This window comes from Chryseobacterium electrogenes (genome assembly GCF_053553015.1).
This window is the reverse complement of record NZ_JBNPPB010000002.1, coordinates 691,299-748,969: the sequence shown is the minus strand read 5'-3', so window position 1 is coordinate 748,969 and position 57,671 is coordinate 691,299. Positions and strand designations below refer to the sequence as shown.

48 protein-coding genes (1 of these 48 only partly in view) are annotated in these 57,671 nt (G+C 34.2%); 22 read left to right on the top strand and 26 right to left on the bottom strand.

The window, feature by feature from the left end:
* The 5 genes from ACQQ6V_RS03435 to ACQQ6V_RS03415 all read right to left on the bottom strand — a co-directional run.
* Nucleotides 1-767: the 5' portion of a CsgG/HfaB family protein gene (locus ACQQ6V_RS03435; RefSeq protein WP_448844157.1), read on the bottom strand. Its footprint begins 652 nt before the window's first position; the window shows 767 of its 1,419 coding nt (coding positions 1-767); its start codon is at nt 765-767; its stop codon lies beyond the left edge, outside the window.
* Between the two features lie 24 nt (nt 768-791).
* A complete protein-coding gene (locus ACQQ6V_RS03430; RefSeq protein WP_448844156.1) occupies nt 792-1,220 on the bottom strand; it encodes a curli assembly protein CsgF in 429 nt (142 codons plus the stop codon).
* A gap of 3 nt (nt 1,221-1,223) precedes the next feature.
* On the bottom strand, nt 1,224-1,976 hold the full coding sequence (locus tag ACQQ6V_RS03425; protein ID WP_448844155.1) for a CsgE family curli-type amyloid fiber assembly protein: 753 nt from the start codon (nt 1,974-1,976) through the stop codon (nt 1,224-1,226).
* Nucleotides 1,977-1,996: 20 nt separating this feature from the next.
* Nucleotides 1,997-2,398 (bottom strand): hypothetical protein, encoded by a 402-nt coding sequence (locus ACQQ6V_RS03420; RefSeq protein ID WP_448844154.1) that lies wholly within the window; start codon nt 2,396-2,398, stop codon nt 1,997-1,999.
* Between the two features lie 73 nt (nt 2,399-2,471).
* Nucleotides 2,472-3,224, bottom strand: coding sequence for a hypothetical protein (locus ACQQ6V_RS03415; RefSeq protein ID WP_448844153.1), 753 nt, complete (start codon nt 3,222-3,224; stop codon nt 2,472-2,474).
* 170 nt (nt 3,225-3,394) lie between these two features.
* On the opposite strand from ACQQ6V_RS03415, the gene ACQQ6V_RS03410 reads away from it, so the two are divergent.
* The 3 genes from ACQQ6V_RS03410 (at nt 3,395) to ACQQ6V_RS03400 (ending at nt 7,019) form a co-directional block, all read left to right on the top strand.
* Nucleotides 3,395-3,835, top strand: coding sequence for a hypothetical protein (locus tag ACQQ6V_RS03410; protein ID WP_448844152.1), 441 nt, complete (start codon nt 3,395-3,397; stop codon nt 3,833-3,835).
* Between the two features lie 34 nt (nt 3,836-3,869).
* The gene (gene pheA / locus ACQQ6V_RS03405; RefSeq protein WP_448844151.1) at nt 3,870-4,721 is read left to right on the top strand and encodes a prephenate dehydratase; all 852 of its coding nucleotides are present in this window, start codon (nt 3,870-3,872) and stop codon (nt 4,719-4,721) included.
* A gap of 66 nt (nt 4,722-4,787) precedes the next feature.
* The gene (locus tag ACQQ6V_RS03400; protein ID WP_448844150.1) at nt 4,788-7,019 is read left to right on the top strand and encodes a DUF2339 domain-containing protein; all 2,232 of its coding nucleotides are present in this window, start codon (nt 4,788-4,790) and stop codon (nt 7,017-7,019) included.
* Between the two features lie 3 nt (nt 7,020-7,022).
* Here the strand turns inward: ACQQ6V_RS03400 and ACQQ6V_RS03395 are convergent, their stop codons facing one another.
* From ACQQ6V_RS03395 to rlmN, 6 genes are all read right to left on the bottom strand, one after another.
* Nucleotides 7,023-8,303 (bottom strand): replication-associated recombination protein A, encoded by a 1,281-nt coding sequence (locus ACQQ6V_RS03395; RefSeq protein ID WP_448844149.1) that lies wholly within the window; start codon nt 8,301-8,303, stop codon nt 7,023-7,025.
* Between the two features lie 44 nt (nt 8,304-8,347).
* Nucleotides 8,348-9,469: a lactonase family protein gene (locus ACQQ6V_RS03390; protein WP_448844148.1), complete on the bottom strand. Its 1,122-nt coding sequence runs from the start codon at nt 9,467-9,469 to the stop codon at nt 8,348-8,350.
* Nucleotides 9,470-9,541: 72 nt separating this feature from the next.
* Nucleotides 9,542-10,519 (bottom strand): polyprenyl synthetase family protein, encoded by a 978-nt coding sequence (locus ACQQ6V_RS03385; protein WP_448844147.1) that lies wholly within the window; start codon nt 10,517-10,519, stop codon nt 9,542-9,544.
* A 56-nt stretch (nt 10,520-10,575) separates the two neighbouring features.
* A complete protein-coding gene (locus ACQQ6V_RS03380; protein ID WP_448844146.1) occupies nt 10,576-11,454 on the bottom strand; it encodes a YjiK family protein in 879 nt (292 codons plus the stop codon).
* Between the two features lie 3 nt (nt 11,455-11,457).
* A complete protein-coding gene (locus ACQQ6V_RS03375; RefSeq protein WP_448844145.1) occupies nt 11,458-11,970 on the bottom strand; it encodes a 5' nucleotidase, NT5C type in 513 nt (170 codons plus the stop codon).
* A gap of 312 nt (nt 11,971-12,282) precedes the next feature.
* Nucleotides 12,283-13,317, bottom strand: a complete 1,035-nt coding sequence (gene rlmN / locus ACQQ6V_RS03370; RefSeq protein WP_448844144.1) for a dual-specificity RNA methyltransferase RlmN — start codon at nt 13,315-13,317, stop codon at nt 12,283-12,285.
* Between the two features lie 117 nt (nt 13,318-13,434).
* On the opposite strand from rlmN, the gene ACQQ6V_RS03365 reads away from it, so the two are divergent.
* On the top strand, nt 13,435-15,771 hold the full coding sequence (locus ACQQ6V_RS03365; protein ID WP_448844143.1) for a GAF domain-containing protein: 2,337 nt from the start codon (nt 13,435-13,437) through the stop codon (nt 15,769-15,771).
* Nucleotides 15,772-15,844: 73 nt separating this feature from the next.
* Here ACQQ6V_RS03365 and ACQQ6V_RS03360 read toward each other — a convergent pair whose 3' ends face one another.
* The gene (locus ACQQ6V_RS03360; RefSeq protein WP_448844142.1) at nt 15,845-17,047 is read right to left on the bottom strand and encodes a Pycsar system effector family protein; all 1,203 of its coding nucleotides are present in this window, start codon (nt 17,045-17,047) and stop codon (nt 15,845-15,847) included.
* A gap of 22 nt (nt 17,048-17,069) precedes the next feature.
* Between ACQQ6V_RS03360 and ACQQ6V_RS03355 the strand changes: the two genes are divergently transcribed.
* Entirely contained in the window at nt 17,070-20,747 is a 3,678-nt protein-coding gene (locus tag ACQQ6V_RS03355; protein ID WP_448844141.1) for a metallophosphoesterase, read from the top strand.
* Between the two features lie 63 nt (nt 20,748-20,810).
* Here the strand turns inward: ACQQ6V_RS03355 and ACQQ6V_RS03350 are convergent, their stop codons facing one another.
* Nucleotides 20,811-21,671: a hypothetical protein gene (locus ACQQ6V_RS03350; RefSeq protein ID WP_448844140.1), complete on the bottom strand. Its 861-nt coding sequence runs from the start codon at nt 21,669-21,671 to the stop codon at nt 20,811-20,813.
* Between the two features lie 78 nt (nt 21,672-21,749).
* A complete protein-coding gene (gene queA / locus ACQQ6V_RS03345) occupies nt 21,750-22,799 on the bottom strand; it encodes a tRNA preQ1(34) S-adenosylmethionine ribosyltransferase-isomerase QueA (RefSeq protein ID WP_448844139.1) in 1,050 nt (349 codons plus the stop codon).
* A 157-nt stretch (nt 22,800-22,956) separates the two neighbouring features.
* Here queA and ACQQ6V_RS03340 point away from each other — a divergent pair, with 157 nt between their 5' ends.
* The 3 genes from ACQQ6V_RS03340 to ACQQ6V_RS03330 are packed head-to-tail and all read left to right on the top strand — an operon-like array spanning nt 22,957 to nt 26,277.
* Nucleotides 22,957-24,354, top strand: coding sequence for a Gfo/Idh/MocA family protein (locus tag ACQQ6V_RS03340; RefSeq protein ID WP_448844138.1), 1,398 nt, complete (start codon nt 22,957-22,959; stop codon nt 24,352-24,354).
* Nucleotide 24,355: 1 nt separating this feature from the next.
* Complete coding sequence (locus tag ACQQ6V_RS03335) at nt 24,356-25,264, top strand: nucleotidyltransferase family protein (RefSeq protein WP_448844137.1); 909 nt, start codon at nt 24,356-24,358, stop codon at nt 25,262-25,264.
* A complete protein-coding gene (locus ACQQ6V_RS03330; RefSeq protein ID WP_448844136.1) occupies nt 25,255-26,277 on the top strand; it encodes a phosphotransferase enzyme family protein in 1,023 nt (340 codons plus the stop codon). Before ACQQ6V_RS03335 ends, ACQQ6V_RS03330 begins: the two co-directional genes overlap by 10 nt.
* On the opposite strand, the gene ACQQ6V_RS03325 is transcribed toward ACQQ6V_RS03330, so the two are convergent.
* Nucleotides 26,258-26,755 carry a DNA-deoxyinosine glycosylase gene (locus tag ACQQ6V_RS03325; RefSeq protein WP_448844135.1) on the bottom strand — a complete coding sequence of 166 codons (498 nt, stop codon included), beginning with the start codon at nt 26,753-26,755 and terminating at the stop codon, nt 26,258-26,260. The two genes, ACQQ6V_RS03330 and ACQQ6V_RS03325, sit on opposite strands and share 20 nt — an antisense overlap.
* The gene (gene dacB, locus ACQQ6V_RS03320; RefSeq protein ID WP_448844134.1) at nt 26,755-28,128 is read right to left on the bottom strand and encodes a D-alanyl-D-alanine carboxypeptidase/D-alanyl-D-alanine endopeptidase; all 1,374 of its coding nucleotides are present in this window, start codon (nt 28,126-28,128) and stop codon (nt 26,755-26,757) included. Before dacB ends, ACQQ6V_RS03325 begins: the two co-directional genes overlap by 1 nt.
* 185 nt (nt 28,129-28,313) lie before the next feature.
* Here dacB and pruA point away from each other — a divergent pair, with 185 nt between their 5' ends.
* Nucleotides 28,314-29,939: an L-glutamate gamma-semialdehyde dehydrogenase gene (gene pruA / locus ACQQ6V_RS03315; protein ID WP_448844133.1), complete on the top strand. Its 1,626-nt coding sequence runs from the start codon at nt 28,314-28,316 to the stop codon at nt 29,937-29,939.
* 99 nt (nt 29,940-30,038) lie between these two features.
* Here pruA and ACQQ6V_RS03310 read toward each other — a convergent pair whose 3' ends face one another.
* The gene (locus tag ACQQ6V_RS03310) at nt 30,039-30,731 is read right to left on the bottom strand and encodes a ZIP family metal transporter (RefSeq protein ID WP_448844132.1); all 693 of its coding nucleotides are present in this window, start codon (nt 30,729-30,731) and stop codon (nt 30,039-30,041) included.
* Between the two features lie 10 nt (nt 30,732-30,741).
* The gene (locus ACQQ6V_RS03305) at nt 30,742-31,467 is read right to left on the bottom strand and encodes a class I SAM-dependent DNA methyltransferase (protein ID WP_448844131.1); all 726 of its coding nucleotides are present in this window, start codon (nt 31,465-31,467) and stop codon (nt 30,742-30,744) included.
* Nucleotides 31,468-31,601: 134 nt separating this feature from the next.
* On the opposite strand from ACQQ6V_RS03305, the gene ACQQ6V_RS03300 reads away from it, so the two are divergent.
* From ACQQ6V_RS03300 to ACQQ6V_RS03275, 6 genes are all read left to right on the top strand, one after another.
* Entirely contained in the window at nt 31,602-32,768 is a 1,167-nt protein-coding gene (locus ACQQ6V_RS03300) for a THUMP domain-containing class I SAM-dependent RNA methyltransferase (protein ID WP_448844130.1), read from the top strand.
* 261 nt (nt 32,769-33,029) lie between these two features.
* A complete protein-coding gene (locus ACQQ6V_RS03295) occupies nt 33,030-33,989 on the top strand; it encodes a DUF2157 domain-containing protein (RefSeq protein WP_448844129.1) in 960 nt (319 codons plus the stop codon).
* The gene (locus ACQQ6V_RS03290; RefSeq protein WP_448844128.1) at nt 33,979-35,046 is read left to right on the top strand and encodes a DUF4401 domain-containing protein; all 1,068 of its coding nucleotides are present in this window, start codon (nt 33,979-33,981) and stop codon (nt 35,044-35,046) included. The genes ACQQ6V_RS03295 and ACQQ6V_RS03290 overlap by 11 nt, the downstream gene beginning before the upstream one ends.
* A complete protein-coding gene (locus tag ACQQ6V_RS03285) occupies nt 35,033-35,521 on the top strand; it encodes a GDYXXLXY domain-containing protein (RefSeq protein ID WP_448844127.1) in 489 nt (162 codons plus the stop codon). Before ACQQ6V_RS03290 ends, ACQQ6V_RS03285 begins: the two co-directional genes overlap by 14 nt.
* Nucleotides 35,522-35,694: 173 nt before the next feature.
* A complete protein-coding gene (locus ACQQ6V_RS03280) occupies nt 35,695-36,693 on the top strand; it encodes a glycosyltransferase family 2 protein (protein ID WP_448844126.1) in 999 nt (332 codons plus the stop codon).
* Nucleotides 36,694-36,702: 9 nt separating this feature from the next.
* A complete protein-coding gene (locus ACQQ6V_RS03275; protein ID WP_448844125.1) occupies nt 36,703-37,878 on the top strand; it encodes an oxygenase MpaB family protein in 1,176 nt (391 codons plus the stop codon).
* 216 nt (nt 37,879-38,094) lie between these two features.
* On the opposite strand, the gene ACQQ6V_RS03270 is transcribed toward ACQQ6V_RS03275, so the two are convergent.
* From ACQQ6V_RS03270 to ACQQ6V_RS03260, 3 genes are all read right to left on the bottom strand, one after another.
* Entirely contained in the window at nt 38,095-39,666 is a 1,572-nt protein-coding gene (locus ACQQ6V_RS03270) for a glycoside hydrolase family 10-like protein (RefSeq protein ID WP_448844124.1), read from the bottom strand.
* Between the two features lie 118 nt (nt 39,667-39,784).
* Nucleotides 39,785-41,587 (bottom strand): translational GTPase TypA, encoded by a 1,803-nt coding sequence (gene typA, locus ACQQ6V_RS03265; RefSeq protein WP_448844123.1) that lies wholly within the window; start codon nt 41,585-41,587, stop codon nt 39,785-39,787.
* A gap of 113 nt (nt 41,588-41,700) precedes the next feature.
* The gene (locus ACQQ6V_RS03260) at nt 41,701-44,295 is read right to left on the bottom strand and encodes a T9SS-dependent M36 family metallopeptidase (protein WP_448844122.1); all 2,595 of its coding nucleotides are present in this window, start codon (nt 44,293-44,295) and stop codon (nt 41,701-41,703) included.
* Nucleotides 44,296-44,679: 384 nt separating this feature from the next.
* On the opposite strand from ACQQ6V_RS03260, the gene ACQQ6V_RS03255 reads away from it, so the two are divergent.
* From ACQQ6V_RS03255 to ACQQ6V_RS03225, 7 genes are all read left to right on the top strand, one after another.
* On the top strand, nt 44,680-45,969 hold the full coding sequence (locus ACQQ6V_RS03255; protein ID WP_448844121.1) for a dihydrolipoamide acetyltransferase family protein: 1,290 nt from the start codon (nt 44,680-44,682) through the stop codon (nt 45,967-45,969).
* 513 nt (nt 45,970-46,482) lie between these two features.
* On the top strand, nt 46,483-46,818 hold the full coding sequence (locus ACQQ6V_RS03250; RefSeq protein WP_448844120.1) for a PadR family transcriptional regulator: 336 nt from the start codon (nt 46,483-46,485) through the stop codon (nt 46,816-46,818).
* A gap of 4 nt (nt 46,819-46,822) precedes the next feature.
* Nucleotides 46,823-48,544 carry a PspC domain-containing protein gene (locus tag ACQQ6V_RS03245; RefSeq protein WP_448844119.1) on the top strand — a complete coding sequence of 574 codons (1,722 nt, stop codon included), beginning with the start codon at nt 46,823-46,825 and terminating at the stop codon, nt 48,542-48,544.
* Between the two features lie 23 nt (nt 48,545-48,567).
* Nucleotides 48,568-49,392, top strand: coding sequence for a GLPGLI family protein (locus ACQQ6V_RS03240; RefSeq protein ID WP_448844118.1), 825 nt, complete (start codon nt 48,568-48,570; stop codon nt 49,390-49,392).
* A 328-nt stretch (nt 49,393-49,720) separates the two neighbouring features.
* Nucleotides 49,721-50,287: a 1-acyl-sn-glycerol-3-phosphate acyltransferase gene (locus ACQQ6V_RS03235; RefSeq protein WP_448844117.1), complete on the top strand. Its 567-nt coding sequence runs from the start codon at nt 49,721-49,723 to the stop codon at nt 50,285-50,287.
* Nucleotides 50,288-50,313: 26 nt separating this feature from the next.
* Nucleotides 50,314-50,736: a PaaI family thioesterase gene (locus tag ACQQ6V_RS03230; RefSeq protein WP_448844116.1), complete on the top strand. Its 423-nt coding sequence runs from the start codon at nt 50,314-50,316 to the stop codon at nt 50,734-50,736.
* 1 nt (nt 50,737) lies between these two features.
* A complete protein-coding gene (locus ACQQ6V_RS03225; RefSeq protein WP_448844115.1) occupies nt 50,738-51,718 on the top strand; it encodes a chorismate-binding protein in 981 nt (326 codons plus the stop codon).
* Nucleotides 51,719-51,980: 262 nt separating this feature from the next.
* Here the strand turns inward: ACQQ6V_RS03225 and ACQQ6V_RS03220 are convergent, their stop codons facing one another.
* The 5 genes from ACQQ6V_RS03220 to ACQQ6V_RS03200 all read right to left on the bottom strand — a co-directional run bounded on the left by ACQQ6V_RS03220 (nt 51,981) and on the right by ACQQ6V_RS03200 (nt 57,653).
* Nucleotides 51,981-52,808 (bottom strand): RteC domain-containing protein, encoded by an 828-nt coding sequence (locus tag ACQQ6V_RS03220; protein WP_448844114.1) that lies wholly within the window; start codon nt 52,806-52,808, stop codon nt 51,981-51,983.
* A gap of 80 nt (nt 52,809-52,888) precedes the next feature.
* Complete coding sequence (locus ACQQ6V_RS03215; RefSeq protein ID WP_283416138.1) at nt 52,889-54,625, bottom strand: ATP-binding protein; 1,737 nt, start codon at nt 54,623-54,625, stop codon at nt 52,889-52,891.
* A gap of 1 nt (nt 54,626) precedes the next feature.
* On the bottom strand, nt 54,627-55,748 hold the full coding sequence (locus ACQQ6V_RS03210; RefSeq protein ID WP_032131834.1) for a sensor protein KdpD: 1,122 nt from the start codon (nt 55,746-55,748) through the stop codon (nt 54,627-54,629).
* A gap of 78 nt (nt 55,749-55,826) precedes the next feature.
* On the bottom strand, nt 55,827-56,909 hold the full coding sequence (locus ACQQ6V_RS03205) for a porin (protein WP_286895555.1): 1,083 nt from the start codon (nt 56,907-56,909) through the stop codon (nt 55,827-55,829).
* Between the two features lie 183 nt (nt 56,910-57,092).
* Nucleotides 57,093-57,653: a K(+)-transporting ATPase subunit C gene (locus tag ACQQ6V_RS03200; RefSeq protein ID WP_055041566.1), complete on the bottom strand. Its 561-nt coding sequence runs from the start codon at nt 57,651-57,653 to the stop codon at nt 57,093-57,095.
* Nucleotides 57,654-57,671: the final 18 nt, after the last annotated feature.

The following is a 57,671-nucleotide window of genomic DNA, read 5'->3' as shown; positions in this document are numbered from 1 at the left end:
TCTATAGCCTCTTTTACGGCAAGATGTACAGGTTCATTTTTAGTAATACCAATTTCTGCTTCTAACAATCTTTCTGGATCCACATAACGGAAAAAACTTCCGCTTAAAGATTGAGACAGGATAGTCTTAGAAGTATAAACTGTTTTTAGAATTTTACCATTATTAGTAGAAACGACTCTTAGATACACAGAAATGCGATCTTGTCTGTATTGAGAACTTGCTCCAATACCGAAATATCTTGCGCCTACTCCACCCGTCATGATATTAGAGTCATAGGAAATGATCCCACCCTCTATAATAACTCCAGCAAAAAGCAATGGTGGAAGCGCTTGTATAGTGTTTTTTTGATTAGGTGCAGCAGGGTTTTGTAATGCTGCATACTCTTGTCGAGTAGATTTTATGATTTGTCTTTCGTTAAGCAAATCACTAATATTTTCTCTTTCAATTGTTGTAAACCAATTAGAATCTTCCAAAGCTTTTAATAGAATCGAAGTCGTCCCTTGTGGGATAGCCGTACTCCAATTAGCCATATTTTCTGACGCTTTGTACTGTCCTGTTTGATCTTTAAATTTATATACCGCAACGACCAATTTTTCTTTTGGCTCTGGCAAAGTTTTTAACAACTTGGTATAAGGCGTTACCTCTCCCAAGGAAGAACCTTGACTAGATGTTGGTGCATTAAATAATGCGCTGCAGTTGTATAAAGATAGTAATGAAATTGAAAGAAGAAAATGTATTTTTTTTAGGTTACATTTTATTAAATACATCTTTTTCAGTTTTAATTTACATTCTTATTTATTGCTGGGAACATTAATGTTAGTTTGTTCTCCTGTATTGATATCAATGATGCTTATATTAAGCCCTCCAAAATATTCTGAGATAGAAATATTCATCGTTCCTAAGTTATACACGCCTGGTTTCATAGTGGCTGTCCCCAATTCTCCTCCAAAAAGACCTCTAGAGATCTGGCTGAGAATCTGTCGGTTAAGACTATCGGCGAAATTCCCTATTGAAGAGTTAGATCTCATACCAAGGTTCTTAGCGCTAGCAAACTGATTCTGTGAGTTGGCAGAGTTAAGCAACCAACTGTAATTAAGATAATTTCCTCCAAAAGCTGGATTAACTGGCTGATAAACCATCTGCTGTGAAAAGCAAAACCCAAAGCCCAACAAGAAAAAACTCAAGAACAGAATCTTTTGTATATGTGTTATTATTTTCATTATTTAAGGTGCTCGTAATTCCTTATTAATTAACTTATTCTCTCGATCATAATTATTAATAAACCGTAAAGACAATTGTACTTGCGCAGCAATATAGTCATCATTAGGAACTACCCGAAAGCTGTGCAAACTTCTGTCTCCTACATCAATATTAATAACCCCATTTCTGCCAAAAGATGGCAACTCTGATACAGTTATAACAAAGGCAAATTGATCTGATAACTGATTATATTTACTATAAAATAACTCGAAAAAGTCTTTCCCAATCTTACTTTTGGTATTATCTATTACCAATCCTTTCAATGAGTAATCTTCTTCTTTTACCTCTTCTTTTTTAATCTTTTTGGTATTGAGAGATAGAATGTCATTTTCATTAGTAATATTGATAAAAACTGAATCTTTGGATATCAATAGATTTTCTCTTTCATTTCTTATAAAAAGATAAATCTTAATCTGATCGTCTGGCTCACTATTAACAACAATCTCAGAAAGTTCTTTAGTCTCATCTGGATTGATGATAAACTTACCATCTTGCTTATTATTAGAAAGATTACCAGATGCAGATTGCTTTACACTAATTAATAAATAATTAAGATCATGTATAATGTCATCATTATTAATTGCCTTAGCTTTTATAGAAATTACATTTTCTTCTTTCTTGACATCTAAATTCGCTTTGACATTATTATTTTTTTCTATTTGAGAAAAAAGGAAAATGGGCAAACTTAAAAAAGTAATAAAACATAGATTAAACATTTTATCCATGTTTATAACATTTATTTATTCTCGACTAGTACTGTTTTATCATTACCTATTATCTCGATACTCATGCCATTAGATATAGAATTACTACCCAAGACTTCTACCAAGTTATTGTCACCCTGTAGGCTAATACTCATTGTTGAAGATTGTGCAGCATTTTTATCTTGATAAAAAATAGCATTATTATCACCCAATTGCATAGCAGCTACCTTGTCATCTATCAAAGAAATTTCTGTATTATTATTATTTCCTTTTTGTATTACAAGACTGGCACTATTGGTGTTAGCTTCAATAATTTTCATCAAACTACCAGAAGCATAATAAGCCATAATATTATTAGCATTAATATCAGAAATAGACTGTCCCTTAACAAGGAAAACTCCCATGATACATATAGAAGTAACTAACCTAGACATAATATTGTGTTATTTATCAAAAAAAGTTGATAAAAAGGGAAGAAAAAACTTCCCCTTTTACCAACTTTAATTATTAGTTGCTTTGATAAACTGCCATGCTGTTACCATTACCTACTTGTGAACCTTCATGACGATTAGCATCACCATATTGCTCTACCATTGAAGAGTTTAAAGAACCTTGTTGTACATCTATTGCAATGTTACCAACTCCTTCTTGTGATTGACTAATGTAGTTAAGCAATCCATCTTGCACTAACATAGCAACGTTATTATCACCTACTTGGATTTGTTCAGATTCATTAAGAAGACCATTCTGATAAGCATAAGCGATATTAGCATCACCTTGTTGTATTTGCTCAGCAGTGTTAGCTAATCCAGCTTGAGTTACCCAAGCACTATTATCATCTCCTACTTGTACTTGAAGAGAAGAATGTAAGAATCCTGTTTGAGCAACATCAGCCATGTTGTCATCTCCAACTTGAGCTTGTTGACTCTCGTGGAAAGAACCCGTTTGTTTAACTTTTGCGATGTTATTATCACCATCTTGTCCAGAATAGTTAGAGTTATTAGCTCCTGTCTGAGTAACAGTAATTGCATTAGAATCACCATAACTTTCTGATTCGTTAGCATTACTGTTTCCTGTTTGTACAGTAGATGTTACATTACCATCACCTTCTTGAAGAATACTGTTAACATTACTCATCCCAACTTGTGACACAGTAATCTCATTACTACCACCAACTTGAGTAGAAGTATCCTTGTTCTCTTGCGCAAATGCGAAACTTGTTGCAAAAACTGCAGCCGCAGATAAAATTAATTTTTTCATGATAAAAGTTTTTTGTTTGTTTAACACCCCAAAGATATCTTTAAAGAATATTTTACGAAATCACTATTTTCGTGATTTTCAATAATAACTGTTTTCCGTTACAGAATAATTAACCCGAAAAAAGCTTACTCAAAATTGATTTTATATCTTTGTTTTAAATAAGTTAAATAATGAAACAGGTATTTTTTATTATAACGTTATTAATAGGTAGTATAATTATTAAAGCACAAACTACACAGCCTATTATTATTGTCAACGATGTTGTTGTAGACAGATTATACATGGCAGCATTAGATCCTAAAAACATAGAAACGGTACAAGTCTATAAAGCACCAACCGAAGCGCTTCCACAATTATCAGACATGACAAAAAATGGTATCATTAATATTAAACTAAAAGAGGCTTCTCACATCAATAATGTTCCCATTTGGAAAGCTAAAGCTATATTGAAACTTCCTGCAGACAGTCAGGTTTTCCTTAATAATATTATCGTTAATAATGAAGAAATAAAGATCTCCGAAGAACTTTTAAAAAGAGCCAAAATTATCCATCCAGATTCTGTTAATAAACTTCCTGTTACAATTATCTATTTGGAGACTGGACAACTATAATTATATATTACTATCAATACTTTAATCCTAATTAATGAAGATTGCATTTCTTGGCCCACAAGCCAGTTTCACACAATTAGCTACCGCACAACTTTTTCCAGAGCATGATCTTTTACCTCAAGCCAGCATTTTAGATTGCTTTTTAGCAGTAGAAAATAACCTTGTAGACAAAGCCATTGTTCCCTTAGAAAATTCCATAGAAGGTACTGTTTCTATGACTTTGGATTATCTTTATAAGACACCTAATATTAAGATAGAAGCAGAAGCGGTTATGCCTATTGCGCACCACCTAATGATTAATCCTCATCAAAATAATGGTGAAGTAATAGAAAAAATATATTCTCACCCACAAGCATTGGCGCAAAGTTTTCATTTTCTTAATGAGAATTACAATAATGTTCCGAAGCAAGATTTCTCGTCTACTGCCGCTGCCGCAAAACATGTCTCAGAACATCCAGACAGAAAACTCGCCGCTGTTGCCAATCAATTTGCTGCCAAATTATATGGTTTAGAAATTATCCAGCGCAACATCCATGATTTTGAGCAAAATCATACGCGATTCATCATCATTTCTAAAAATGAAGCAACTTATCAAAATAGCCAATTAGAATTGCTAGGTAAGAAATCTGGACTATTAATAACCATCCCAGATGATCACGCAGGAGGCTTGCATCAAGTATTATCAGTCTTTGCTTGGCGAAAAATGAACCTTAGCAAAATCGAATCAAGAACACTAAAAACAGGACTTGGCAACTATTTCTTTTTCTTAAATGTCGTTGGAGATTGGCATCCTACGCTACATCAAAATGCCTTGGAAGAACTAAAAGCCTTAGGAATAAATGCTGAATATCTCGGTACTTACAACGAATATTTGTTAGAAAGCTAATCTTTTATTTTTTTGATATTGAATTGATTCTCTTCAAAGTTTAATATATTTGGTTAAATTCTTAACATGGAAACCTTAACCGTCATATTAATCATCGCTATTATTTGGATTTACTTTCATTTTAATACGAGGATAAAATCTTTGGAAGAACAAATCAACTGCCTAAAACAGCAAGACAACAAGCCTTCTGTTATTGAGGAGGTTAAACATCTTGAGCCAAAGCCAGAAGAAAAAACGGTCGAAATCAATCCAGAAAATCACACTCCCAAAATACCAGAACCAGTTTTTCTGCAAAGCGTATTGCCACAAGAGCCCAATATTTTCGATCAAAAGATAGCGCAACTCATGTCTTTTTTAAAACAAAATGCGCTTAGTGTTATTGGGATTTTCACCTTAGTATTAGGTATTGGTTATTTTGTAAAATATGCGATTGACAGAAATTGGATTGGAGAATCTGGTCGTGTTACCATAGGTTTTGTAACTGGTTTGGCATTAATCGGACTAGGACATTGGCTCAGAAAAAACTACACGATATTTTCATCCATAATTACAGGCGGCGGGATTAGCGTTTTTTATCTTACGGTCACAATCGCCTTTAGAGAATATACGATGTTTTCTCAGAATATAGCGTTCGGGATCTTGAGCATTATTACGATAATATCTGTTGCTCTCGCCTATTATTACAAAAGCGAAGTACTCAATATCGTGGCTTTAATCGGTGGTTTTCTCGCGCCATTAATGGTAAGCACGGGCGAAAGTAATTACATTTTCTTATTCAGCTACATCAGTATTCTTAACATCGGCATGCTCATTGTCGCTTATTTTAGAAACTGGAAAAGCATTGGCTGGATTGCATTTGCCTTCACTTCCATTTATTTTTTTTCGTGGATTATGGCGATTCCTTCAGTAAATACTGTATATTTTATTCTTGCATCTTATGTTATATTTTATGCATTTGCATTACAATCATATTTCAAGAAATCTGTTATTTCTACGGGAACAATTTTGATGTTAATTTTGATTAATTTATTGTCTTTAATCGGTTTAATTTACATTTTAAAAACCCTTAATTACGAAGGTTTTACGATGTTCCCGATTGGTTTTGCAGTAATCAATGGCTTTTTAGTTTACAAAGAAAAATCGAAAAACACAGCCACAAACAACTTTGCGGTTTTTGTCGCCATAACAATCAGCTTAATCAGTATTGCGGTAGCTTTAGAATTAAAAGCCCATTTTATCACCGCGATTTGGGCGATAGAAGCCAGCCTTATCTTATTTATCTGGAAAAAAACGGGTCAAAAAATCTTCAAACAATGTTTTAACATCTTGTTTCCGTTGATGATTATCGCGCAGATGATTACTTGGAGTGAGTATTATTCTGATAAAAATCTATTGGTGATCGTCAATTCTGTGTTCTTGACAAGTTCTGTGGTCATTGGATCCTTGCTCTTCAACTTATTTTATATTAAAAATCTCAACGACGACGCAGACCATCAATCTAGATTTCAATATGTGCGATTCTTTGCAGGACTCAGTTATTTAGTAATTTATCTTTCGATTTCGTTTGAAATCTGGTATCATATTCAAGATCAACCAGAGACATTTATCACTTGTATCATTTTACTTTACACGATTTGTTTTGTGTTTATCATGTTATTATTGAGAACTATTTTCAATCTCCAGACGGCATTTGTAGATGCTTTAATATACATTTTGCTAATTGTCCTTTGTCTTAATGCGACTTTACCAGATATATGTTACAGTATTTTCACCAAAGAAATCAGCAAGTTGTTCTACGTTGTTTATGTATTGTATTGGATTCCGTTTTTGGTAACGGTGTTTTATATCATTCCTAAAACTAAATTTTTAACCGAAAGTATTGCGTATTGGGCGCTAGGTTTTGTCAGTGTCTTATTAGTAAGTTTCGAAATTTATCATCTTTATATGTTGCTAAAATTAACCAGTATCGAAACCATTAACCGTTTACAAAATCATTTCACCGCTTTGTATCTTCCGATAATCTGGACGATTATGGCGGCGAGTTTTATTTATTTCGGATTACAAAAATCAAAACCGGAAATGAACAAAATAGGATTTTCGCTCATTGCGATTACCATTGCAAAACTCTATTGTTATGATGTTTGGCAGATGGACAATATCTCCAGAATCATTGCTTTTATCGTATTGGGTGTATTGTTGCTATTGAGTTCTTTTCTTTTTCAAAGATTGAAAAAAGTCATTGGCTCGATGGTAGAAACTAAAGATAAAAACAGCGGTACAGAAGATGATTCAAACTAAAAATTAGTCATACTTTTTGCCCCATTTTTTGAGGAGTTGCTCACGAATTTTGTTTTCGGTAGAATTTTGCCCGGGATTATAAAACTGTAATCCCGAAATATCTTCTGGCAAAAACTCTTGCTCTATAAAATTACCTTCGTAAGAATGCGCATATTGATATTCTTTACCATAATCCATATCTTTCATTAGCTTGGTTGGCGCATTTCTAAGATGCAAAGGCACAGGCAAATTACCCGTCTGTTTTACCAAAGCCATTGCTTCATTAATCGCCATATAAGCCGAATTACTTTTGGGAGAAACCGCAAGATAAATGGCTGTTTCACTCAGTAAAATCCGCGCTTCTGGGTTACCAATCACATTAATCGCCTGGAAACAATTATTAGCAATCACCAAGGCATTAGGATTAGCCAAGCCAATATCTTCTGACGCCAAAATCAATAAACGTCTGGCGATAAACTTAATGTCCTCACCACCAACCAGCATTCTTGCCAACCAATAAACTGCGGCATTAGGATCGCTACCTCTTATCGATTTTATAAACGCTGAAATAATATCGTAATGTTGCTCACCATTTTTATCGTAAAGCGCCATGTTTTCTTGCAAAACAGACAGCACATCTTCATTAGAAATCTGGTGATGTTTAGAATTTTTGAATTGATTAAGCACCAACTCCACCGCATTAATCAACTTTCTCGCATCACCACCAGAATACTGGATAAAAGCTTGTTTATCCTCTAGGATAAATTCGGAATGATGAATTTGGTTAAATTTAGTCACTGCGGCATCAGCTAATTCTTCTAACTTCTCGAAGCTTAAGGCTTTCAATACATAGACTTGAGACCGCGACAACAATGCTGAAACGACCTCAAAACTTGGATTTTCTGTTGTAGCACCAATGAGCACAATCCAACCTTTTTCGACGGCGTGTAGTAGCGAATCTTGTTGAGACTTATTAAATCTATGAATCTCGTCAATAAACAAAATGGGCGACTTCCCAGAAAATAAATTTTGCTTTTTAGCATCTTCTATGACATCTCGGACATCTTTAACTCCAGAAGACACCGCGCTTAACTTGTAAAATTTACGTTGAGATTGTTCAGAAATAATCTCTGCCAAAGTGGTTTTCCCCGTACCCGGTGGTCCCCAAAAAATTAAAGAATTAAGCGCATCATTGGATAACATTTTTCGGATGGGCGCGTTAACTCCCGTGAGATGCTCTTGTCCCAAAACCTCATCCAAATTTTTTGGACGCATGATTTCTGCTAAAGGCGAGTTGTTATTCATCTTTCAAAATTACGAAATTGAGAAACAATCGTCTATAAAATCAATTAATAGTTTTTAATTTGAACAGAAGACACATTTTTAATTTTAACTCTTTTACCAATTTTAGTAAGTAATCCCGTTTCTTGATTTCGTCTAAAAACGAATACATCACTTGTCTGTACATTAGTTGTAATAAGAAAATTACCTGTTTCGTCGATGGCAAAAGTCCGCGGATATTTTCCTAAAGTTGGTTGATAACCTACAATTTTTAATGTTCCATCTAATTCAATCGAAAATATGGCTAGATTATTTTCTTGACCTCGATTAGAAGCGTACAAAAAGCGACCGTCAGTAGAAATATGAATATCAGAACTTTCGAAGTCGTCTTTATATTCATCAGAATGCGTGTTAATTCTTTGGAGATTTTCTAAATTACCTTTATCATAATGATAAGCACTTACTGCGCCACCCATTTCTTCTATACAATAAGCAAATTTCCCATTGGGATGAAAGGTAAAATGTCTTGGCCCACTTCCTGCAACCGTAGCAATAGAAGGATTTTCTGCAATTTGCAAAGGCTCCGCTTTATCAGAATTAAAAGTAAAACGTCTAATTTTATCAGCTCCTAAATCTGGAGCAAACAGATAATCGAAATCAGGAGAAAAAACCGTGGAATGAATATGTGCTCGATCTTGCCTTTTCTCATTAACACTACCTTTTGTAAACTGGAAATTCTGTACTAAAGGTGCAATAATTCCGTCTTCGGAAATTGGATAAACAGACATGCTTCCTTCTGTATAATTACCATTGATGAGCCATTTTCCATTGTTGTGAGAAGTGACATAAACTGGATTTTCGCCACCACTTTTCTGACTATTTATAGATTTTAGACTTTTAGTTTTAGGATTGAATTGAAAACTGCTAACGCTCCCACCATCTGGCGTTTTGCTTTCTGTACAAGCAAAAACAAATCGACCATCTTTGGATAAAGTTAAAAACGAGGGATTAACAATATTTTTAAGCGCGGTAACTTTAGATAATTTTCCGTTAGTGGGATTTAGTTGATGAACATAAATTCCGTTGTTTTTTTTATCCCAATTAAACGAGCCGAAAAACACATAAATCTCTTGTGAAAATACAGTTACAAAGCTAAAAACTGCAAAAAAAAACGTCGCTATTTTCTTCAATGTTAAAAAATATGTAATGTTTAGTTTTATAAAACAAAAATAGACGTCGAAAAAATCAAAATAAAAATCTAATTATAACTTTCTACTAATAACATAATCCAGCATCAACTGCAGTGATTGTTTAGCTTCAGAATCAGGAAATTCTGACAAGATATCCATAGCTTTTTGTTGATAATCTTTCATAACCGTGATCGCATAATCCATTCCGCCAGAAGATTTTACAAACTCCACTAACTCTCTAACTTTCTTGTTATCGTTATTATAACGCTTTATGGTGTTGAAATATTTTTTGTAATCTTCAGGACTCGCATTCTTCAAAGAATGAATAAGCGGCAAGGTCATTTTTTGCTCTTTGATATCGATGCCTACAGGTTTCCCTATAATATTGCTCGTCTGATAATCGAATAAATCATCTTTAATCTGAAAAGCCATTCCGGTAAAAGTCCCGAAATCTTTCATTTTTTTGGCTAAAACCTCATCGGCATTATTAGACAATACGCCAACTTCACAACAAGCCGCGATAAGTGTGGCTGTTTTTTGACGGATAATTTCATAATAAACGTCTTCTGTAATGTCTAGTTTTCTGGCTTTTTCTAGCTGTAACAACTCTCCTTCTGCCATTTCCCTAATCGTCCGAGAAATCACCGACAGAAGATCGTAATCTTTATGATCTGTAGATAACAACACTGATTTTGACAAGAGATAATCACCGACTAATACGGCAATTTTGTTCTTCCAAAGGGCATTAATAGAGAAAAAATTACGTCGCTTAAAACTCTCATCTACAACATCATCATGCACCAAAGTTGCTGTGTGAATCAACTCGATCATGGATGCGCCACGATAAGTTTTTTCATTAACATCTCCGACTAATTTGGCACACAGAAAAACAAACATTGGACGCATCTGCTTTCCCTTTGTAGTGACGATAAAGCGTGTTACTTTATCCAAAAGCGATACATTACTTTTCATGGATTCGTAAAACTTTTGTTCAAAAAGTTTCATCTCATTAGAAATTGGTGCTTTGATTTGCTCTACAATGTTCGCCACTTTAGGATTTTAAGAAAATTACTACTATTAATAAAAATTTACACAAATATAAACTATTATAAATATTCATAAGCTACAAAATACAAAGATTGTTTCACCTTTCCAATTTTATAGTTAAAAGCTTCGCTGGCAAGGAGCAAACCGTGTTCTAAAGCGACAACACTTTCTAATTGTCCAACTCTCATCGCGCCTCCTAATTTTATTTTTTTAGGCTTTTTAGTGAAAAATAAACCATTCGGATCTCTTTCGAAAATTGTTAAAAATACACGCAAAGATTTAGTATAACCTACAACATAAAGCTTTTCTTTATAAAAATGAGCATCCGTGGCAACATAACCCAATTGATAATCTTCTAATTTTTCGGCAGGTTGATTTTCTATCAAATGATGATTAATCTTGTAACGTGTGATTTTTTTCGAGCGCCATTCTTTAGTAAATAAATTAAGCTCATCTCCAACAAAAGTTAAAGATTCTGCATCAAAATCATTACTAATATTTTTTGGTGTAAAATCAGTTTGCTCAGGATAATAAAACGGAATTTCTTGTACCGACTTTAGTTGCAAACTATCATTAACTAAGGGGATTTTATAGATTTTAAGATCTTTTCTATTCCCTAGATTATTGCCAATATCTCCAACGTAGAAATCTTTACCATCATTGGTAATGGCTTCCCAATCGCGATTAACTAGGTTAGTTTTCAGAACATTTTGGACATACGGACTTTCTTTTTTAATTTGAAAAATATCAGCAGAATTCCCGCTATCATTAATGGCAAAAATAGAGTGATTAAGCTCTGTTAATCCAGAAATCTCACGCAAAGTATCGCTTAAGGTTTGAATTTTAAAATCCTTAAGTTTTAATCTTTTTGATTGTGCAGAACTTAACAGCGACAAGCCAAAACTAGCTACACAAAAAATAAATCTTAAATATCTCATCACTTATAATTGTCTTAATACATCCTCCCAAGATTGGACAAGCTTACAGTTTTCTACTACCGAATTGAGATTATGCGGCTGTGCAAACATATAGCGTTCTCCAGAAAAATAATTAAGATTTTTAGGATGATCGTCTAACATAATATCACCTCTAATAGAACTTTTGTCTCCGCAAAAAATCATTTGTTTCCAAGAAATAAAGGGAAAATACTCCATTAACCATTCTTCTTTCTCTGTTAAACTTAACGGAAACTCTGTCGCCGACGACACAATAAGCACTTTATAATTGTCATTAAGATACCTAAGTCCTTCTTGACTGCCTTCTATTAACGGAATTGTTCTGAAAAAACCTTTGCTATTTACCGATAATCTAAAATCCGGAAATGCATCTTCTTCGGTTTTGCCTTGGAGATCGTCTATATTAATGAGTTGACCAGTACGTCTGTATTCGTATTGAATTAAATGTTGATAGACATCTGCCAAAACACCATCCATATCTACTAAAATCTGTTTCATACAGTAAAATTATGAATTTTTATCAGCATGCAGATTTCTAAGATGTTAATTCTAAAGTTTCATTACAATTAATTAACAAATTTCCGAAAATTTTAAAGTTTTAGAAATGTAATTATTAAATCGTAAAATTCTAAAAATTAGAAACTTACATTCAATATAATGTAGTGGTTTGCGATAGGGATTGCAGTGGAAATCCTTTTTTTGTGGTGGCGGAGCGAAGCGAAGCCATCACAAAAAAGATTGAAGCGAAAAGCCCGGTTCCAGAAAAGTGACAAGCAATGCAAGGCTGCTTTTCTGGAAATTGCCCTAAAATTAATCGACAGTTTTGTTAGCCAACTGCCCGCAAGCAGCGTCTATATCGCCACCACGACTTTTTCTAACCATAACGGTAACGCCTGCTTTCTCAAGCTCACGGACGTAACGCTCTTCGGCTTCGATACTTCTGTGGTCAAATTTGCCTTCGCCAATCGGGTTATACTGAATCAGATTAACCTTGGACGGCACTTGTTTAGAATATTTTATAAGCGCTTTGATATCTTCGTCTTTATCGTTAATGCCCTTCCAGACGCAATATTCGAACGTGATGACAGAGCCTGTTTTTTGATACCAATATTGCAATGCGTCCATGATATCCGTCAATGGAAATTTGTCAGAAAACGGCATTATTTCGTTTCTAGTTTTCTCTATGGCAGAGTGCAAAGAGAGCGCTAACTTGACTTTGATACTCTCATCCGCCAGCATTTTTATCATTTTTGGAATGCCAGATGTTGACACTGTAATCCTTCTTGGTGACATGCCCAATCCTTCTGGCTGCGTGATTTTTCGGATGGCTTCTATGACGTTTTTGTAATTCATCATCGGCTCGCCCATCCCCATAAAAACGATATTGGTTAGTGGTCTGTCAAAATATAATTTACTTTGACGATCAATTAACGCAACTTGATCTACAATCTCGGCAACTTCTAGATTTCTCATTCTTTTCAGCTTAGCGGTTGCACAGAATTCGCAGTTCAAAGAACATCCAACTTGTGATGATACGCAAGCTGTGGTTCTCGTCTCTGTCGGGATTAGCACAGACTCTACCAACAATCCGTCATGAAGCTTAACACCATTTTTTATCGTGCCATCTGAGCTTTTCTGCAATTGATCTACAGAAACTGGATTAATCGTATATTCTAAGGAAATCTTGTCCCGCAATTCTTTTGAAAGATTGGTCATTTCGTCGATAGAATGGAGATTCTTAGACCATAACCAGTCATAAACTTGCTTGGCACGAAAAGGTTTTTCTCCCAAAGAAATAAAATAGTCTTTGAGTTGATCTAATGTTAAAATACGAATGTCTTTCAAGGGAAATAATTTAGAAAATTGCGATGGCAAAGATACGCCTTTTCTATATTATCAAAAATAAAGATAAACAATACACGATAAGAAATTAATTATCTTTGTAATCTTAAATATTAAAGCATGGTTTTTGAACAGATTTTCGATAGTCCTTTTGTTGTGAATTTTTCTTTTGATACCTTGATCCAAAATATGGAGAAAGAATGTGAGAAGAATCCTCATTATGCCATGCAACATCGCGACATCCTAGAAGAGGTGAAGTTATATCCAGAATTAAGAACAGGTATAAAAAATCCTCAATATCTAGATGACAACAAGGATATTATCCATAGATTATTGTCTGATCTTTTCCCTCCATTATTAAGCGAAAACGAAATTAAAGCAGTAAGTCTTCCTTTTTTTAATTTTATATGTAATCCTACCAAAAGGCTACAAAATATTTTAGAAGATGCAGGACATGATTTCCAGTTAACTTTTAGTGGTATTTCTTCGGATCAATTTTATGTGATGGCTTGTTGTGTTATATTATCCCAAAAATATGGCGTTAATATTAGCGGTGGTTATTCTTTCATCTATGACATCCCAAAGAAAGATGGCATTATTAATCACTACAGAATCTTAAACAATGCTGATTTTATTGAAATAAAAGCCACCGAGCGTTCTAAAACTCTTAGCCAAGAAGAAATTGATAACTTATTGGACAACTTCACCAATATAGATCTATGGAAAGAAAAATTTCCGCCTAATTCTTGGGAGATGTATGGTTTCGGGGTTATTAATATTTATGATGCAACGATAGAAGTTGCAATTTCTAATCTAAAGAGTCATCTTATTCAGCATACGGAAGATCATCCTGCTTTACGAGAAGAATTCAAAAAAATATTTCGTTCTATCTTCCAGATTGCTGATTTAGAAATCGGTTATACGGCGATAGATTTTAAGGAAAACAAATTTATCAGAACTCCCGTTAATAATGTCATAGAAAGCATTATTCTATCTGGCTTGCCCGCTAATTTTTCTGACAATGGATTATGTGAAAAAACTTTTCATGAGAAATTAGAGAAAAGAAGATATTTCAGTATTTCTGATATGGAGAAATTCAATATAGAATTTCCTGACAGCCCTCTGGGAGAACATTTGATAAGAAAAGGAATCCAAAGTGCTATTTTCACTCCTATTATTAAAGATAAAAAACTTCTTGGCTTAATAGAATTAATATCCAAGACAAAGCTTCTCAATAGCATCAACGCTAACAAAATGGAGAATATTCTCCCTTATCTAGAAGATACATTAGATCGCCTTTACACCAGTATAGACAATCATAGTTTAGCGTTAATCCAGCAAGAATACACCTCTATCCACCCAAGTGTTTATTGGAAGTTTAAAGAAGAGGTTTCTCGTCATATTGCTTATGGACCAGAGCATCAAAATAGATTACCATACAGAAGCATCGCTTTTGATAATATCATACCTCTTTATGGTCAATCTGACATCAAAAACTCCTCTATCGCTAGAAATAATGCCATTCTTAAAGATCTAAAAATGCAATTAGATCTAGTTAGCAAATTATTAGAAAGCCTTAAAACATCTAAAGAGCTTTCTGATGTATTTACCACGATAGAGAATTACAAAAACGATCTGCATTCTAATCTAAAAGCTAATACAGAAAGTGATTTCCAGAGTTTTCTTCAACAAAATATTCATCCTGTACTGGATCAGTTGAAATATGAAGATGTTAGCAATAATCAAAAAATAACTAATTATTATAATCAACTTGACATTAAGTCGAAAGGCATTTATCATTACCGAAAGAAATTTGACGATAGCCTTTCTTTTATTAACAAGGAACTGAGCGATTTAATTGACAAGCGACAGGAAGAGCAACAGAAAAAATTCCCTTTCTATTATGAACGCTTCAAGACAGATGGTGTAGAACATAATATGTACATTGGCGCCAGCATTGCTCCTTGGCTAAGTTATGATTCTGTTTTTCTTAAAAATTTAAGAGTTTGGCAATTGCGAATTATTTGTGAAAGCGAAATTCATTTTAATAAAATCAGGCCACAACTTCCACAGAATATGGATATTACTTCTTTAATCTTAGTGTATAGCAATACTATTAGCATTCGTTTTCGTATGGACGAAAAACGTTTTGACGTTGATGGAAGTTATAATGCGCGGTATGAAATGATTAAAAAACGTATTGACAAAGCCTTTGTAAAAGGTACCAACGAAAGAATTGTAGAATCCGGAAAAATATGCATCGTCTTTTCTCAACAACAAGAGGAGAAAGATTATTTAGAATATATCAAACTTCTTCAGTCAGAAGGTCAACTAAAAGACTCAGTAGAAATTCTAGATATCGAAGATCTACAGGGTATAAGTGGATTGAAAGTAATACGAGTAGCTGTTAATTATGATTGCAATTGCTTCCCTTATTCTTTTTATAATAAGATTTAATCGCTATTAGTTTTAGCCTAATTATATAATCAACCAAATTACATTAAGTATAATTTGGTTGATTTTTTTTGTATTAAATAATATCTTTAAAAGCTAAGAAGAAAGAAAGTACAGATACTAAAATCCCAATCGTAAAGATGGTATAGGTAGTTCTAAGCAACTTATATTTTCTGTTAAGAACAACTCCTAGATAATATAAATCTTTTATCATACTGTCATAAAGGTGATTTTTGTCCGTCATCATAGACCTCATCGCCCACGTATATTCTTCTAAAGGCATCTTATAAAAATTACCAAAAAATAGAAGATTGACCTTTCGTTCTTCTATCTCTTTTCTTGTAAAAGTCCCGCTAGACACCTTAGGTCTCGTAGACATAATTGCCATAATAATACTTGCTACACTAAAAGATATTAGCAAAAAAGTCGGTATAATTAGATGCGAATTTTTTGGAGCATCTAACTTTGGTACAATGGTAGACAATGCCACAGAAATGATAATTGCATTAACAGAAAGCAAGATATTAGCTTTACTATCTGCAATCTGGCTCAGCTTGGTATGATTATTCATTGTTACCCGGAACATCGTTTCTATCCCACGTTCTGGAGAATCTATTTTTTCTAATTTCTTTTTGTTAAGAAGTGCTTTTTCATCATCTAGCCTATCCTTTTCCGCTTTTTGAAGTAGTAACGATTGTATATTCTCTTGTGTTTTTTTGATATTATCTTGTTTTATTGGATTCCAATTTTTCTTGGCGTAATCGGTATAAAACTGATGATTATTATTCAAGAACAAAAGATTACCATTAGCCCACTCTAACTTACTAATTTTCTTTTTTTCTACCTCTTTCAATTCTTTTCTAAGGCTCTCAGTAATTTCCATAAAATCTACTGATCCTAGATGAGAAGTATCGGCATCTCTTATAATATTTTCTAATTTATTTTGTGGCGTATACATGTAAGCCGTAGCTTTTATCAACGATTTCACAAGTTCTATCTGAGATGCTTGCATTTGATTTTCTGTCAAAAAATGATCAGAAATTTCTGTCCCAACTTCTTCATGCAACTTGCAACATTCTACATAACCTGTATCGTGAAACCATGCTGCTAATAATAGTGCCTCTTTCTCAAGATCAGACAGTTGTTCATCTGCTATTAATAGCTTTACAGCATTAACTACCCTTAAAGTATGATCAATATTATGGTAAGAATAATCAGAAGAAAGTTTATCTTTGAAGAGTTGAACAACAAATTGTTCCGCTTTGGTGATCAAGTTCATGTATTTAATTTGAAACAAAATTATGAAATTATTTTCTTCGTACAGCATTGCATTTCTAGGACTAGGTATAATCTTTAATTCTTGTGCAACTTCTAAGCCTCAATATGGCAAAGCTGTTCAACATTTTACTCATGAAGAATCTATTACCAAAGATAATATTGCACATACTTTTTACCTCGTAGGCGATGCTGGTAATGCCGATCAAGATCATGCCAAATTAATCCTCAATCAATTTAAAAAACAATTAGATAACGCCACAGAGAATAGTACAATTTTGTTTTTAGGCGATAACATTTACCCTTCCGGGCTTCCTAATATTAATCATCCTGACAGAAAATTAGCAGAAGCAAAACTAGATGATCAGATTGCTTTGGTTAATAATTTTAAAGGAAAAACAATTTTTGTCCCTGGCAATCACGATTGGTATAGCAAGGGAATTGTTGGACTAAAAAACCAACAAGACTATATCACCGAAAAACTAAATGATAAAAAAGCTTTTTCTCCAAAAAACTCCTGCGCCATAGAAACCCGAAAAATTGGCAAAGACATTGCTCTAATAACGATTGATACAGAATGGTTTTTAGCGGATTGGGAGAAAAATCCTGGCATTAATGAAAAATGCGATATCAAGACAAGAGAAGATTTCTTTTCAGAATTTGAAAATCAACTGAATAAAAATCAAAACAAGACCATCATAGTTGCCACGCATCATCCGTTGTTAGATCATGGATCACACGGTGGTTTCTATTCTTGGGAAAAGCAGTTATTCCCGTTAGAAAATAAAATCCCGCTTCCTTTTTTAGCAACTGGTATCAATCTAATGCGCGCTACTGGAGGCATTACTCATCAGGATCTGTCTAATCCTAATTATAGAAAATTAGTTGATAGGCTTAAGACTTTACTAGCAGATAGAGATAATGCAATTGTTGTGTCTGGGCATGATCACAATTTGCAATACATAGAAAAAGATAATATCAAACAAATTATTAGCGGTGCAGGATCTAAAGCTGAAGCTGCGACAGCAATTAATGCTAACGACTTTTCTTATGGTAAAAATGGATATGCTATTTTAAAAATTTCAAAATCAGGAGAAGCAGAAGTTTCTTATTTTGCCAGAGAAAATGACACCGAAAAATTATTATTCCGAAAACAAGTATTAGATAATAAGAATTATATACAAGAGCAATTCCCTACTCAATTTCCTGTAGAGACAACAGCATCCGTCTACGAAGACAAATTGACTGAAAAATCAAAATTACATCAATGGTTATGGGGCAAGAATTATAGATCCGTCTACTCTACACCTGTAGAAGCACCAACTTTACAATTAGACACCCTATACGGCGGGGCATCTCCTAATCGCGCTGGTGGCGGGCATCAAACCAAATCTTTAAGACTAGATACTCCCAAAGGCGAATATGTGATACGAGCCCTTAAGAAAAGTGGTGTTAGATTTTTGCAATCTGTGGCTTTTAAAGACCAATATGTTGTAGAAGACTTTCGGGATAGTTTTGCCGATCAGTTTTTATTAGATTTCTATACAAGTTCTCATCCTTATATGGCGCTAACAATAGGATCTATGGCAGAGAAAATTGGCGTAAAACATACTGACCCAAGCCTATTCTATATTCCGAAACAAAATAAACTTGGTAAATACAATCAGAATTTTGGCAACGAGTTATATTTTCTAGAAGTAAGACCTTCTGAGACCGAAGAAAATCCCAATAAAGTTCTAAGCACAGATGATGTCATAAAGCTTCTGGCTAAGGATGAAAAATATAAAATGGACGAAAAAGCCTTCATCCGTGCAAGACTTTTTGATATGTTAATTGGTGATTGGGATCGTCATTATGACCAATGGAAATGGGAACAAAAAAATATCGGTAAAAATATCATCATCTCACCTATCCCAAAAGATAGAGATCAAGCGATGGTAAAATATGATGGATTAATTACCAAGATGATTTTGGATTTTCCAGAGTTAAGACACATGCAGAGTTTTGAGAAAAAAATATCAAATATCAAATGGTTTAACAGAGAGCCGTACACTCTAGACTTAGCATTAACCAAAAACTCAACAGAAGAAGATTGGCAAAGAGAAGCAGAGTTTATTCAACAGAATATAACGCAAGATGATATCAAAAAAGCTTTTGAACATCTACCAAAAGAAGTCCAAAATGAACAGACTAAGCACCTGCAAGAACTTTTGGAAATCAGAAAACAAGACCTCACAAAATACGCCTTAGAATATTATAAAGTTTTACAAAAGACAGTTCTACTAACTGGTACCAATAAGAAGGACAAATTCATTATAAATCGCCTCCCTAATGGTGAAACAAAAGTTGATATCTATCGCTTAAAGTCTAGTGGCGAAGAATTAATATCTTCTAAAACTTATGATAGAAAAACGACTAAAGAAATCTGGTTATATGGATTAGATGATAATGATATTTTTGAGGTAAAAGGTGAAGGAAAAAACCTAATAAAGCTAAGATTATTAGGAGGGCTAAATCATGACACTTATAATATTGATAATGCCAAAAAAGTAAAAATCTACGATTATAAATCTAAGAAAAACACTTACAATGGAGAAGACACAAGCCTACATCTTACCGATGATTATGAGCTTAATCAATACGATTACAAACGTCCAAAATACAACTTCTGGACCTCTGCTCCCAATGCGGGCTATAATCCAGATGACAAATTGATATTAGGCCTCAATGCTAGTTTTGTAAAAAGAGGATTCAAGCAAAACCCATTCACTAATAAGCATACCATAAAAGCTAACTATTTTACAGGTACTCAAGGCTACGAAGTCGCTTATGAAGGCATCTATCCAAGATTGATTGGCAACTGGTTCTATCAACTAGATGCAAGAATTACAAGTTCTCATTTTATCAGAAACTTCTATGGATTAGGAAACATCACTCCTAATCAAGAAGATCTTTATCATGACGATTATTACAGGACTCGCGCCAAAGAAATATCAGTTTCGCCATCTATACAATGGCGAAAAAATGCATCGCATTTTAGTGGAAAATTAGTGTATGAAGCTCTAAAAATAGAAAAAACTAACAGCAGATATATTAGCACTTTGCCATACATTAATCCTGATATTTTTCACTCGCAACATTTTGGTGGTGTAGATCTGGCATTTAATTTTGAAAATAATAATAAACATGTTAATCCAAGTCTGGGGATGAAATTTGATTTTGAATTCAGCCACAGAATTAATCTTGAAAACACTAAAAAACAAGTCCCAACTATAGAAACAGGTATTGGCTTTATCCATTATATTACAAAAAATGAAAAATTAACTTTTGCTTCTTATGCCAAGGCAAAATGGATATTAAGCAACGAGTATGAGTTTTATCAGATGGCAACTTTAGGCGGTGACAATAGTCTGAGAGGTTTTCGATTTGATCGTTTTTATGGCAAATCATCTTTCTACCAAAGCAATGATCTTCGGTTAGATTTAGGAACCATCAGAAATGCCTTTTTACCGATGAAAATTGGTGTATTTACAGGATTGGATTACGGTAGAGTCTGGCTGCCAAACGAGAAAACACAAAAATGGCACAACTCTTACGGAGCAGGTTTTTGGCTAAATGCCTTTGATATGATTGGTGCTAATATCTCTTATTTCCGATCAGAAGATGGCGGCAGAATTGTATTAGGATTTGGGTTAGATTTTTAAAACTAAAAAAGCGGCTTTCTTATGAAGGTCGCTTTTTTTCTTGTTCAATTTTTTCTGTCTGATTTACTTCAATGTTAATCGATAAAGATAAGATCTGCCTTTTTTAGCAGCTTCATCAGTGATTAGAATGGTAGAATCATCATAAAAACCAAGTCCTTCTTTTTGAGAAAAATGATCCAATTCTATCTTTTCTGACTTTCCAGAGAAGAAATCCACACCTTTAAAATCTGTAAAAACCCAAACTTTATCAGAACTCAATATTGCTACTTTCTTCTTATCAGGACTAATTGCGGCACTAGTCACCGCACAATGCCGAAAGGTATCGCAGGTTACAAAACTAGATATTTTCTTAGCTGGTAACTTTTGACCAGCAATATTATCTACTTCATAAAGAACTGTTGTGCCGTCAAATTTTGAACTTCTATTTTTTGTAAACAAATAAAATTTATTTTGAAAATAGAAAAAAGATTCAACATCAAAAACCCGATCTTTTTTCTTAGGCGGAAATTCTTTTTGCTCAGGATAATAAAAAGAAATAATCTCTGATGCCTTAGCTTCGTCTTTGTCCAGATCTGCTGCATTAATTTTATAAATCATCAGATTAGTCCTTTCGTTATCATTGTTACCAAAGTCGCCGATGTAAAGATTACCTTCTTCATCCGAGGTAAGATCTTCCCAATCATTATTCTCAACATTGGTGATTTTTATAGTTTTAATTAACTTTCCTTTGTCATTAATACCAAATAATACTGGATTATTTTTTTGATCTTCTATCGTCCATATTAACGGAGATGCCTTAGAAATCTCACAAGCCGAAGCTTCTTTTATTACTTTGGGTAAAGTACCTAATATATCTAGTTTCTGAGAATGAGATTGGCACGCTGTCACCAACAAAAGTCCTATCGATGCTATAATGGATTTCATAAAAAAAATTTGATGTTAAAAGTAATAAAAAATGCGTAACAATATTTGCTACGCATTATAATCTATGTATTTTGACTCTTAAAGAATCAACATTGCATCTCCATAAGAATAGAATTTATACTTTTCTCTTATAGCCTCATGATAAGCATCCATTACAAATTCTTTATCTGCAAATGCAGCAATCATCATAATTAATGTTGACTTTGGCGTATGAAAATTGGTAATCATTGTATTAGCAATCCCAAAATCATGTGGTGGATAGATAAACTTATTAGTCCAGCCTCTGTATGCAGAGATTTTTTTATTAGAAGAAACAGAAGTCTCTAGTGCTCTCATTACTGTTGTACCAACAGCACACACTTTACGATTTTCTTGTACAGCATTATTAATGATTAATGCATTTTTCTCGTCTATAATAGCTTCTTCAGACTCCATTTTATGCTTAGAAAGATCTTCTACTTCGATTGGGTTGAAGGTTCCTAGACCAACGTGTAGTGTAATTTCTGCAAAGTTAATTCCCTTAATCTCAAGACGCTTCATAAGATGCTTTGAGAAGTGAAGTCCAGCCGTTGGAGCAGCTACAGCACCTTCTACTTTAGCATAAATAGTTTGGTAACGCTCAGCATCTTCTGGCTCTACAGATCTTTTAATATACTTAGGAAGTGGCGTCTCACCAAGTTCTGTTAATTTGGCTCTAAATTCTTCATAAGAACCATCAAATAAGAATCTTAATGTTCTACCTCTAGAGGTTGTGTTATCGATAACTTCTGCTACAAGGCTTTCGTCTTCTGTAAAGAACAACTTATTACCAATTCTTATTTTTCTTGCTGGATCTACCAAAACATCCCACACGCGAGTTTCTTTATCTAATTCTCTCAACAAGAAAACTTCGATTTTCGCGCCTGTTTTTTCTTTGTTTCCGTATAATCTTGCAGGAAAAACTTTAGTATTATTGAAGATAAACAAATCATCTTCTTCAAAATAATTGATAACGTCTTTGAAAGATTTATGCTCAATACTTCTATCTTTACGATTAAGAACCATCAATTTAGCATCATCTCTGTGCTCTGAAGGGTGTTCTGCAAGCAATTCTTCTGGCAGATCAAAATTAAAATCAGATGTTTTCATTTTTTTTTAAATTACGGTTTAAAAATTATTATATCAAGCGGCAAAGATACGATAATAAAAAGCCTTTGTCAATAGACAGTCATTAATATAATCCTGAATTTCTTCCTTTAAAAAATTCGTTTTTTTTTCTTTACTTTTAACTAATAAAAATACACAAATGAATATATCTAGAAAAAAATTCATACAAACGGCAAGCATAGCGAGTTTTGGCGCATTAGTTCTTCCCAATACACTATTTGGAAATATCTTGTATCCTGCCAATAAAGTGATATCTAAAGTAAGAGTTGGTATTATTGGCGTCGGTCTACGTGGACAAAGCCAACTAGAGTTATTAGCAAAAAGAGATGATGTAGAAGTTGTAGCATTTGCGGATCCTAATCCAATTATGTTAAAAAGCGCACAAAGTATCTTAGCTAAAAATAATAAGGCTGTTGCAAAAGAGTTTTCTAACGGAGAATACGATTATCGTAATCTTCTCCAACTTAAAAATCTAGATGCAGTCATCATTGCATCACCTTGGGAGTGGCATCATAAGCAAGGTATTGAAGCCATGAATTCTAAAAAAATTGTCGGCATGGAAGTTTGTGGAGCGCTTACTCTAGGAGAATGTTGGGACTATGTAAGAACTTATGAACGTACCAAAGTTCCGATCTTCATGATGGAAAATGTTAATTATCGTCGCGATCTCATGGCAATTCTTAATATGGTGAGAAAAGGAATGTTCGGAGAGTTAGTTCATGGTCGTGGTGGCTATCAACATGACTTGCGAGGCGTATTGTTTAACGATGGGGTTACACCTTACAATTCTGGTGTTGAGTTTGGAGAAAAAGGCTTCAGTGAAGCTAACTGGAGAACACAACATTATGTAGATAGAAACGCAGAATTATATCCAACTCATGGTCTTGGGCCAATTGCCGCGATGATGGATATTAACCGTGGTAACAGATTAACACATCTTTCTTCTATGTCTACCAAAGCATTAGGGCTTCATCAATATATTGTAGACCATCCTAAGGGTGGAGAAAATCATCCCAATGCAAAAGTAAAATTTAAACAAGGCGACATTGTCACAACTCAGATTGCTTGCGCCAATGGAGAAACCATATTATTAACCCACGATACCAGTTTACAAAGACCGTATGATCTTGGATTTCGGGTGCAAGGTACGGAAGGTCTCTGGCAAGATTTCGGTTGGGGAGAATTAGACCAAGGTCATATTTATTTTGAAAAAAAGATGAATCATACCCACCGTTGGGATAACTCCGAAAAATGGCTTAAAGAAAACGATCATCCTCTCTGGAAAAAATATGAAAACGAAAGTAAAGATGCTGGCCATGGCGGCATGGACTTTTTTGTAATTAATACATTTATAGAATGCATAAAGCGCAATATAGAATTCCCGCTTGATGTCTATGATTTGGCAACATGGTACGCTATAACACCGCTAAGCGAAAAGTCTATCGAGCACCAAGGTAAGCTTATGGAAATTCCGGATTTTACTAAGGGCGAATGGAAAAACAGAAAACCTGTTTTCGGATTATCAGATGAATTTTAACATGAATATCAACAAATCAATTGTCATCCTCGCTGGTGGATTAGGAAGCCGTTACAAAGGACTGAAACAGATAGATGGCATCACCAACAACAACTCTCCTATTTTAGAATATTCCATATACGATGCTCTAGAAGCGGGTTTCGGTAAAGTAATTGTGATTATTAACAAACATATTCCAACGGCATATACCGAAAGGTTGGACAAAATCGCGCAACAAAGAAATATAGAACTCCACTGGATATATCAAGATATTGCAGATTATTTACCAGAAAAATTTAACATTAAGGAAAGACAAAAACCTTGGGGAACAGCTCATGCCTTATTGTGTGTAAAATCCTTAATCAACGAGCCTTTTATCATTATTAACGCTGATGATTTTTATGGAAAAGAAATTTATAAAACAGCAGCTTCTATTATTAATGAAAACTTGGTAACACCTCATCATTACCACATTATTGCCTATCCAATAAAAGAAACTGTTAGTCAAAATGGCGCCGTATCACGCGGTATCTGCGAGCTGGACGACCATCAATCTTTAACAACAATAACAGAAAGAACAGAGATTTTTGCGGATGAAAACGAAATCTATTTTCTAGACAATGACCAAAAGAAAGGATTGCATCCTGAGACTTTAGTATCTATGAATTTTACAATTTTTCATCCTAGTGTTTTTAACAATTTAGAAACTTATTTTCATCAATTTCTGAATCAAAATCCGCATCCCAAAGAAGAGTTTCTCATCCCGAAACATATCCAGACTTTAATAGATCACGACAACATACAAGTAACCGTCCACACATCGCCTTCTCAATGGATGGGCATGACTTATCCTGAGGATAAAAACCAACTCAAAATCTTTATCGAAAATAAAATCGCTCAAAAAAAATATCCGGAAAATCTATGGAGCTAGCCTCAATTGCATCTCAATTTTTAGGTGGAAAAACTATTGATAAAATCACAACGCTTGGTAATGGATTAATTCATAAAACCTATTTGATAGAGACTTCTGACGTGTCTTATATTTTGCAAAACATCAATAATAGTATTTTCGAAAACCCTAATTTATTGGTAGAAAATCATCTTAATATTAATGAAAAATTAAAACAAACTGATTATCAACTAAAGTTATCCAATCCCATAAAAACAACAGATAATGCACTAACCTTTGTTGAAGAAAATAGACATTGGAGAATGACCAGTTTTATTGACAATACTAAAACCTACCAAAAAGCCGAATCTCCAGAGATTGCTTACCAAGCGTCCAAAGCGTTGAGTCATTTTCATTTTTGTATTAATTGCGACAACGACATCAAGCTAGAAGATGTACTTCCCGACTTTACTAATTTTGAAAAAAGAATTATTGATTATCGTGATAATACCAAAATTGTAGATGTACAAAGAGGACAAGCATCAATTGACGAGCTTCTTTTTGTCAAAAAATATATCCATCTAACTAAGCTTTGGGTTGACCTTTCTAATGATAAAAGAATCCCGAAAAGAATCATCCATGCCGATCCAAAAATTAGTAATATTTTATTCAATTTAGAAAATAAAGCTGTCGCAATTATAGATCTAGACACTGTTTACAAAGGAAATATCTTATATGATTTTGGCGATATGGTAAGATCTTTTTGTAATAAACTGGAAGAAGATGACGTCACAACGACAGATAATTTTGATGTTAAAATATATGAAGCTGTAAAGGAAGGTTTCTTATACCACACACAACAATTACTAACGCCTTTAGAAAAAGACCATCTCGACTATGCCGCAAAAATTGTTGTTTTTGTACAAGCCATAAGGTTTTTAACAGATTACATCAAAGGTGATGTTTATTACGAGACAACTTATAAAGATCAAAATCTACATCGTGCTCAAAACCAAATTAACCTTCTAAAAGGGATTATGAAAACTCTAGATTAGCCAAAATCTGTTGCCAGATCACAAGTTTTTCATTAAAAGGAATTGTATGCAGTGGGCTTGTAGATGGTAATAAAACAATGGGCAATGCGAAATCTTTGCCCAATAATTTCACTAAGTTTTTATAAGACTTCTGACCGTTACAGAAAATAGCTTTGATGTTAGGATAAGATTTTAAAAGTTGCTGAATATCATTTTCGGCTTCATTTTTTATGGTAGAATCTATACTTCCTTTTCGCTCACAGCTTTCTATGACGTCCCAAAGTGCAATGTGATGTATTTTTAACAATTCGATTTTCTGGTGATAATCTGTTGTCGGTTTTTGATTAAATAAATAGAATATGATTTTCCAAAATGCATTTTGTGGATGCGCATAATATTCTTTCATTTCCAAAGATTTAACGCCTGGTACCGATCCCAAAATCAAAATTTGTGACTCATTATCTACAATCGGCGCAAAAGACTGAATGCGGGCTGACATTACTTTAAAATATTCAAAACATTAAACAATGCCTGACTAATATCACCACCTTGATAATTATTGAGAATCACTGCAAAGACATATTTTTTACCATTTTTGGCGGTGTGATAACCGGCAAAAGATTTACAGTTTCTAATCGTCCCACTCTTCATGGTCATTCCGTTTTGATTAGGAAAAGCATCAATATAAGCAGGAAACCACGATTGTTTTTGAGAATATAAAAGCGCCTGAACTTCGGCTTTGGCAGAGACATAATTCTGTGGTGACAATCCACTGCCATCTGCAAAGTTAATCATGTTAGCATTAATGCCTTTAGATTTCCAAAAGTCTTTAAGTACGGACATTCCCGACTCAAAATTCGCATTATTTCCCTTCTCTTTTCCTAAAGTTTTAATTAAAGTTTCGCCGTAGAAATTAATACTTTTTCTAAGAAACCAATATACTATTTTGTCCAGTGTAGGCGATTGATATTCAAAAAAGATATTCTGTTTTGGAAATGCTAAAGTTGATTTTCCTTCAATTTTATTTTGATAATAAGTTTCTACATTGCCTTCGACTTTAATTTTATTAGAGGTCAAAAAAGACTTTATTTCCACACCCAATTGCAAAGGCGGATTAGGCACAGATCCAGAAACTGTAGTGGTCTTCCCAGCGGGCAAAGTCCCATTAATTAAAGCAACATTAGAATGTGGCGCGGTAAAAATCAAACTCTGATCGCTACTTCCGCCAGTTTTTAACTCATTAATCCATTGTACATTTTCTAGATTGTAAGAGAAATTTTTGAATTGATTGCCATTAATATTAATATCAAATTGATTCTCTTTCCAATTAACGCCCCAGACGCCTGCACCATAATAATTACCCAAATCGTCCCAAGGCCAACCTCCCGGAATAGACTGAAAATCAAAATAAGAATCGTCAATCACAACATGACCTTTAACCTGAGAAATACCTTGTTTTTGTAAAGCTTCTAAGAGTTTTTGTTTAAATTTTTCTGGCTTATAATCTTCATAACGCCAGCTTCCTAAAGTAGGATCACCATTAGACGTGATGTATAAATTACCATCCAAAACGCCATTTTTAAGAGTACCAGAATAAGAAGCAGTTGTTTTAAACCGATAATCTTTACCTAATAAGTCCAAAGCAGTGCCAGCAGTGAAAATCTTCTGCGTGCTTGCGGTAGAAAGGCCTTTGTTACTTTGATAATCATAAATCATATTTCCTACATCATCTGTCACATAAAAAGATAAATTAGCAGAAGTTGCTGATGAGGTATTCATCAAGGTCTTTGTAGCTTTATCTAACTGATCAGAAATAGTTTGTGATATCAAACATTGAGAAGCCAAAAGACTTACAAGAAAAATAGTTTTCATTTTATCTAATTATTGACTCAAATATAATCATTGACGGTTAAAAACAAAATGATCTGTAGTATTCTTTTCATCTCTCAATAGCTGAGTATTTTTTGAAGCTGTTTTAAAGCCTCAATTATTTCCAAAATCCATAAATATTGAATAAATTTGTAGAAGCTATATTTTAAAAATAAAATACTTACAATATGTCAAAAGCAATTTCTCAGGTACCCTTTGTAACCAATGAGCCTGTTAATTCTTACGAACCAGGATCATCTGAGGTTAAAAGTCTTATTTCTACTTATCAAAAAATGTGGAAAGAAAACATAGAAATCCCAATGGTTATCAATGGTAAAGAAGTAAAGACTAATAATCATGTTAAACTTCAGTCGCCACAAGATCATCAACACGATTTCGGTTTTTATCATCAAGGTGACATGAGCCACGTAGATCAGGCAATAGAAGCAGCTCTAGCAGCTAAAGAAAAATGGAATGCCCTTGGTTGGGAGCAACGTTCTGCTATTTTCTTAAAAGCAGCAGACCTTTTGGCTGGTCCTTATCGTGATGTGATTAATGCAGCAACGATGATTGGTCAGTCCAAAAATGTACACCAAGCAGAGATAGACGCTGCTTGTGAGTTTATTGATTTCTTGAGATTCAATGTTGAATTTATGACAGAAATGTATGCAGAGCAACCTATCTCTGATACAGGCATCTGGAACCGTGTAGAGTACAGACCGCTAGAAGGTTTTTGTTTTGCGGTAACACCATTTAACTTCACTGCAATCTCTGGTAACTTACCAACTTGTATGGCGTTAATGGGTAACGTTGTCGTTTGGAAACCATCTGATAAGCAAGTTTATTCTGCTAAAGTGATTATGGATGTATTGATAGAAGCAGGACTTCCTGCTGGTGTTATCAATATGATTTTCACAGACGGAAAAGAAACCGCAGAAAAAGTACTAGCACACAGAGACTTTGCAGGGTTACACTTCACAGGATCTACTAAAGTGTTCCAAGGTATGTGGAAAATGATCGGCGACAACATCCATAACTACAGAACTTATCCAAGAATTGTTGGAGAAACTGGTGGTAAGGATTTCGTCATTGCACACCCTTCTTCTAATGTAGAAGCTGTAGCAACGGCATTGGTAAGAGGTTCTTTCGAATATCAAGGTCAAAAATGTTCTGCAGCATCTAGAGCATACATCCCAAAATCTCTTTGGAATGATGTTAAAAAAGTGATGGAAAATCAAGTGGCTACAATTAAGATTGGTTCTCCAGAAGATCCATCTAACTTTGTAAATGCTGTGATTGATAAAAATTCTTTCGAGAAATGCAAAGGTTATATCGACAGAGCCAATGCATCAAGCGAGGCAAACGTTGTGATCGGTGGAAAAACTGATGACTCTAAAGGCTGGTTCGTACATCCAACAGTAATAGAGACGACTAATCCTCAGTACGAAAGTATGGTAGAAGAGATCTTCGGGCCTATCCTATCCGTTTATGTTTACGAAGATGCAGATTGGGCAGAAACCTTGAAGTTGGTAGATTCTTCTTCACCATATTCATTAACTGGTTCTGTATTCTCTCAATGCAGATATGCGATTGACGAAGCTTACAAAGCTTTAGAAAACGCTTCTGGTAACTTCTACATCAATGACAAGCCAACTGGTGCTGTCGTTGGACAACAGCCTTTCGGTGGTGGTAGAGCATCTGGAACTAACGACAAAGCAGGTTCTAAAATGAACTTACTACGTTGGGTTTCTGTACGAAGCATCAAGGAAACTTTCGTTTCGCCTAAAGATTATAAATATCCATATTTAGGTTAAAATCTAAATCTTTATAAAACAAAAATCCCTTTTCAGTTTTGAAAAGGGATTTGTGTTTGTTGAATTTATTTTTATTTGAAATAAATTTTAACTATTCAATCAATGACTATGAAACAAATGTCCAATTAATCCTAGACCAACGCCTAAAAGTACATAGAGAATCTTTTGCCAATCCATTTTGTGATTTTTATTACTTTCGAAGATAATCACAGAAGAAATATGAAGGAAAATACCACCTACAACTGCCAAGAAATACACTTGTAAATCTGGGCTGAAAAATTGACCTAACAACATCCCTAACGGCGACGCCAAAGCAAAGGTCAGCACAATCATCCAGAATTTAGCAGAAAAAGCCTTGCTATGACCTAAGAAACTGCCTAATACAAAAGATATTGGCAGATTATGAAATAATATCCCCATTAAGTAAGGAGAGAAAACTTCTTTCTCTTGCGCCAACGGAATTCCTTCTATAAAAGCATGTATAAAAAGCCCACCAATAAGTGCAACTGGCAATATCTCGTGGTCATCCTTATGATGATGCATATGTCCATGCTCAAAACCTTTGGTAAGGCTTTCTAAAAGCAATTGTAACAACACACCTACAATCACAAAAATCCCTATATTATGTCCTCCAACAGCATAGACTTGCGGAAAAACCTCATTAAGACAAATTGTAATTAAAAATCCAGCACTCATAACCAGAAGATTCTTAGCAAACTTCTGATGTCCACCCAAGCTTTTACCTAAAAAAACTCCAATTAAAACACTTAAAATTAATAAAACAACTATCATCTTAACTTAATTATTTTTTTCTGAACAAATTAATACATCTCGGTGACGTAGCCGCATCATAATCATTTAATTCATAGTCGCCCCAGATTTTCACTCTTTCGAAGCCTGCTTCTTGCGCATAATTAAGAATCTGATCTGGTGTAGATAACTTTACCTTTTCAAAGTAATGAAAATCCTGCCCTTCATCATGAAATCTAATATCCTTAACCACATGTTGCCCTTCTATATGCTTTTTAATTTTGAAAGAAATACCTTCTTTTATCGTTTCGCTTTCTTCAACCAACGTATTTTTAACATAATCAGCATTAAGAAAATCCAGCACAAAATAAGCATCTTTTTTCAACGCGTCAGAAACCGAATGAAAAACCTGACGATCTTCTTCTTCCGTATCAAAATATCCGAAACTTGTAAATAAGTTAAACACCGCATCCACAGGCTTTACCTGCATTGGATTACGCATATCATGAATCCCAAATTTTAAAGATTCATTTTCGAATTGTTTATTATGAAGAATACTTTGCTCAGAAAGATCAAGCCCCAATACATTGTAACCTAATCTATTAAGGTAGACAGAATGTCGTCCCTTGCCACAAGCTAAGTCGATAATCCGTTGACCTTTATCTAATTGTAAATCATTAACGAGCAGATCTATAAAACGTTCTGCTTCTTTATAGTCTCTATCTTTGTAGAGAATATGATAATATGGTGTATTAAACCACGATTCAAACCATTGCATTCTGCAAAAATACTGATTGTTATTGAAAAACCGCATCAATAATTCATTATAAAACAATTTATATAATCTATTAAATCTGAAACTTTACATTTCCTAAAGTAGATTACTTCACGCATTATTAGTAATTTTGCAAAATGGATATAGATAATCTACAAATACAGATAAAAACCTTTTTTGGACTAGAAGACATCCTTGCCGAAGAAGTTAGAAAATTAGGCGGAAGAAATGTCGAAGTTAAAAACAGAGCCGTCAACTGCGAAGGCGACCTTGGCTTTTTATATAAAATAAATTACTCCTGTCGTACTGCTTTAAAAATTTTGGTACCATTAACCACTTTTAAAGCTTGGAATGAAAGCAAATTCTACGATAAACTATTTAATTTCCCTTGGGAAGATTATATGTCCGTAGACCAATCTTTCGCGATTGATACGACGATTAACTCAGACCGTTTTACACATTCTCAGTTTATGATGCTTAAGATGAAAGATGCGATTGCAGATTCTTTCAATTTTAAATACCATAAGCGTCCAAGTGTTGATAGCAAAAATCCAGATATCAAGTTTCACCTTCACATTGACAGAGAATTGGTGACCATTTCTATGGACAGTTCTGGTGATGCTTTGTTTAAAAGAGGTTATCGCCAAGAACAGACCGAAGCGCCTATTAATGAGGTTTTGGCTTCTGGGATGTTGCATATTGCAGGTTGGGATGGCAAAGGTAATTTCCTAGATCCAATGTGTGGTAGCGGGACGTTATTGATAGAAGCAGCAATGATTGCAATGGATCTTCCGGCACAGATTTTCCGCAAGAGGTTTGCATTTCAAAACTGGAAAAACTACGATGAAGAATTGTTTAAAACCATCAAAGAATACCGTATTAATCGTGTAAGAGAGTTTACGGGTAAGATTGTTGGTTACGATATTGATAATAGAGCACTTAACGCTGCAAGAGCTAATATAGAAGCTGCAGAAATGGAAGATGTTATCGAGGTGAGAAGACAAGATTTCTTTGAGTCTGAGAAAGATATGTTCCCTCTATCAGTAGTTTTCAATCCGCCGTACGATGAGAGAATCTCTATTAATGATGAGGATTTTTACAAAAAAATTGGTGATACCTTTAAGCAACATTATCCTAATACATTGGCTTGGCTAATCTCTGCTGATCTGGATGCTCCAAAGAAAATTGGCTTAAGACCTTCTAGAAAAGTTAAGTTATTTAATGGTAAATTAGAGTGTCGTTTTCTTCAATACGAAATGTATGATGGATCTAAAAAAGGCAAATATATGACCGAAGATAAATAAGGTCTTCTAAAAATAAACGAATCAGTTAGACATTATATCTATTTGATTTTATACCAACTTCTCCTAAAATCTAAATTTAATTAACGATTTATTTTTTAGGAGAAGTTTTTTTTATTTCTAATTTTCAAAATATTGTTTTCCGAAATATTGTATATTTAGTAAATGGACTTTAATTTGATAACACTTAATAATAGTTAATAAAATTTGATTTAATTATTATTTCAAAATTAATTTAAACGAAAAATAAAAACAATATTCTGAATGAAAAAAATTGATAAAGAGTCTATCCAACTCATCAGCCGGCATAGCAATATCAGCCAGCAAGGAATTGATAGAGCACTAAAAGAAAATATCTATAACGACCAAAAAAGTTGGCAGAAATTTATTCAACTATTTTTAATGACTTTAGGCATTGGATTTACCGTTTCTGGTATCATTTTCTTTTTTGCTTACAATTGGGCTAACTTAGACAAATTTGTAAAAATAGGTCTAACACAAGGTTTACTAATTGTTTTGGTCGCTTGTGTTTTATTCTCAAAACTCAGTCTAAATCTTAAAAATATCATTCTCTGTGGCGCTTCTTTATTAGTTGGCGCCTTGTTTGCGGTCTTTGGACAAATTTATCAGACGGGAGCCAATGCGTATGATTTTTTTCTTGCTTGGACTATTTTTATAACCCTATGGACAGTTATCTCTAATTTCACGCCTTTATGGTTGATCTTTTTGATTTTAGTGAATACTACCTTTGTATTATACACACAACAAGTTGCCACAGATTGGAGCTGGGAAGTTATCAATATTACTTTGCTACTGATTAATACATCTGCATTAATACTAAGTTTATTAATCGCTAAAAACAAACCTGAAATTAAAGTTGAAAAATGGTTTATCTACACTCTTGCAATAGCCGTTGTGAGCATCAGTACTTTTGGCATTTGCAGTGCAATATTTGATAATTATTATCAAGATAGCAATACAATTTTCATTACTTTATCTGTTATTCTTTATGCGCTTGGGATATGGTTTGGGATTAAAGAAAGGGCGATATTTTACATTGCGCTAATTCCTACAAGTCTTATTATTATTGTTGCTTCATTTCTTTTCAGTACGTCAACGGACGAGGGAATGTTTCTGTTAGTTGGTGCATTTATTATTGGTAGCATCACTGTTATGGTAAAAACTATTCTTATTCTTCAAAAAAAATGGAATCATGAATCATAAAGAAGATTTATACAATTATTTTAAAAACATCGAAGGCGAAAATTTGTCAATTGATGAAGAAAACTTGGATAAAGAAATCCAGAAAAACGCCAATAATAAATCCAATCTGGCAATAAAAATATTATCAGTCATAGGAAGCATCACGGTTTGTTGCATATTTATAGGACTATTATTTATTTCTAACACAATAGACTCAGAACTTACGATGTCAATTTTAGGGATTGCGTTTATCATTGGCGCTGTCGCCATCAATAAATCGCTTGATAATATCATTATGGATACTTTTAGTATTTCGTTTTATTTGATGGGATTTGTGATGTTAGGCATTGGCATTGCTAATTATTCTGAACAAGAAAATTACATAGCGGTAGCTTTCATTCTCATTTCGGTTATTACGTTATGGCTGACTCAGAACTACATTCTCAGTTTCATTTCTGCATTAATCATACATGGAAGTCTAATGGTTATTCTAAAAGATCAAAATGAATTTTTCAATATTTACTGTTGTATTTTAGCTTTAGGAATGACGTATTTATTTTTAAATGAAGCCAAAATCATGGCATCTGGTAAAAAAATAGCAAAGTTATATGACCCAATCAGGATCGCAATAGTCTTTTCTTTTTTGTCAATATTCATTATAACTAGTCAATCTTGGGCATTTTATTTAGGTTTATATTTTGGACAATATTGGATAACGTCATTAGTGATAATATTAGCAACATTATACACAATTTCTTATATTTTAAAAATATTGAAAATCGACAAAACAAAGGATAAAATTATCATTTATATAATTTCGTTTTTAATACTAGCATCAACGTCACTATCAGTAGCTATTGCTGGATCAATACTTATAATTCTGTTAAGCTTTTTAGTGAATTATAAGACGATTTTTGTTATCGGTATTTTGTCTTTTATCTACTTTATAAGCCGTTTTTATTATGATTTAAGCTTAACCTTATTAACTAAATCCTTGTTCCTAATAGCGTCTGGCATTCTTTTTCTTGCTCTTTATTATTTCGCACATAAAAAACTATCCAAAGATGAAAAAATATAAATGGTTCCTCATTCTCATCAATCTAATCATCTTATTATTATACTTCAATTATTCTGTTTATCAGAAAGAAAAAACCTTAGACAACGGGAAATTAATGTTGTTAAAATTAGCCCCGGTAGATCCTAGATCATTGATGCAGGGCGATTATATGAGTCTTAGATATGATATCAATGATAACGATATTAATACTGATAAAGTCAAAAAACGTAGTTTCTGTGTTGTTACGATTGATAAAAATAATATTGCCCAGTTAGTAAGACTTCAAGATAAGGAAACGCCACTTAACAAGAACGAATTTCTCATTAAATATACTTTAGCAAATGGATTTCTAAATATTGGTGCAGAATCTTTCTTTTTCCAGGAAGGACATGGTGAAAAATATGAAGCAGGCAAATACGGCGCATTAAAAGTAGACGAAAACGGAAACAGCATCTTGATTGGCTTATACAATGAAAATTTCAAAGAAATAAAATAATACATGTGATAATTATTTTTAGTTTAAAATATCTTACATATAGCAATTTACTATAGAATAGAACATTAGAATTATTTCAAAACATTAGAAGTCGTTATTTTGTTTAGTTTTAATTTATTCCATATTTTTGACTAATAATATCTGCATCACTAATCGCAGTAAGAAACCGACCATTGACAACAATATCCATCGTTATCGCCATCTATAACAGAAAAGACGAACTTTTCGAATTGCTAACATCCTTATCGCAACAGTCCGATAAAGATTTTGAAATAATTGTCGTGGATGACGGATCAATCATAGATCTTAAACCGACCATCCCTATTTTTGAAGAACGTCTGGATGTTCAATACTTTAAGAAAACCAATTCTGGGCCTGGATTATCTAGAAATTACGGTGCTCAACGTGCCAAAAATGACTGGTTAGTTTTTGTAGATTCTGATGTGATTGTCGAGAAAGATTACATAGAAAATATCAAAAAAGATTTACAATCCGATCCTTGCGATGCCTTCGGAGGGAATGACAAAGCGCACAAAGGTTTCAATCTGATGCAGAAAGCAATCTCCTACTCCATGACCTCTGTGTTTACAACGGGTGGCATTAGAGGGAATAAGAAAGCGGTGGCTAAGTTTCAGCCAAGAAGTTTTAATATGGGCGTTAACCGAGAAATTTTTAATAAGATTGGTGGCTTTTCTGATATGAGAATTGGCGAAGATCCTGATCTGTCTATGACGCTTTGGGAAAATGGTTACACAACTAAATTTTACGATAACATTGGCGTCTATCACAAACGCAGAACAGATTTTGGGAGATTCTCCAAGCAAGTCTATCAATTTGGGGTAGCACGTCCAATTCTTAACCAAAGACATCCACAGTACACCAAGCTTACATTTTGGTTTCCAACAGTGTTTTTAGTTGGTTATGCGATGGGGATTTTCCATTATTTTGTTTGGGGTTACGCTTACATCCTAGCCCTATACGGATTATATACATTTTTAGTTTTTGGGCATGCATTAATTGTTACCAAGAATATCAGCATCGCTACTATGGCGATTATCTCTACTTATATCCAAATGTTTTCTTACGGCTACGGATTTCTTAAATCTTGGATAAAACTTAATATCCTAAAACAAGATCCTAAAGATGCCTTCCCTACACATTTTTATCATTAAAAATAAATTATGACAACCCCAAAAAGATTCTCTTATCCATCTCCTTTATATACTAAATACTGGAATACCTTAGGACAATCTCTTTTGGATAAAATAGAACTTCCCAAGCAAAAGGATAGTTTAGAAAAGCTTTATTTATTGAATATCGTTGATGACTTGGCAGATCAGGTTGTAAAAGATACTTATCAAAAGTTAGGTTACAAAGAAGCTGACCAATTGCTTACTATTGCCTTAGAACAAGGTATTGACAAAGTTGACAACGCTCCAGAAAGCTTGATTAAACTCTTTGCCGAAGTTGACAAAATCCCTGACTGGTTAGATCACAATCTCATCCATCATGGTACTAACTTTTGCAATCGCTCGGCTGATCTTGGATTAATCGTCCTTAGAAATTATAGCCTAATGAGTGGCTATCGCTCCACACCAATTAACAAACCTTTAATCTTTACGGGTGCGCTGAAAAAAGGTGCAGCAAAGCGATTGGAAGAAACGACTGAGTTCTGGATTAACATCACAGGAAAAAACGCTTTAGATAGACATGAAATTGGGTTCAAATCTATTATTAAAATCAGATTACTGCATTCTTACTCACGGTTGATGATTCTTGAAAAAGCCGACTGGGACTCGCACGACTGGGGAAAACCTCTTAATCTGTGGGATATGCAGGCCACTAATCTTGGCTTCTCATTAATATTCTTGGATGGCTTGAGAAAGCTTAACTTCAATCCGTCACAGGAAGAGATTGATGGCTTATTTCACTTTTGGAAATATGTTGGATTCTTATTAGGCATAGACCCCAAGCTCCTTGCCGACACAGAACAACAAGCAATTACTCTGTTGTATAAATGGTCTATCTGCCAACTGGATGCTGATGAGGAGACCAAAACCTTAGCAACCGCATTAATGGACGAACCTCTACTCGCTCGTTATCCTGAGAAAGCTTGGCAAAGAAAACTAATGAAAGAAATCCATCTGTCTTACAATAACTACTTTTTAGGAATGGATGATTGCCAATTTTTAGGATTGCGAAGATCAAAATTTAATGCAGCATTACTTTCTAGAATCTCCAATTACTTTCTAGAAAAACGAGCGAATAACAATCCAAAATTTTACGATAAAATGAGATTGAAAGGCCGTAAAAAACAAGAATTTATTCGAGATTATATCCAAGGGAAAATTAAATAACACGTCCTCCTTTTCTTTATCCATCATACAACAAGCACCCGCTTATAGCCCCGATAGAAGTGGCATCCTTTACTGGGCGAATGAGGCGGCGGAGCGTAGCGTAGCCGTCCGAGTGAGCCCAGTAAAGATACAGCGGATAGCGGGAATTGCTCCTGAAAAATACAGCATAAAAAAAAACCGCATTCTAAAGAACACGGTTTGTAAGTTTATCTAAGTTCACTTAATTTTCTTAGCGCTATAATCGCTTTCATTACCCAATCGGTCGATGGCTTTTATGGCGACAGCGTTTAGGGATTTTCCGTTTTTGCTTTTCATCAATTCTTTAGAAAGTGTCCCGTATGTTAAGATTTCCGTCTCCCAAGTGTCATTATATTTTGCAAATAAAACCCACTGAAATACTTGTTTCGGTTTCTTAGTACTCCAATTTAGTTTTACCGTTTGAGCGTCAGTATTTACCGTTAAATGTGGCATTTCTATGGTTTCAATCTTAAGCCAAGGACTTCTTGGCACTAATACTTTTTCTTGATACACATTGTTCTTAAGAGCAGTCTGCATACTATAATTCTTGGATAATCCTGCGATGCTCCAATGGATTTCGCCAGGACTATTTTTCACAATCTCACGGGTTTCTTTAACTTGATTAACAATTTCTGTTGGTCTATCAGCAGCCTTAACCTCAACGGTATTAAGTCCTGGCCAAAGATGACGGTTAAAATTATTTTCTGATTGCCACCAAGATAGTAATTTTGGAAAGCTTTGTCCCGGTGAGTTAATCGGCCAATATAATTGCGGCGCATAATAATCTACCCAACCTTTGTTAAGCCATAACTTGGCATCTGCATACAACTCATCAAACTGAGAAGATCCCTTAATCCCCTCTGGGTAACCAGGTTTCCAAATTCCAAATGGACTAATCCCAAATTTGACATAGCTTTTCTCAGCATGAATTTCTCTGTACATTCTCTCCACAAACTGATTAACATTATCTCGTCTCCAATCTGCTCTGGATAAGTTACCTCCAATGTTTTTATAAGCCGTCCAGGTTTTGTTATCTGGAAAATCTGCACCAGCATTGTAGCTAGCATAAGGATAAAAATAATCATCAAAATGTACTGCATCTATATCATAACGTTTCACAAGATCATTAACGACTCTAGAAACATGATTTTGCGTTTCTTTACTCGCTGGATCCATCCAATACATTCCGTTTTTTAGTCTAACAATATTGTCTGGCATCGTGTTAACCAGAGATTTACTCGTTACCTTGCCACCACCAGAATGATGAGCACGGTAAGGATTAAGCCAAACGTGCAGCTCCAATCCTCTCTTATGAGCCTCTTCTATCCAAAACTCTAACGGATCATAATATGGGAAAGGTTCTTTACCAATTTCGCCAGTGATAAAATAAGACCAAGGCTCTATGTTACTCTTGTACATAGCATCTGCAGAAGGTCTTACCTGATAAATTACAGCATTAAAATTATTATCTTTCAACAAATCTAATAACTTGATAACTTCAGCTTTTTGTTGTTCTGTAGTTAAAGAATTTTTTGACGGCCAATTGATATTAGCAACTGTAGCGACCCAAGCTCCTCTAAACTCTCTGTTAACCGCTGGTAATGTTACTCTAAAAGCATCTTCTACTGCTGTTTCTACTTTTGGAAGTGTAGGCTTTACTACTTTTGGAGGCTTAACATTCTGTACCGGTTTTGTTTTGGTAGAACATGATTCTATAATAAAAAGCGACAATAATAAAAAGACAAATATTTTCAAAAAACGATGATTCATAGGCTTTGTAACTTCTGACTTGTAAACTGTTAATTAGTAAAATTAAAAATGAAATGGAAAGATAAATAAAAAAGCCCCAAAATTAGGGGCTTTTAAGTATTTTATGACGAAATAAATATTATTTCGCGTTTCTTTCGATTCTTTTTCTTTCTTCTTCAGAAAGAACTTTCTTTCTCATACGGATAAAGTTAGGAGTTACCTCGATCGCTTCATCAGCTTGGATATATTCCATACATTCTTCTAGAGAGAATAAGATCTTAGGCGCAACACCTGTATCTTTATCTTTACCAGAAGCACGCATGTTGTTCAATTGCTTAGCTTCAACGATGTTTACCACTAGATCACCTGGTTTGTTTTGCTCACCGATAACCATACCTGCGTAGATTTCTTCACCCGGATCAACATAGAACTTACCTCTATCTTGTAGTTTTGCAATAGAATATTCTGTAGCTGGACCTTGAGTTTTAGAAATCAATACACCATTACTTCTTCCAGGAATAGCACCTTTGAAAGGCTTATATTCTGTGAAACGGTGTGCCATGATAGCTTCACCTGCTGTAGCTGTCAACATCTGAGAACGCAATCCGATAAGACCTCTTGAAGGAATCTCGAACTCCATGTGTTGCATTTCACCTTTAGTTTCCATAATGTGAAGATCACCTTTTCTCTGAGTTGCTAAGTCGATTACTCTTGAAGCAAATTCTTCTGGTACATCAACTACCAAAGATTCATAAGGCTCACATTGTACACCGTCAACTTCTCTTAAGATTACTTGAGGCTGTCCAATAGTCATCTCGTAACCTTCTCTTCTCATTGTTTCGATCAAAACTGACAAGTGAAGAATACCTCTACCGAATACCAAGAATGTGTTAGCATCTTCAGTCTGTTGTACTCTTAATGCTAAGTTTTTCTCTAATTCTTTAGTTAATCTTTCTTTAAGGTGATTAGAGGTTACATATTTACCATCTTTACCGAAGAAAGGTGAGTTATTGATAGAGAAAGTCATGTTCAATGTAGGCTCATCAATAGCAGTTCTTGGCAATGGTTCTGGATTTTCTAGATCTACGAAAGAATCTCCAATCTGGAATGCATCAAAACCAACGATTGCACAGATATCTCCAGCTTTAACCTCAGTTACTTTTTTCTTCCCAAGACCTTCGAAAACGTAAAGTTCTTTTACTTTTCCTTTCAATATTTTACCGTCAGCTTGCGCTAATCCTATCCATTGAGATTCTTTGATCTCTCCTCTGATTACTTTTCCGATTGCAATTCTTCCTAAGAAAGAAGAGAAATCAAGAGAAACGATCTGCATCTGTAAGTTACCTTCTTCAACTTTAGGCTCTGGAACATATTGTAAGATACCATCTAATAATGGGAAAATATTATCCGTCTGCTCTAATGATGTATTGAACCAACCTTGCTTAGAAGATCCGTAGAATGTTGGGAAATCTAATTGCTCCTCAGTAGCCTCTAGGTTAAAGAACAAATCAAATACTTGATCATGAACTTCGTCTGGACGACAGTTAGGTTTATCAACTTTATTAATAACTACTAATGGTCTAAGACCTAATTCTAAAGCTTTTTGCAATACAAATCTTGTCTGTGGCATAGGGCCTTCGAAGGCATCTACCAACAGGATTACACCATCTGCCATTTTCAAAACACGCTCTACTTCTCCACCGAAATCGGCGTGACCAGGTGTATCGATAACGTTAATCTTAACGTCTTTATAATTAACAGAAATATTCTTAGATAAAATGGTAATTCCTCTTTCTCTTTCGAGATCGTTGTTGTCCATTATTAATTCTCCACTTTCTTGATTTTCTCTGAAAATGTTGGTAGCATGAATAATCTTATCAACCAAAGTTGTCTTACCGTGGTCAACGTGTGCGATAATCGCAATATTTCTAATGTTTTGCATGAATGATTTTTACGGGTGCAAAATTACTGTTTTTTTATGGAAAACATTTAATGTTATCATATATTAATATAAAAAAAGTCCATTTTTTTTCAAATGGACCTTATTAAAATTGTTTATTCTACAATAAGTTTGTCTGCCTGGATAGGCTTTCCTCCCTCTGTAATACTAATGATATAAACACCTTTAGCCATCCCTCTGGTAGAAATAGCATCTATTGCATTTTTATTTCTTTCGAAAGATTTCACCAACTTACCAGAAACATCTAAGATCTCCACTTTCACTTTATCCAAGCTTAATGTTGGCTTCCCTTTTATAAAAAACTCTCCTTTAGCAGGATTGGGATAAACATTATAAGCTTTATCTTTTGATACCTCATTAATTGCTAGTTTACATTTCTCCGGTAGGTCAAAATTTTCTACTTGATCAGAAATATTGCTTGGAGATCCTGATGAAGCAGTCAATCCCAATCCTCTTTTTGCAAATACTTCCCAGATTAGACATTCATCTACTCCTCCTTTAAGAGCATCTGCTTGTAAAATAGCATTTCTTCCAGACACAAAATCAGGATTACAAGGCTGAAGCTTTAATCCATCCATAACTAATTGCAATGCCTTTGCACTTCCAGAATTAGGATCAGCTGTTACATCATAATTATAACCATACTTTTCTGCCATTTTCCAATGTAAATCCCAAAGCATAGTTGCCCAGATTTGCCCTACTGCATGTGCTTGTCCGCCTGTACTATTTGTACTAGCATATGTAAACGGATTAGCAGACATATCTGTCGTGTATCTATAAGTTCTAATACCTTGTCCAGTTGTCCCTTGTCCATTAGAATATGTACCCATGCCTCTGGCTGTTGTTGACGTAAATCCAGGTCGATTAGTTACCATTAACCCAAAAAAGTCAGACCAACCTTCTCCCATTTGCTCTTGATTAGACAAGCAACCAAAGCCTTGTCCTGTCATTCTGTTAGAGATACCATGTCCATATTCGTGGGCAATTACGGCATTATCAAAACTTGAGTTTCTGTAACCGTATGCTAGATCTTTTAAACTAACATTAACAACAACTCCATTCTTTACTTGGTCTAAAAGATAATCCCCTTCTGATTTACCTATCATAATGGATGGAATAAGAACACCCGATGTCCCTTGGCTAGCATCTCCCATATCAACAGGCGTGCCTACATCAGTTCTATAAATAATAACACCCGTAGCACCTGCATCTTGTAGATTCTTAACCTTAGTAATATAATTACAAGTATTAACATGACTAACCAAGCCTATCTTACCTTTCAAATCATTTGTAATTTTAGAACAGCCCGTAATATCAGAAGCTACCACCACGTCCCCTGTTATTGGCACGGCTAATACCTGCTTACCAAACACAGCTCGACCAGCATTAACACCAGGTCTAGTAACAGCATCTTGAGGAGAGTTATAATATAGCTTTTGTTTTACGCCTACTTGCCCTACATTCCATAAATACATTTGCATACGTGAGCCAGTACTAAAACCATCTCTTCCTGGATTAAAATTAGCATTATTATATCCACTTCCGTCAAAGGCTTCTGCTTTTACAGGATCATTACCAAGTCCTCCTTTACCAAAATTATCAACTTGATAGTTCCTTGCCGATTCTGTAAATCCAAACTTATAAAATATATCATGCATCATATTATTCATATAGAATAAATTCGTAATGGAAGATTGCTTATTATCATACGCAGAAACTGTTAATCCTTGCGTGTATGGAAAATCGAAGATTCTATTAGCACCACCATCTACATCATCTGCAGGGTTAGAAGAATTATTGCCTACGTTATCAAAATAAGCATGGACATTATTACCTTGCGTATTAGTATAATTTTTGTTAGTGGTAGAATGCCATCCCAGAGGAGAAGCGCTAAGATCCCAAGGATTACTTACTATCTCTCTAGCTCCAAAGGTTGGAGCTTCTATTGGTAACTTAAAAACATTATATGATGCATCACCTACCTCAGCTTTAGAAAATCCCAGAGCTTTTACCTTTAATTCACTTAATGAAGAATTATTAAAGTCTGCTATATTTCCATCTGTAAAATCTCCCGCATGATCATGATCAAAACTACAAGAAATAACCATATTATACTTTTCTATAATTTGATTATTCTCCAAGTTAACTAATACAGACCAAAAAGCATTATTAGCAGAATCATCAACAAAAAATAATTGAGCAGGAACCAACTTATCATTCTCATTAAACGCATAATAAGTTTCATTAAATACATTTTTAATACCTTGAGTTTCTTTAGCATCAGAAGCATCTACCAGCTGATAACTTTCTGAAGCCAAACCAAGATTATCCATCATCGAACGAAATGCCCCAAGCACCGAATGCTTATTTTTATAGTCTGAAGCATAGGTCTTTTTCTCAAAATTATTTTGTAAAGTCAATACTTTACCACTTTGGATAACAACTTTACCTAGCGCTTTATAAATAGGCAAACCATTATAATACTGTTGGATATCAACAATATTAGACTTCAAACTTTGAGAATTATTCTCATTTAGAATTTTAAAATCCAAATTATTACTAGCTTCTTTAAAACTAGCTTCTTTAGCAATGTAATCTCTAATAATTGTCTCTGTGTCTTGCGCACTAAGAACCGACACAAAAAAAAGTGCACCAATTCCCAATGAGCGAGTTAGTAGTTTGTTCTTCATATTATCATATTTAAAATTTAAAAACTCAAGCCAAACGCTTATTTACTTAAAAAAAGTATAAATATATCAATTATAAAATAAAAAACGCAACAAAAAGTAAGAAAACTAACAATTATCAAAACAAATAAAACACATCATTACCATATCAGTAAAGTACTTTACAATTCTATTAATTAAAGATTATTTAAAAATAAGAATCTAACAACACTAATTCGCAAACACTAAAATCAAAAAACGCCACCTTTTTATACTTATAAAGTCCGCAAATAATAGACTTAGACACAACAACCTCAGGCAATAACATCATGCAATTAAAATAATATGTGACATATTATACATTTAATAAAAAAAAATGTATTTTTGTTGAAATTCAAAAAAGTAAAAATGGCTGAATATAAGTTATTACTTCCCTCAATGGGAGAAGGTGTGATGGAAGCTACTATTATCAGTTGGCTTTATAACGAAGGAGACACCATTAAAGAAGATGACTCTGTAGTAGAAATCGCAACAGATAAAGTAGACTCTGATGTACCGACGCCAGTTTCTGGTAAAATTGTAAAAATCCTAAAACAGAAGGACGACATTGCAAAAATCGGAGAAGCCATTGCTATTTTAGAGATCGACGGCGATAACTCTAGCAATACGGCAGAAGTAGTTACAGAAACATCAACACCAGATGCGGAAGTATTACAAGTTATAGAGCAGCCTTTACAAGCATCTGCAACCACGGTAGAATTGTCTGGAGACTTACACCTATCACCATTGGTAAAATCTATTGTACAGCAAGAAAATATATCAGAAGCAGAGCTAAAAACTATTAAAGGAAGCGGCTTAGAAAACCGAATTACAAAAGAAGATATCTTAGCATACCTTTCTAATAGAGGTAATAAGCCAGCACCAGTTACGCCACAAGCAACTGCAAAACCTAATACAACTGCACCAGCAACACCAATATCTGTAGCTGCGGGAGACGAAGTTATCCCAATGGACAGAATGCGAAAAATCATCGCAGAAAACATGGTAAAAGCTAAACAGATTGCTCCACACGTAACTTCTTTCATAGAAACAGACGTTACCAATGTAGTAAAATGGAGAGCAAAACATAAAGCCGCTTTCGAGAAACGCGAAGGCGAAAAATTGACATTCATGCCGATTTTCGTTAAAGCGATTGTAAAAGCAATACAAGATTATCCAATGATTAATGTCTCTATTAATGGAGAAAATATCATTAAGAAAAAGAACATCAATATTGGTATGGCAACTGCATTACCAGACGGTAACTTGATTGTTCCGGTAATCAAAAACGCTGACCAATTATCATTATCAGGATTAGCAAAAGCCATTAATGATTTGGCTTATAGAGCGCGTAACAAAAAGCTAAGACCAGAAGACACACAAGGCGCGACTTACACAATTTCTAATGTAGGAAGCTTCGGGAACCTTATGGGCACGCCAATTATTCCACAACCGCAAGTTGCGATTTTGGCGATTGGCGCAATCGTAAAAAAACCTGCTGTCTTAGAAACTGCAGACGGAGATGTAATCGCGATTCGTCAATTAATGTTCATGTCACATTCTTACGATCACCGTGTTGTTGATGGATCTCTGGGCGGAATGTTCCTAAAACACGTACACGATTACCTTCAAAATTGGGATATGAACACCGAGGTGTAATCCTATTTTGCACTTATAAATATAACCTTCAGAGTCATCTGGAGGTTTTTTTGTATAATAATACAAGCAAATTAATGATTTGAGATTAGGGATTTGACTTGATTCAAAATGCTTTTTATGGCAGCTATTTCCGTCTTCCGCTCCCACTCTTTTGTCTTCGTTACACTACAACAAAAGGAGTTTCGCTCGAGCCGGGCTGCAACCTTGCGTTCATTAATATAATTTCATTCTTTTAATGAAAAAACGCTATTATTTAACAAAACAACACATCAATAACCATCAATATCTCAACATAAAAACCCAAATTTATAATAACTTTCAATTTCATTAAAATTACAATGAAAACTTTTAACATTGATAATCAATCAGTTAATAAAAAGTTTTAAATTTACTTACTACTTTGTATTGCATAATACTAAAGTTTATCCATATCTTTGCTATGTAATATTACTTAAAGTGCGAAAAGTCTAATCAACTTTTAAGAAAACCGATCATTAAAAATCATATAACACTATGAATACAGAAAACACAAAAGCGCAAATGCGCAAAGGCATTCTGGAATTCTGTATTTTAAGCCTCATCCAAAGCCGAGAAATGTATGTTTCCGATCTTATAGATGAACTTAAAAAAGGAAAACTAGATGTGGTAGAAGGAACGCTCTACCCTCTTCTAACAAGATTAAAAAACGGAGAATTCCTTAACTATCGTTGGGAAGAATCCACAAGTGGACCACCTAGAAAATATTATCAAATTACAGAAAAAGGCACACTTTTTTTAAAAGAACTACAAAATACTTGGCAAGACCTCACAGAGTCTGTAAACAACATAACACAAACCACAAAAATCTAATATTATGAACAAGACATTATCTATAGCACTCGCAGGCTTCTCTTTCGTGATTGACGAGCATGCTTATATAAAATTGAGTGATTATCTACAGGCTTTGCGTGGTTCTCTTGATGCAGATGAAGCAGATGAAGTAATGCACGACATTGAGATAAGAATGGTAGAAATCTTCAAAGATAGCCTTGGCAAACGTGAAGTCATCAATGATATTGACGTAGAGAAAGTTATCGCTCAGATTGGTACACCAGAGCAAATTGATGAGCAAGAAGAAGCTTATTACTCAGAAAGCAAACCAAAGAATAAAAGCACTTTTTCTGGATACAATAAGAATGACCAGAAGCAATTATTCAGGGATCCGGGACAACAGAAAATTGCTGGTGTATGTGCAGGATTGGCAGCTTATTTCAACATGGATATTACTTGGATGAGATTAATCTGGATTGGTGCATTTCTATTTTTATGGATCGCTCCAGGATCATCTTTCTTAGTTGTTTTACTTTATGGTATCCTTTGGATGGTATTACCACAAGCAGCATCTGCTTCTGATTACCTTAAAATGAAAGGAAAACCACTCAACTTCGACAACTTAAAGGAAGAATCCAGCAAAATTGTGCAATTCGCTAATGATTCTACGCAGCGTGTTGGCGAGTTTTACAACGAGAACAAACCTCAAATTAGCCAAGCAAGCGGCACTGTTTGGAACATTTTAAAATACACTTTCGCGGTATTGGTTTCATTAATGGCAGCTGGCTCTTTTATTGGATTGTTTGTCATGATTGCAGCCTTTAATCTTGGTAAGTTTAATGTGGATGATAATCTTGGTTTTTATCTTGAAGAAAATAATCTTGGTTACTTATTACTCTTTATTGCTGGGATCCCAGTGGTGATTGTAGGTGTTGCATTTTTACTATTAGCAATAAAGTTATTCTCTCCTAAGACCAAATTCAATTATATAGGCAAAGTCTTAGGTACTTTTGGAATTATCTGGATTATTTTGGTTGGGATTTTCGCTTACAGCGCCTCTAACATCAGCATGAGATCAGAAGGCTACAATGAAGACTCAGAAAATATTGCAATCAATACAACTTCTGATAGTCTTATTATCGAAAGCAACAAGATAAATATCCCTTCTAACTTTAAAAATTATTGGGATAACGTCTACTCTGACAAAAAAGTTATTTACAAGAAAGATTATCCTTCTGTAGATGTGATAAGAAAAGACGGAATTAAAATGCCTTATATTTTAATTAAAAAAGAGGCTAATGGTTATAATCAACCAATCAAAATAAGAGTTCCTGTCCAGGTTGTTAACAATAAAATCATGTTCCCTAACTACATTTCTTATCCTTACGATCATCGTTTTAGAAATTACAGAATTAATTATGAGTTATTCGTTCCTAGAGATATGACTATCGTTAAAAATAACAACTATGATGTCTTAGTAAGAGATGACGCAGATAATAATGAATTAGATGATATTGATGATGATTTCGATTATGACAAACATAATCAAGGTATCAAAATCGAAAAGAACAAAATCAAAATTAATGGTACAACCATAGAATATAGTTCTGACGATAAAGATCATGTTATCATTAACGGCAAAAAAGTAGATTCTGATTCTGCAGAAATTATGCTTAAGAAGATGAAAATTAGCGACACCGACATTAAGAATCTTGACATCTCTGTCAAAGATGGTAAAAATGAAGTTAGCATCAAAGCTAAATAACACTCAATAACACAACTCAACTTATGAAAAATCCATTTTTATTAATATTTATTTTCGGGTCATTGTTATTCAAATCTCAAACCAACCGATTCTTCTATGAGCTACAATCTCGTAAAGATTCTACAGAAGATTACAGAAGAAACATAATGGTTTTGGATATCAACCCTAAGAGCATCAAATTTTACGACAAAAATCTTTTGGATTATGACTCTATCAATAAGAACAATAAAAATGGATTTTCATCTAGGACCAATACCAAGACGGATCAGTTAATCATTAGAAAACCCGGAAGCTTTCAGAACTCTTGGTACAGAGATTTTATGGATTATTTTGTCATCAATTCTAAAGACGAAATCTCTTGGAAACTTTATCCAGAAATCAAGACTTATAACAATTATAAGCTTCAGAAAGCGACAACTAATTTTGGAGGAAGAAGCTGGACAGCTTGGTTTGCTAAGGATATTAACATCCCAGAAGGCCCTTATAAATTCAGAGGTTTGCCTGGTTTAATATTTTTATTAGAAGACAGCAACAAAGACTTTATTTACGCACTTGCAGGCAACAAAAAACTAAGCGACACTTATGATACATCAGATTTCTTAGAGCAGCATTATAATAAAAAAGCAATGCCCGCGACGAGAGAATCTTTTAACAAATATCTTGTTGAATTTTATAACAATCCAATAAAATCATTTACCGATCAAGTTAAAAATGGTAATACAGTTTCTTTTAAAAATGAAGAAGTTAAAAACTTGGACGAGCTCAACAAAAAGAAAACCATGATGCAAAAGATGATTAAAGAGCGATACATCTATATAGAAAAGGATAATGCTCCAATCTTTAATTAAAAATAATAATAAAACTGATATAGCTGAGCTAAAAAACTCATAATCAATTTATTTATTAAAAAAATAACATCTAAAATAATAGAAAATAAAAAATAATTACTAATTTCGTAACCACAAAATCACAAACTATGGTACAAATCGTTTTAGAAATCGCCATTAAGATAATGGATTTCATCACCAATCTTTTTTAGATAAGACTTTTGATTTTTATACAAATAATTTTGTGTAAATATTAATAAAATATCATAATATTTAAAGCTAAAATTATGTAGCTTTGTAAAGTATAACCCTTATTGGTTATACTTTTTTTATTTCAAATCAATTAATAATGAAGAAATTTTTTGGAAGCCTAGTGCTGAAAATTCTTGGTTGGAAGGTTGAGCTAGAAGGCGATGTTAATAATCTTGACAGATGTATTTTAGTTGTAGCACCACACACTGCAAACATAGAATACATTCTTGGTAATCTCGCCTATTGGAAGCTAGGAAAACCTCTGAAAATCATTATAAAAGATGCTCATACCAAAGCTTGGTATGGCGGTATTGTAAAAGCCTTAGGCGGTATTGGTATAGATCGTTCTCAGAAAAATAATCTCGTACAGTTTGTTGCTAATGAGTTCAAAAAAGAAGATTTCAGTCTGGTAATTACACCAGAAGGTACCAGATCTTGGGTGCCAAAGTGGAAAAGAGGTTTTTATAATATGGCGCTAGAGGCAAAAGTTCCTTTAGTATTAGCTGCAGGAGATTTTGGGACTAACACCGTATTTTTAGGTTACAAAATAAGTTATGAAGATCTTGTGTCTCGTTCTTACGAAGATGTTATGCTTCAGATCCAAGAATATTATACCAAAATAACGCCTAAACATCCTGAAAAATGGAATCCAAAAATCTTTTAATTATCATCTAATTTACTTTTATAAAAATGGATCAAGCCAAAAAAGAAGAGATGCTAAAACATCTTAACGAATGGAATAAAAAGACTTTATTAGAAGTTTTAGAAATAACATTTACCGACATAACAGAAGACTCCCTTACCGCAACAATGCCCGTTAACTGGCGCGTACACCAGCCTTATGGCATGTTACACGGTGGCGCAAGTTGTGTATTAGCAGAGAGCTTAGGCTCTTGCCTTTCTAACGCCTTTATTGATACAGAAAAATATTATGCAGTAGGTACAAGCATCAATAGTAATCATCTAAAAAGTGTTACAAAAGGTATTGTAACAGGAAAAGCAAAGTTTGTAAGAAAAGGTGCGACGCTTCATTTTTCTGAAATCGAAATTAGAAACGAAAAAGGTGACCTTACCAACCACACTACCATGACTAATATCGTGATTCGTAAGTAATATGCTTTACTTCAGACTTCCCTTTTCAGACGATTTTTATACGACTGATGAGACCAATATAGATCCATTGGTAAGTTTTGTTTCTTTTGATAAAAAACAAAAAATTGATTTCAAAGGTCAATTAAAAAAAATTGAAATAGCAGATATTTTAGCTAAAGATTTTACGCCTAAATCCAAAAGCGAATTTGTAGAACTCTACAAAGAAACCGAAGATTCTTACGCTAATAAAATCCATCAGGCTATAGATTTTATAGAACAACATCAGCTAAAAAAAATAGTTATTTCTCGTAGAAAACTGTTGCTTTACAGTAATATTTCGACAGAAAAAAAACTATCATTATCTCATAGCTTTATTAAGTTTTGCGAGGCATATCCTAATGCTTTTTGTTACCTTTTTGAGAAAGATAACATTTGTTGGATGGGTGGATTTTCTGAAGTATTAGGGAAATATAATAAACTTACCAACACCTTTGAGACGATGAGTCTTGCTGGCACTCAGCCTGTTGAAACCCCTTGGACAGATAAGGAAATTGAAGAACAAAAACCCGTTACAGATTATATTCAAAATATACTAAAACGGTTTGCAAGCGATATTCATATTTCTAAAGTACAAGATCATATTTCTGGAAATATCAAACATCTTAAAACGGATTTTACAGCAAAAGTCTATCCACAAGATGTAGAAAATCTAATTAAAGAATTACACCCAACGCCTGCTGTATGCGGTTTTCCGAAGGAAATTTGCCAACAAGGTATTAAGATCATAGAATTTGTCAACCGTGATTTCTACGCTGGCTACACCAAAGTAGAAACTGAGGAAGAGATTAATTATTTCGTAAATCTTAGATGTGCAGAGTTTTTCAAAAACTATGCTATTCTATATGCTGGTGGCGGAATAACCCCGAAAAGTGATGCAAAAAAAGAATGGGAAGAGACAGAATTAAAAGCTATGGCTATCCAAGATAACTTAGTATTTATTTAAAATTATACTTCTCTATTTTAGATAACTTTTAAAACCAAAAACACCTTTCTACAACTAACAGAAAGGTGTTTTATATTTTAAAGTTTTCAGGAAAAAGCTGTATCGGTTGAATACTAAGCTTTTATAAAGATTATCAAAAAAGTCAGGTAACGATTTGGTAACGGTGCTTATTGCTTTGCTTTTCAACGTGTTTCCGTTAGCTCATAGCAAATATATGAAATTTAATTCTGTTCTATTAGTTTAAAGAAAATGATTTTAAAATCTATTTTTCATACTCTTCTATCTTTCGAACCAAACTAAGTTTAAGGGTATCAATAAATTTTGTACGATTTATTTTTCGAGATTTAATTTCCATAAACGTATGGTAAAAATCACCTAATTCGATATTGAAAATGCTTTCAAAATACTTTGCAATATGCTTTACATCTGCATTTCCATTTTCGAATACTCCTTGAGAGTGCAATGCATAAATTAACTCTATTAATGCAGTTTTACTTGAGGTCCAATTTAAATTTGAATGATTTATTGGTTTGCTCCTTTTTTGTAAGTAGGAAAGCCGATCCTCCAAATAGACTTGTATTAAATCATTTGCCAAAATTTTTGCAACTTTATAATCGTGGGATGTTGAAAAATTATGATCTGATTCAAAAAAATATGTGTCAAGGCTAAGCTTGATATCATGTTTACCCCTTACAAAATATTTTTGATCCAAAAAAGTGCTATTCGTTCTATAGTATTTATAAAACTCCAAATTATTATCAAAGTATTTTTTCAGCCTTATTTGTTCGTTGATAAGATACTTTTTTATTAATTTATATGAGCCGTGAGGTTTTTTCGATTCAATCTTAAAAATAGCATTATAGTATATTAATTTAGACAAAATATCTGGCTTCAGTTTTTTAAAGAAATATATTTCATCTTCTTCTTTGTCAAATCCTTTTTCCAGAACATATAGTTTAACTTCCTTAAGATAATTTAGGATGAGAGAAACGGATGCCTCTGCCAGTTGGATTGGTTCATCAAACTCAATTTTATATACTTCAATTCGTTCATCAAGTTCTTTTAGTTTATCTCTATAAAATTTATGCATTTTAAAAATATGATATAAATGTCAACAACGAACCAAATAAAATATTAGCTCGGACACTTAAAATTATTGGTATTAATATGTTAGAAGTGTTTATCTATGGAATTTAGCGTAAAGCAAAAAGTACTACCAGCACCATACTCACTCTCTACCCAGATTTTTCCTCCCTGAGCTTCAATAAACTCTTTGCTGATACTTAAGCCTAAACCAGTACCTTCTTTTTTGGTGCCGGGAATGCGGAAATAACGTTCGAAGATTTTATTCAAAAATTGAGGTTGTATGCCTTGACCCGTATCTGTTACAGAAAATCTTATTTGATTTTCTGTCTTTTCAACTTTGACATCAATTGTAGCATTCTCATACGAATACCGAACGGCATTGGAGATGAGATTGGTAAGAACCCATGCCGTTTTTTCACTATCGGCAGCAACCAGTGTATTATCCTCTATATCAACATCGATTTTAATATTCTTGTACTCAGCAGCAGATTTATTTGCGTTAACAGCATATTCAATCATAGGCTTTATTTCTGAACTAATTAAGTTTATTTGAATAGCCCCACTTTCAACCTGTGTGATGTTTAGTAGTTCTCCGGTAATTCTTAAAAGGCGGTCAGCATCGTCTTTTATACCATTAACCAGTCCTTTTTGTTCCTCATTTAAGTGACCTGTCTTTTCATTCTCCAGAATTTGAATACCTAACTGTATCGACGCAATAGGTGTTTTAAATTCATGGGAAACAGTTCCCATAAAATTGGTCTTTGCCAGATCCAGTTCTTTAAATGGTGTGATATTTCTCAGAAGAATAACCTGACCTATAAATTCACTGTCTGCTTCTCCGGTTGGAACGATGTTGATATCCACCACCTCTTTTTCAAAGTAGCTTTCCTTTCTGTCTGCATAAATCTTTAATTGTTCGGATTTAGCATTTTCGGGCTTTGGAAGAAAAATATCCTTGATAATACTTCTAATTAAATCATTGGTAACGGCTACATCCTGTATTTGTTTACCAATGAATTCTTCTTTTTTTAGACCACAAATATTTAATGCCTCTTCATTAGCGAAAAGCACTTTTTTGTTTTCATCGATACCGATAACTGGATCATGAAGATTATCAATTAACGTTTCAATTCGTTTTTTACCTTTTAGGATTTTATCGAGCTTACTCTCGGAATATTCTTCCAGCTTCTCCGCCATCGTATTGAATGATTTTGCCAAGTCACCAAACTCATTATGGCTTTCAAAATGCACCCTCTTTTTATAATTCTGCCCGGCTATTTCTTTTATACTATCGGTTAATTCCTTAATCGGGTTGGCTATATTAGAAGGCAAATTGACCAGTAAAATAAATGCAATCAGGAAGCAAAGTGAACCAGTAACTGAAATGATGACAATTGCTTTTTGAGCTGTATCATCGGCTATATCACTTTTTCGGTTGATCGCCTCCATATTTAGACGCATTAACTCCGTGATGTCTTTCCTTATGGATGATATAACTATAGAATCTTCGGGGTTTTCTTTTAAATCTTTAAAATGTTTAACGATAAGATTGGTAGCTTCGATTTCTCCAATCTCAGTTACATTCTGCTTTTGCAGATCGAGATTTTTTTGAAAAGTATCTACAGCGGATTTGTCTGAACGAACATCTTCCAAAGACAACAGCATGTTGCGGGCATACTGTAAGGTATTGTAATTGGCAACTAAGATATTATTAGTGTCTTTTTTCAGTTGGTTTACATACCAGCCACTAACAATTGCCAGTGCCAGTATCAGTAAAAATAGAGCACCAACTCCAACCGTTAATTTTGCTTTAATTCTCATTTTATGATAGTATTACGAGATCAATATTTTCTTGTGACAGCTTGTTCAGTAAGGCATTAAATGTGTCAGTTGCTAATATAATCTTAGCTAAGTTTAAATGTGGTTTACCTATACACACTGTTGTTATCTTACGATCTTCACATTCTTTGATGATTGCCTTAGTGGTATTTTTTGCTTTCACCTTAATTATTTCTGCCCCTAATTCTGTAGCTAATTTAAAATTATTAATCAAATGCCGTTGTTTATCTAGAGCGATTTTATCAGAACTTTCCTTAGGTATTTGCACATACATCACATACCATTTGCTGTTGTAATAATTAGCTAATCGTGCCGTTTTCCTAATAACGTTTTTTGCAGTTTTTTCGTTTGAACTGATACAGGCCAGGAAACGTTCTTTTTTGACACTTCTTGTAAATACTACTTCGGTTTCTACTTTTCGCTGCACCTGCGAAGCTACCTCCTTTAACGCCAACTCACGAAGCTGCAAAATATGCTCGCTCTTAAAAAAATTATTAAGTGCTGCTGTTATTTTAGAGCTTTCATAAATTTTTCCGGCTTTTAAACGATCTATCAGATCTTCTGCTGTAAGGTCGATATTGACTACCTCATCTGCCTGAGCGACTACGCTGTCGGGAATACGTTCCTGTACATCAATCCCCGTAATTTCCCGTACTTCTTCATTCAAACTTTCAATGTGTTGAATATTGACAGCACTGATGACATTGATACCCGCATCTAAAATATCGAGTACATCTTGCCATCTTTTTTCGTTATTGCTGCCTTCAATATTGGTATGAGCCAATTCGTCTACAATCACAACTTCCGGACGAAGGTTTATAATGGCTTGCAGATCCAGTTCTTCGAGTTCTTTCCCTTTATAGAAAAGTTTTCTGCGTGGAATGATCGGAAGCCCATCCAACAAAGCATGGGTCTCTGGTCTTTTGTGTGTTTCGATATATCCGATTTTCACATCGATACCGTTTCGCAATAGCGTATGTGCTTCCTGTAACATTCTATAGGTTTTACCCACACCAGCACTCATCCCGATATAGAGCTTGAATTTTCCTCTTCGGGATTTCTGAATGAGGTCTAAAAAATGTTCTGCACTTTTTCTTTCGTCCATACAATCTGTTTGCTTATATAAATTTACAAATTCCCCTTAGACAAATTGTCCAGGGGAATCATTAGTAAATGGAAATATTTAGAAACGTATCGCCAGCGATGTAACCGCCATAACGTTGTCTTTTTTCATATTGTCATCTCTGTTTAAGAAAATGGCATCTTTACTATTTAAGCTTTTAACTTCTGTTCTCCATACCAAATTAGGCAGAATTTGATAATCAACGTTGAGTGAAGCCCCAAATGTTTGAAATCCGTTTTCCGTTCCCGAGGCGATGATAACGCCATTCTTATCGTGGTAATATTCTCCTCTTGCAGCGATGCTTATTTTTTCAGTAGGGCTGTATTTCGCAATCAGTACAGGCGTATACCATGTATCATAGTCATCACTTGCTTTTTCTTTTTGTTGTGCGCCGATATCAAAGCCAGCGATCAATGCAAATTGATTGCTGATTTGAAACTGCCCATACAGATTGTGGAAGTAACGCATCTTACGCTCTTCATCAGGGAAGTCGTTGCCTATGAAAGAACTACTGTTTAAAGTCACTTTATCCGAAGGACGGTAAGTTAATTGATGACCAAAAGCTGGTGTGCTATTCCCTTCAACACGTTGGATACGTTGCCAGCCATTCAACACCAATACCGCCATATTCCATTTTCCATTATCGGTAGCATACGACAACTTAGCTCCGGTTTCAAAATAGGGCGAATTATCAGCCATCATACTTCTTGTCAATGTAAAGCAGTCCGCTCCGATAGCACTTTCAAAGCCAATGTGAGATGGTAATATACCTGCATCTAACCATAAATTCTTCGTTTTAGATAGTTTCACCCCTACATTTGCTTCATATATATTTTTCAGCACGCCTTCTTCGGCTGCATAATTAGCATTCATATAAGAACCTACTCCAAGAGCCAGATTTGCTCTCATATTTTCTGTTTCATAAGCTGCTTTTATAAATCCCAAATTTAGACTCACTTCATTGTTGCGGTTGTGGCTGTACACAAATCCGGGTCTGGTATTGGATTTCGGGTTATTAAAATCCTGCTGATAATATACCTCAGCATATCCACTGATGGTTAACGGCTTTTTTTCAGTTTCCTGAGCACATACACTTCCTGTTGCTCCCAGAAGAATAGCTGAGAACATAATTATTTTTTTCATCTTATTAATTTGATTTTTAAACGTGATGAAGCTATCAGATTTATCCTCCCTGTGTGGTTGAATAAATCATGATGGTTTCATTTTTGAATTATTAAAATTTTACTGTTTATTGAATTACTCCTACAAGGCATTTTCAATGGCTACACACACATTTGAAAACCTGTAAGTTTTTTTAGGAATTACTTATTTAAGTTGATCCAGAGCGATATTTAATTTAAGTACATTGATCTTTTCGGGACCAAACATGCCCCACAAAGGTTTTTCGGTTTGTTCATCAATTAATTGATTCAATTTAACCTCATCAATCCCCCTTGTTTCAGCGATTCGTGCTACCTGTACCTTTGCAGCCTGAACAGAGAAGTTAGGATCCAGTCCACTTCCACTAGCCGTAACCAGGTCAACAGGTATTTCAGATTTATCAATTCCGGGATTATGTACTAAAAAAGTATCAATTCGTGCCTGAACCTCTGCTAAATATTCCTCATTAGAAGGACCTTTGTTACTACCTCCTGAACCAGCAGCATTGTAATCTACGGCCGATGGTCTTGACCAGAAATACTTATCCTCTGTGAAAGACTGACCAATATTGACATAATGTTTCTTTCCGTTGTGTTCTATAATTTCTCCTTTTCCAGCATTAGGAGCAAACTGTGCGATACCCCAGACTGCAAGTGGGTAAATGACTGTAAAAAACAGGATCATAACAGCAGTCAATTTTATTGCGGGCAAAATATGTTTTTTCATTTTATCTAAATTTTATAA

Excerpts from the sequence above, each read along its gene's own strand:
- ACQQ6V_RS03430 (WP_448844156.1), bottom strand. The coding sequence starts at position 1,220 with ATGAAAATAATAACACATATACAAAAGATTCTGTTCTTGAGTTTTTTC.
- ACQQ6V_RS03425 (WP_448844155.1), bottom strand. The coding sequence starts at position 1,976 with ATGTTTAATCTATGTTTTATTACTTTTTTAAGTTTGCCCATTTTCCTT.
- ACQQ6V_RS03420 (WP_448844154.1), bottom strand. The coding sequence starts at position 2,398 with ATGTCTAGGTTAGTTACTTCTATATGTATCATGGGAGTTTTCCTTGTT.
- ACQQ6V_RS03415 (WP_448844153.1), bottom strand. The coding sequence starts at position 3,224 with ATGAAAAAATTAATTTTATCTGCGGCTGCAGTTTTTGCAACAAGTTTC.
- ACQQ6V_RS03410 (WP_448844152.1), top strand. The coding sequence starts at position 3,395 with ATGAAACAGGTATTTTTTATTATAACGTTATTAATAGGTAGTATAATT.
- pheA (WP_448844151.1), top strand. The coding sequence starts at position 3,870 with ATGAAGATTGCATTTCTTGGCCCACAAGCCAGTTTCACACAATTAGCT.
- ACQQ6V_RS03400 (WP_448844150.1), top strand. The coding sequence starts at position 4,788 with ATGGAAACCTTAACCGTCATATTAATCATCGCTATTATTTGGATTTAC.
- ACQQ6V_RS03395 (WP_448844149.1), bottom strand. The coding sequence starts at position 8,303 with ATGAATAACAACTCGCCTTTAGCAGAAATCATGCGTCCAAAAAATTTG.
- ACQQ6V_RS03380 (WP_448844146.1), bottom strand. The coding sequence starts at position 11,454 with ATGAGATATTTAAGATTTATTTTTTGTGTAGCTAGTTTTGGCTTGTCG.
- ACQQ6V_RS03375 (WP_448844145.1), bottom strand. The coding sequence starts at position 11,970 with ATGAAACAGATTTTAGTAGATATGGATGGTGTTTTGGCAGATGTCTAT.
- ACQQ6V_RS03365 (WP_448844143.1), top strand. The coding sequence starts at position 13,435 with ATGGTTTTTGAACAGATTTTCGATAGTCCTTTTGTTGTGAATTTTTCT.
- ACQQ6V_RS03360 (WP_448844142.1), bottom strand. The coding sequence starts at position 17,047 with ATGAACTTGATCACCAAAGCGGAACAATTTGTTGTTCAACTCTTCAAA.
- ACQQ6V_RS03355 (WP_448844141.1), top strand. The coding sequence starts at position 17,070 with ATGAAATTATTTTCTTCGTACAGCATTGCATTTCTAGGACTAGGTATA.
- ACQQ6V_RS03350 (WP_448844140.1), bottom strand. The coding sequence starts at position 21,671 with ATGAAATCCATTATAGCATCGATAGGACTTTTGTTGGTGACAGCGTGC.
- queA (WP_448844139.1), bottom strand. The coding sequence starts at position 22,799 with ATGAAAACATCTGATTTTAATTTTGATCTGCCAGAAGAATTGCTTGCA.
- ACQQ6V_RS03340 (WP_448844138.1), top strand. The coding sequence starts at position 22,957 with ATGAATATATCTAGAAAAAAATTCATACAAACGGCAAGCATAGCGAGT.
- ACQQ6V_RS03335 (WP_448844137.1), top strand. The coding sequence starts at position 24,356 with ATGAATATCAACAAATCAATTGTCATCCTCGCTGGTGGATTAGGAAGC.
- ACQQ6V_RS03330 (WP_448844136.1), top strand. The coding sequence starts at position 25,255 with ATGGAGCTAGCCTCAATTGCATCTCAATTTTTAGGTGGAAAAACTATT.
- ACQQ6V_RS03325 (WP_448844135.1), bottom strand. The coding sequence starts at position 26,755 with ATGTCAGCCCGCATTCAGTCTTTTGCGCCGATTGTAGATAATGAGTCA.
- dacB (WP_448844134.1), bottom strand. The coding sequence starts at position 28,128 with ATGAAAACTATTTTTCTTGTAAGTCTTTTGGCTTCTCAATGTTTGATA.
- pruA (WP_448844133.1), top strand. The coding sequence starts at position 28,314 with ATGTCAAAAGCAATTTCTCAGGTACCCTTTGTAACCAATGAGCCTGTT.
- ACQQ6V_RS03310 (WP_448844132.1), bottom strand. The coding sequence starts at position 30,731 with ATGATAGTTGTTTTATTAATTTTAAGTGTTTTAATTGGAGTTTTTTTA.
- ACQQ6V_RS03305 (WP_448844131.1), bottom strand. The coding sequence starts at position 31,467 with ATGCAATGGTTTGAATCGTGGTTTAATACACCATATTATCATATTCTC.
- ACQQ6V_RS03300 (WP_448844130.1), top strand. The coding sequence starts at position 31,602 with ATGGATATAGATAATCTACAAATACAGATAAAAACCTTTTTTGGACTA.
- ACQQ6V_RS03295 (WP_448844129.1), top strand. The coding sequence starts at position 33,030 with ATGAAAAAAATTGATAAAGAGTCTATCCAACTCATCAGCCGGCATAGC.
- ACQQ6V_RS03290 (WP_448844128.1), top strand. The coding sequence starts at position 33,979 with ATGAATCATAAAGAAGATTTATACAATTATTTTAAAAACATCGAAGGC.
- ACQQ6V_RS03285 (WP_448844127.1), top strand. The coding sequence starts at position 35,033 with ATGAAAAAATATAAATGGTTCCTCATTCTCATCAATCTAATCATCTTA.
- ACQQ6V_RS03275 (WP_448844125.1), top strand. The coding sequence starts at position 36,703 with ATGACAACCCCAAAAAGATTCTCTTATCCATCTCCTTTATATACTAAA.
- ACQQ6V_RS03270 (WP_448844124.1), bottom strand. The coding sequence starts at position 39,666 with ATGAATCATCGTTTTTTGAAAATATTTGTCTTTTTATTATTGTCGCTT.
- typA (WP_448844123.1), bottom strand. The coding sequence starts at position 41,587 with ATGCAAAACATTAGAAATATTGCGATTATCGCACACGTTGACCACGGT.
- ACQQ6V_RS03260 (WP_448844122.1), bottom strand. The coding sequence starts at position 44,295 with ATGAAGAACAAACTACTAACTCGCTCATTGGGAATTGGTGCACTTTTT.
- ACQQ6V_RS03255 (WP_448844121.1), top strand. The coding sequence starts at position 44,680 with ATGGCTGAATATAAGTTATTACTTCCCTCAATGGGAGAAGGTGTGATG.
- ACQQ6V_RS03250 (WP_448844120.1), top strand. The coding sequence starts at position 46,483 with ATGAATACAGAAAACACAAAAGCGCAAATGCGCAAAGGCATTCTGGAA.
- ACQQ6V_RS03245 (WP_448844119.1), top strand. The coding sequence starts at position 46,823 with ATGAACAAGACATTATCTATAGCACTCGCAGGCTTCTCTTTCGTGATT.
- ACQQ6V_RS03240 (WP_448844118.1), top strand. The coding sequence starts at position 48,568 with ATGAAAAATCCATTTTTATTAATATTTATTTTCGGGTCATTGTTATTC.
- ACQQ6V_RS03235 (WP_448844117.1), top strand. The coding sequence starts at position 49,721 with ATGAAGAAATTTTTTGGAAGCCTAGTGCTGAAAATTCTTGGTTGGAAG.
- ACQQ6V_RS03230 (WP_448844116.1), top strand. The coding sequence starts at position 50,314 with ATGGATCAAGCCAAAAAAGAAGAGATGCTAAAACATCTTAACGAATGG.
- ACQQ6V_RS03225 (WP_448844115.1), top strand. The coding sequence starts at position 50,738 with ATGCTTTACTTCAGACTTCCCTTTTCAGACGATTTTTATACGACTGAT.
- ACQQ6V_RS03220 (WP_448844114.1), bottom strand. The coding sequence starts at position 52,808 with ATGCATAAATTTTATAGAGATAAACTAAAAGAACTTGATGAACGAATT.
- ACQQ6V_RS03215 (WP_283416138.1), bottom strand. The coding sequence starts at position 54,625 with ATGAGAATTAAAGCAAAATTAACGGTTGGAGTTGGTGCTCTATTTTTA.
- ACQQ6V_RS03210 (WP_032131834.1), bottom strand. The coding sequence starts at position 55,748 with ATGGACGAAAGAAAAAGTGCAGAACATTTTTTAGACCTCATTCAGAAA.
- ACQQ6V_RS03205 (WP_286895555.1), bottom strand. The coding sequence starts at position 56,909 with ATGAAAAAAATAATTATGTTCTCAGCTATTCTTCTGGGAGCAACAGGA.
- ACQQ6V_RS03200 (WP_055041566.1), bottom strand. The coding sequence starts at position 57,653 with ATGAAAAAACATATTTTGCCCGCAATAAAATTGACTGCTGTTATGATC.